The sequence below is a fragment of the Bradyrhizobium sp. ARR65 genome (assembly GCF_000472385.1).
Lineage (GTDB): Bacteria > Pseudomonadota > Alphaproteobacteria > Rhizobiales > Xanthobacteraceae > Bradyrhizobium.
The window spans coordinates 113674-159241 of sequence record NZ_AWZU01000016.1 but is presented as its reverse complement, the minus strand read 5'-3'; the positions used below and the strand labels follow the sequence as shown (position 1 = coordinate 159241).

Below are 45568 nucleotides of genomic sequence, written 5' to 3'. Positions count from 1 at the left end.
CGAAGCCCTGACCGCGGCGCAGAACGTCTCGGCCGGCAGCCAGGAGCTCTCGGCCAGCGCCGAGCAGCTCTCGCAGGGCGCGACCGAGCAGGCCTCCTCGGCGGAAGAGGCCTCCTCCTCGATGGAGGAGATGGCCGCCAACGTGAAGCAGAANGCCGAGAACGCCAGCCAGACCGANAAGATCGCCGCGCANTCNGCCAAGGATGCCGAGGCGAGCGGCGCCGCNGTGGGCCGCGCGGTGCAGGCGATGCAGACGATCGCGGAGAAGATCACCATCGTGCAGGAGATCGCCCGCCAGACCGACCTGCTCGCGCTCAATGCCGCGGTCGAGGCCGCGCGCGCCGGCGAGCATGGCAAGGGCTTTGCGGTGGTGGCCTCCGAGGTGCGCAAGCTCGCCGAGCGCAGCCAGGCGGCCGCGGCCGAGATCGGCACGCTCTCGACCGAAACCGTCAAGGTCGCGCAGGAGGCNGGCGCCATGTTGTCGAAGCTGGTGCCCGACATCAAGAAGACGGCNGAGCTGGTCGAAGAGATCACCGCCGCNTGCCGCGAGCAGGATGTCGGCTCGGCGCAGATCAACCAGGCGATCCAGCAGCTCGACAAGGTCGGCCAGCAGAACGCCAGCGCCTCCGAGCAGGTGTCCTCCACCTCCGAAGAGCTCGCCTCGCAAGCCGAGCAATTGCAGGCGACAATCGCTTATTTCCGCATCGATCAGAACGCAGCCAAGACCAAGCTGGATGCGCCTGCGCCGATCGATCGCGCGGTCGGCCAGCTTCGCGCCAAGGCCCAGACCATGGCCGCGGCCGATCGCGGCGCAAGAAAACCTGTCACAGCCAGGCCGGCCCGTGCCGCCAAGGCGGCAAGCGGCGGCGGCTTTGCCTTCGCCATGGATGATGGCGGCGACGATCGCGATGCAGATTTCCAACGCTGATAAACATAACAAGATTGGCGCGGCGTAGTTGGGCCGCGCCAATCAAAACCTCTCAAGGACGGCAACATGGCCGAAACAGCGCAATACCTAACGCTTGGTCTCGCAGGCGAGACGTTCGGCATCGGCATCCGCAATGTCCGCGAGATCCTGGACATGCGGCCGATCTCGAAATTGCCCCACGCTCCGCACTTCCTGCTCGGCATGATCGACGTGCGCGGCAGCGGCTATCCGATCGTCGACTTGCGATTGAAACTGGATCTGCCGAGCGTGCCGGCGACGGATGCCACCCGCATCATCATTCTCGACGTGCCGATCGGTGACCGCGTGGTTGGCGTCGGCTTCGTCGCGGATTGCGTCTACGAAGTCACCGACATCGACGAGAGCTCGATGGAGCCGGTACCGTCGGTCGGCGGGCGCTGGCAGTCCGATTACATCGCAGGCATCGGGCGCAAGGCCGACAAATTCGTCATCATCTTCGATCTCGCGCGCCTGATGGCGCATGAGGGCATGCCGGCAGGGCAGGAGACGCAAGTCGACGCGCCTGTCGCCGCGTGAGCGCCATGGCTTTGGATATGCTGGAAAGTCCGCTGCACCTGTCCGACCGGCATTTCCGCACGATCGCCAAACTGATCGAAGGGCAGGTCGGGATCAAGTTGCCAGCCGGCAAACGCCTGATGCTGGAGGGGCGGCTGCACAAGCGTGTCCGCGCGCTCAACTACGCCGGCCTCAACGAATATGTCGAGACCTTGTTCGAGGCCGGTCAGCTCGACGGGGAGCTCACGCATCTGATCGATGTCGTGACCACCAACAAGACCGACTTCTTTCGTGAGCCGTCGCACTTCACCTTCATGAGGGAGGTCGCCGTTCCCGAGCTCCTGAAGCCGCGGGGTCGCGGTGACCTGAAGATCTGGAGCGCGGCCTGCTCGACCGGAATGGAAGCCTACAGCACCGCCATGGTTCTCGACGACATGACGAGGACCGGCTCGCGATTCCAGTTTCGGATCCTCGGCACGGATATCTCCACGGCCGTGCTGCGCCTGGCCAAGACCGCGATTTACACGCGCGATACGCTGGAGCCGGTGCCTCCTGCCTTCACCAAGCGCTATTTTCTGTCGGCGAAGGATCGCGCGAGCGATGAGGTGCGTATCGTCCCGGAACTCCGCCGGCGCACGAATTTCATGCGCATGAATCTGATGGATTCCAAATATCCGGTCGATCGCGATGTCGACATCATCTTCTGTCGCAATGTATTGATCTATTTTGAACGGGAGACCCAGCGCAAAGTCGTCGAGCAGCTATGCGCGCATTTGAGGCCCGGAGGCTACCTGATGGTCGGGCACTCGGAATCGATGGTTCACAGCGTCGTGCCGGGGCTGAAACAGGTTCAGCCGACGATCTTTCGGGTCTAGAACGGAGCGCAGCCATGCTCGAAAAGAAAGTGCGTGTGCTGATCGTGGATGATTCGGCGTCGGTGCGCCAAATCCTGACGACGATCCTTTCGGAAGATCCCGATATCGAGGTCATGGGGACCGCATCCGATCCCTATGCGGCGGCCCGCCGGCTGCAGAACGAATTGCCTGATGTCATCCTTCTCGATATCGAAATGCCGCGTATGGACGGCATCACCTTTCTCCGCAAGATCATGGCGCAGCATCCGATCCCGGTGATCATCTGCTCCTCGCTGACGGAAGAGGGCTCGGACCTGATGTTCCAGGCGTTCGAGGCCGGTGCGGTGGATATCGTTCCCAAGCCGCGCATTGATACCCGCCAGGCGCTGCTTGAATCCTCGGGGCGGTTGCGCGACGCCGTCAAATCGGCGGCGCGCGCCCGGGTGCGGCCGCGTCTTGCGAGGCGCGCGCCTGTGGAGAAGAAACTCACCGCCGATGCCATCATACCGCCGCCTGTGCAGGGGCGGTCCCGGCCCGTGACCGAGCGCATCGTCTGCATCGGCGTGTCGACCGGCGGGACCGAGGCCTTGAACGACGTGCTCGAGGTGTTGCCGTCCCATTGTCCTGGCATACTGATCGTGCAGCACATGCCGCAGGGCTTTACCGCCGCCTTTGCGCGGCGGCTCAACGGCGTCTGCGAGATCAGCGTGAAGGAGGCGGAAGACGGCGAGCCGGTGCAGCCGGGCCACGCCTATATCGCGCCCGGGGCACGGCACATGCTGCTGCAACGGACCGGCTTGCGCTATCACATCGCGATCAAGGACGGACCGCCGGTATCGCGGCATCGGCCCTCGGCCGACGTGCTGTTCCGCTCGGCCGCGCAATATGCCGGCTGCAACGCGCTCGGCATTATCATGACCGGCATGGGGGACGACGGCGCGCGCGGGCTGCTCGAGATGCGCAAGCTCGGCGCCGCGACGCGCGCGCAGGATGAAGAGAGCTGCGTCGTGTTCGGTATGCCGAAAGAGGCGATCGCGTTGGGCGCGGCGGAAAAGGTCGTTTCGCTCAGCCAGATCCCGCGCGAGATCATGCTTTGGTACCAAGCGGGGCAGCCCGCCTTGATGGCTTGAGCCGAAGGATGTTGGCCCCCGTCCAGCCAGACGCGATCAGCGTCGCGATCCGATCGATCGAGGACGTCTCCTCGCGCATCGAGGAGACTTTTGCCGAGGCGGGTGATCAGCTAGGTCGCGGGCACGCGATCTTTCAGAACTTGAATCAGGCCTTGAGCGCGCTGTCCGAAGAACTCTCCAGCGCGCAGATCGAGGGCGCCTCGGAAGCTCTTCACGAGGTTGCAAAGCGGCTGAACGGACTGGCGGAGGCGCTGCCGGCGGAAAGTGCTCTGTTGGGTCGTCTCGGCAAGGCCGCCAACGAGGCTTCCGAGCTGCTCAAGCCGCTGTTCAAGGACGTGCAGATGATCTCGATCATTGCCCGCAGCGCCAAGATCGAAGCAGCCTCCCTGGCGCGGGATCGGGAGGGCTTTCTCGCCTTCACACAGGAAGCCCACGAACTCGCCAGGGCGGTGCAGCAGTCGCTGGAAACATGCGCGCGCGATCAGGATCTGTTGTCCAAGGCGGTCGTCACCGCGCTTAACCGGCAAAAGGATTTTGAACAGCGTTATAAGGCGCAACTGCTTTCGGCGGGCGGCGATCTGATCTCCGCCTATTCAGGCATGCGGGAGCAGCGCAACAAGAGCGTAAATCTGGCCGAGCTCGCAGGCGCAAGCACCAGGAAGATCGCCGAGGCGGTCGGGCGATCGATCATCTCGCTTCAGGCCGGCGACAGCGCGCGCCAGCGCCTGGAACATATCTGCCACGGGCTTGGCGTTGCCGGCGATACGGCGCCGGGCCTGATGCCGCCAGCTGCCACCGAGGCGTCAAATGCAGGCCTCCTCTGCCGGCTCCAGGCCATGCAGCTCAAGGACGCTCAGCGCGAATTGGACCACGATATCGGCGAGATCGTGCGCGCTTTGTCGGCCATCCTCGGCGATGCGGTCGCCGTCGTCGGCCAGGGACGCTCGCTCTATGGCGGTGAGAGCAGCGACTCCTCGTCGTTCCTGGCCCGCATCAAGGAGATCCTGGCACAAGCCTCGACGCTGATCGCGACCTGTGAGAGCGCGGGCAAGTCCGTCGACGATGCCTTGACGGTGGTGGAGGATACGCTCGGCAAGTTTCGCAACGCGATCGCCGGGCTGTCCGAAGCCGTCGTCGACATCACGCTGATCGGCATGAATGCCTCGCTTAGGGCCAGCCATCTCGGCAGCAAAGGCAACGCCTTTGTCGTGATTGCCAATGAACTCAAGGCGACTGCCGATCACGTCTCCATCGGAGCCGCGCGCCTCAAGCCCGCGCTGGACGGGATCGAGACATCGGCGAACGAGCTCAGGGGGCTTCGCGTCCACGGCGATCCCGCGCAACTGGCCAACCTCGAACCGTCGATCCTGCATGCCTTGCGCGAAGTCGAAGCGGGCAACGCGCGGCTCGGCGGCCTGATCAGCCGGCTGGCCGAGGAGGGGGCCGAATTTGAAGGCCTGATGACCTCCGCCTCGAATCTAATGACCGAGCTCGGCAAGGGCGCCGCGTCCTTGCCGGCCGTGGCGACCCGGCTGGAAGCTGCCGCCATCACGGCACACAAGGCGGCGCTCTCGGCAGGCGATGAAGCCGTTCTTGGCGATCTCTTCGCCCGCTACACCATGGAGCGCGAGCGCGACGTACATCGCGAATTCTTGAAGGGTTTTGGCCTCACGCCCAAGGCGCCGGCGCAGACTGTTAGTAGCAGCGAAGCCGACGACGGCGTGCTGTTGTTCTGATAGCCTGGGCTGCATGAACGAGCAGCTCACGATCGATGTCGGCAAGTCGGCCTCCGTTTCCGCGCTTCTCACGCGCCCGGCGGAGCCGCACACCTGCTTCGTGTTCGCCCATGGCGCTGGCGCCGGCATGACGCACCCCTTTATGGAAGCCGTCGCCGCAGGACTTGCCGCCCGTGACATCGCGACGTTGCGCTACCAATTCCCCTATATGGAAAGGGCCAGCAAGCGGCCCGATCCGCCTGCGCTTGCGCAGACGAGCGTGCGCGCTGCGGTCGAAACGGCGGCGCGCGCCTGTCCGGGGCTGCCGCTGATCGCGGGCGGCAAATCCTTCGGCGGGCGCATGACCTCGCAGGCGCAGGCAAAGAGCGCGCTTGCCGGCGTGGCCGGCCTGGCCTTCTTCGGCTTTCCGCTGCATCCGGCCGGCAAGCCGTCCGACGAGCGGGCGGCGCACCTTGCGGATGTTCACATCCCCCTGCTGTTTCTGCAGGGCACACGCGACAAGCTCGCGGAGCTCGACCTGCTCAGAGGCGTTGTCCAAGGCCTCGGCGCGCGCGCCTCGCTCCATCTCGTCGAAGGTGCCGACCATTCCTTTCACGTGCCGGCACGTTCGGGGCGTAATGATGCCGAAGTGATGGATGAGGTGCTGGATGCGTTTGCCGGATGGAGCGGGAAAACAGCGCTGAAGCGCGATTGATCCGGCGAGGAGACGAGCGACGACATCGGGGCGATTACTCAGACGCCGTACAGCCCCTTGTCCCGCGCCTTCTGGATTGCAAGCGCCGCCAGCAGGTCGAACGAGGGCGTGGATAGCCCCGCCGCTCTCGCAAAGGCGGCGGGCGCGCGCACCAGCGCATCGATTTCCATCGGACGGCCGAGCTCGTAATCCTGCAAGATGGATGGCTTGTGATTAGGCGCGGGTCCGCTTCGCGTCACGCGCTTGACATTGGGGACGTAGTTTTGCGCGATCTGGTTCGCTTCCTCGAGCAGGCGCGGGATCACGTCCTGCATCGCCGGATCATCGCGCACCGCGCGTGCGGTCTGCCCGGTCAGGAGGCACAGCACCGATAGCGACATGTTGGTGAGAAGCTTCGACCAGATTGCCTCCCTGATCTCTCTCACAGGCGGCGATTCGATTGCCGCGGCCTCAAACGTCGAGCGCAGCTCAGTGATGCGGGCGCTGGCACGATCGTCGCATTCGCCGACCAACAGGCGGTTGCGGTCGGGTGAGAGATTTTCGACCACGCCGGGCGCGATCACCTCGTTCGAGGAAAAGATCACGCCGCCAATGATCCGCTGTTTCGGGATCGCGGCCCGCAGCCGTCCGCCTGGGTCGAGGAAGGAAAGGTCGGGCGGCGGCGGATGATCCGGGGGCAGGCCGAGATCGTACCACCAGGGAATGCCGTTCTGCGCAAGCACGACCGCCGTGTCATCGCCGAGCAAGGGGCGCAGTCCCTCGGCGAGGCTGCCGACGGCGGTTGCTTTCAGCGTGCTGATCACGAGATCCTGAGGCCCGAGTGCCGCCGGATCGTCGGAGGCGGTCACGTTTGCGCGAAGCTCGGCCTCGCCAACGCGCAGCGCAAGGCCGTTCGTCCCCACTGCCTTTAGGTGCGGCCCGCGCATGACGCAGGCGACGTCGTGGCCCGCCAGCGCGAGCCGCACCGCAAAATGACTGCCGACGGCGCCCGCGCCGAAAATGCATAGCCGCATCGGGATCGAGTCCACGCTTCATAATGGCGAGCCCAGTTTCCACAAAGCCAATCCGCGGCGCAATGGGTCGCAGGGCCGTGTGCCGACCGGACGGCTTGCCGCCCCAGTCGAAATGCCACATGCTGCTCATGACGCTTTTCGGCGGAGTAATGGCGGCCGTTTCGACGTGAAAGGATCATGAATGTCTGACAGCCCGGTCTTGTGGAGCCTTGATGAGCGCGGGGTCGCAACCGTCACGTTGAACCGCCCCGAGGTGAATAATGCCTATGACGCCGGCCTCATTCAGGGTCTGCTCAAGGCGATGGATGAGCTCGGTAGGCAGCCGCAGCTTCGGGTGGTGGTTCTGAAAGGCCATGGCAAGCATTTTCAGGCCGGCGCCGACCTGAAATGGATCAACAGCGTGAGAATGCAATCGCCCGCCGCCAACGAGGCGGCCTCGCAAGCGACGTTCGAAGCCGTGCAGCGGTTGAACAGGCTGCCGATCCCGACGGTGGCGCTGGTGCAAGGCGGATGTTTCGGTGGCGGCACCGGCGTGGTTGCCGCCTGCGACGTCGTCATCGCGGCTGACAACGCCGTGTTCTCGATCACGGAGGTCCGCTGGGGACTGACCGCTGCGATCATCATCCCGCAACTATGTGACGCCGTCGGCGTCCGCCAGGTCCGCCGTTATGCGCTGACCGGCGAACGGTTCAGCGCGCAAGATGCCCGTCGCATCGGTCTGGTGCACGAGGTGGTGCCGCTGAATGAGCTGGAGGCCGCCGGCGCCAAGGTCGTGGAGCAATTGCTCGCCAACGCCCCCGAAGCCCTGGCGGAAACCAAGGCGCAGGCGATGGAAAGCTCGTTCGGCGGTATGGATGTCGACGACGCGGCCTATGCGCGTCTGGTGCGAATGCATGCGGCCAAGCGCCAGTCGGCGGAGGCAAAGGAGGGCCTTGCCTCCTTCGCCGAGAAACGCGCCGCCGATTGGCGGCATGGCCGCTGACATCCGGGACCCGTGGGCCCGGTATCTGATCGGGCGCTTATCGATGGATGCAACCTGAACGGAGCGATCTTAAGACCTTAACCATAAATCTTTGCTAGGCCTGCGCCAAAGCCAACGCAGCGGTGGGTCATGCGCAGACAGATACGAGGATTTTGGATAGTTGGGTCAATGGTTGCAGCGTCGGCGCTGCTATCGCTTCAGCCGGTGGTCGCTTCACCCCGGATGGTGTCGCTGGCCTTCAATTCACACCTGCAGAATCCGCAGCAGGTCGGCTCTGACACCTTGCGTCAAAAGCTGCAAGCGCTCGCCGGCAAGCGCATCATCCTCGATGAGCGCGTGGGCGGCGCACTCGGCAGCGAGAATGCCATTCTTGCCGCGACCCGCTCGGGCGCTGTCGATGTCGCGGTCCTCTCCGGCGGCGTGGTCAGCGGGGCTATTCCCGAGATGGGCGTGTTCGACATTCCCTTCCTGTTTCGCGACGTCGCTCACGCCAAGGCGGTTATGCAAGGCCCGGTTGGCGCGGCGATCGCCGCCAAATTCGCCGATAAAGGCTTGGTGCTGCTGGCGCTTGGCAAGCAAGGTTTTCGCGACATCACCAACTCCAAGCGACCAATTCGCTCGCCCGATGACCTGAAGGGGCTCAAATTCCGTGTGATCCCGAACCCGATCTATCAGATGACCTTCAAGGCGCTGGGCGCGGAAGTGGTACCGATGGAATTTCCGCTGGTCTATGCGGCGCTGAAGGACGGACGCCTTGACGGCCAGGAAAATCCGCCGTCGACCATGGCCGCCAGCCGGTTCAACGAAGTCCAGAAATACCTGACCCTCAGCGACCATTTCTTTGCGCCCATCGCCTTTGTCGCAAACCGTGCAATGTTCGAACAGCTCGATCCGAGCGATCAGGAGGCGCTGATCGCCGCCGCAAAGGCGGGAGCCGAGGCAACCTGGCAGTCGCAGCTTGACGCGGAAAAGCTCGAACAACTGCGCCGCGCCGGCATGGATGTCATCGACAAGGTCGATCGCCAGCCTTTCATCGATGCGCTCAAGCCGCTCGAGCCGGAGTTCGAGAAGCGCTTCGGCAAGGATCTGCTCGCCGCCATTCGGTCCACTCGTTAAGAAATTTCGGAAATCCAATGAAACTGTCTTCCATGCTGTCCTGGATCGGCATCCGCCCGCGAGTTTTTGGCGGGTTCGCGCTGGTCCTGAGCTTCCTCGTTCTTCTCGCCGGCTTCGCCATGGTTCAGGTTGAAGGGATCGGCGGGACGGTCAACGAGCTCATCACAAGCGCCGCCGGCGACGCCGGCATGTCGCAGGTGCGCGCCGCGCTGCTCAGCGCCAACGGCGCCGTGGAGAAATTCATTCGAACCGGCAATGTCGGCGACAAGGACGCCGCCACCAAGGCGATCGAAGGCGTCGGGCAACTGGCCGATCAGGTCGACCGGCAGTTCGGCAAGTTGCAGGCAATCGCCGATGGCGCGGGTCCAGTCCGGAGCGCGCTGGAAACCTATCGATCATCCTTTGCCGCTGCAGCCGGCGCCGTCGACCGGCTGCGCGCCGCCATGACCAAGACCGACGCGCATGGCGCCGCCGCTGGGCTTGACGCCGGCGGCATCCAGCTCGCCCTCGTCAACCGGTCCGATCCGGAACGGCTGTTCCACCCCATGCGGCTGGCCGGAGCCGTGGACGCGGTGCGGATTTCCCTGATGCGCTATGGTGCGACGCTGTCGGAGTCGGAGGCCGACGATGCCAAGATGACATTGCAATACGCGCAGGCCGCGATCGCCGACAGCGAATCCGAAATTGCCGGTATAGGAGAGGCCAAGCTGAAGTCGCTGGTCACTGCGCTCAAAGCCGAGATCACAGCCGATACGGCTGCGTTGGATGAAGTGATCAAGGCTGCCGGCGATTTGCGCGCGAAGCAGGCCGACTTGGCAAAGGCCAGCGCGGCGATCGACGAGCAGGTCAACAAGATCAATCAGAAGCTCGGCGCGGTGCGCGCGGAACAAGGACAAAAGACCGCCGCGGCGGTCGAAGAGACGCGGCATACGGTGATCGTCAGCGCGGGCGGCGCGCTGGTTCTGGGCGCCCTGCTGGCATGGCTGATCGGAGCCAGCGTGTCCGGTCCGATCCGCCGCATGACCGACCGGATGCAATCGCTGGCTGCGGGAGAACTCGACGAGGCCATTCCCGGCGGCGAGTCGCGTGACGAGATCGGCCGCATGGCACGTGCCGTCGAAGTTTTCCGCGAGAATGCTCTGGCCGTTCGCCGCATGGAGCAGGAAGCCGCAAGGCAGCGCGAGGCCGCCGAGGCGGATCGCGTACGCATGATGGCCGAGCTGGCCGGTCGTTTCGAGCAAGGCATGCAAGGTGTCATCGCCGGCGTCGGCGGCCGCGCCCAGGACATGGGGAAAAGCGCGGAGGAGCTGGCACGGGTGGCCGAACGCGGTCGTGGGCTCGCCGAAGCGGTTGCGGGGCGCGCCGAGCAGGCATCTGTGAACGTTCAGACCGTTGCTTCCGCGACCCAGGAACTCGCCGCCTCGATCCGCGAGATATCGAGCCAGGTGCAGCGCTCGGTCGCGGTCTCGAACCGGGCAACGCACGAGACGCAGCGGACCTCCGAATTGATCCACGGCCTGTCCAGCGCCGCGGAGAAGATCGGCACCATCGTTCAGCTCATCCAGGCGATTGCGAGTCAGACTAACCTGCTCGCGCTGAACGCAACCATCGAAGCGGCGCGGGCCGGTGAGGCCGGGAAAGGCTTTGCGATCGTCGCGAGCGAGGTGAAGAATCTCGCCTCCCAGACCGCGCAGGCGACGGAGCAGATTGCCAGCCAGATTGCGACAATTCAGAGTGCCACGGGCGAAACCGTGGCGGCCATCACGCAATTCGGCGCGACGGTCCGCGAGATATCGGAAATCTCCACAGCGATTGCCTCGGCCGTTGAGGAGCAAGGCGCAGCGACCAGCGAAATCGCGCGCAATGTCGAGGAAGCGGCAAATGGAACGGCGGCCGTGACCCAGGAGATCGGTGACGTGCGCGCAGTGGCGGGCGAGACCGACGCCGGCGCCGAAGCCGCCCTTGCCGCAGCCGCGGCGCTGCAGCAACAGGCGGTTTCGCTAAAGAGCAACGTCGACGATTTCCTGCACACTATCCGCGCGGCGTAGAGAGACCGGCGTTCCTCGCCACTGATGCGGCGCCCCGCGTGCGTTTTGCGCGCGGGGTCGCCTGCTCGAACAGCCGGGCCCGGACATGATGCGCCCTGGCATCCGGGAACCCGGACCGGTCTCGCAGGCCATGCAAGAGCCGGCGCGTCAGGTGCCGGTCGCCAGTGTCTGCGCGGCCGCGCCGCGAGACGCATCTGTCATGCGGGGCGTCGCCTCTGAACTGCTCCCGGCGATGTGATTTTCAAATTTCCGCCACTTCTCAAGGCTGGGGCTCGCGCCAAGTCTATTCCTTTCGGGCCATACGCTTCCGCGCGAGATTGCGCTAGAGAAGCTGCAGCAGGCGTTGGCGAGGGAAGGCGCGTTCATCGGGCGTGGCCAGGCGGCGCCCGCAGAATATTGAGAGTATCCGACGGAGGAACCGGGATGAGGGGATTTGCGCGGGCTATGCTCGCTTTGTCTTTGGTGCTGGCAAGCACTGGCCTCGCAAGGGCCGAGGACGCGCTCAAGGCCACGATCGGCGTATTACGGCTGTCATCATCCGCGCCCGTCTTCATCGCGCAGGACAAGGGCTATTTCCGCGATGCCGGCTTGAACGTCGAATTGAAATTCTTCGATGCGGCGCAGCCGATCGCCGTGGCCACCACGTCCGGCGATGTCGATTTCGGCATCACGGCCTTCACCGCCGGGCTCTACAATCTGGCCGGCAAGGGCACGCTCAAGGTGATCGGCGGCATGAGCCGCGAGAGGAAAGGCTATCCCCTGATCGGCTATTTCGCCAGCAACAAGGCCTATGCCGCCGGCTTGAGGTCCCCGAAGGATCTCGCGGGCAAGCGCATTGCCGTCACTCAGGTCGGCTCCAGCTTCCACTATTCGCTGGGGCTGCTCGCCGACAAATATGGCTTCAAGCTCTCCGAGGTGAAAATCGTGCCGCTGCAATCGCTGTCGAACGCCGCGGCCGCGCTGAAGGGCGAGACCGTCGATGCGGCACTGTTGCCGGCCTCGACAGCGCGCAAGCTGATGGATGAAGGCGGCGCCAAGCTCCTGGGCTGGGTCGGCGACGAGACGCCGTGGCAGCTAGGTGCCATATTCGCCTCGCCCAAGACACTGAGCAACAAGGCGCTGGTGGCCAAATTGCTCGCGGCGCTGGAGCGCGCCGACCGCGAATATCACGACGTGATCCTGACCTCCGTGAAGGACGGCGCCGCTCCGATCAACGAGCAGACCAAACCGCTGCTCGAGATCATCGCCAAATACACCAACCTGCCGCTCGATCAGGTGGTCGGCAATTGCGCCTATATCGATCCGGACGGCAAGCTCGACGTCAGGAACGTCGACAACCAGATCAAATGGCTGCAGGGGCAGGGGTTTGTCGATAAGGGATTCGATGCCGAGGCGATCATCGCGAAAGATTTTGTGAAGCCGGATTAAAGGCGTGTTCGTGGAAGCTCCGTCATCCTGAGGCGCTCGCGGAGCGAGCCTCGAAGGATGCGCGGCCCCGCTGCGGCAGCCGGGCCGTCGCCCTTCGAGACGGCCGCTTTGAGGCCTCCTCAGGGTGACGGTACAGAAAGAGTGCATCTAGATGGATCTGATCGCCGACCATGTCTCCCACCGCTTCGGCACGCTCGCCGTGCTCGACGACGTCTCGTTCATTGTCGGCGCAGGCGAGGTGGTGGCGATAGTCGGGCCGTCCGGGTGCGGCAAGAGCACGCTGCTCTCGATCCTCGGCGGCTTGCTGCGGCCGGCGGCCGGCGCCGCCGAACTGCGCGGCGCGCCGCCTGCGGACAGCTTCAATCCGCTGACCTTCGTGTTTCAGGATTTTGCGCTGCTGCCATGGGGTACGGTGGAGGCCAACGTCGAGTTTCCGCTGCTGCATACGGCGCTTTCCGCTGACGAGCGCCGCGCGCTCGTCGATGATGCGTTGCGTCGCACCGGCTTGTCCGATTTCCGCGCGACCTATCCAAAACAATTGTCAGGCGGCATGCGCCAGCGCGTCGGCATTGCACGTGCGCTGGCGGTGCGGCCGGCGATCCTGTTGATGGACGAGCCGCTGTCGGCGCTTGACTCGCAGACGCGCGAATTGCTGATGGAGGACTTCATCCGTCTGCTCGCCGACGGCACCATGGGCGCGATCTACGTCACGCACAATCTGGAGGAAGCCGTACGGCTTGCCGATCGCATCGTGGTGCTGTCGCGCCGCCCGGGCCGGATTCGCGAGGTCGTCAATATTCCGATGACACGCAGCGAGCGCGGCGGCATTGAGGCGCGCGGCAAGCTGGTTGCGCTGCAGACGGAGTTGTGGGCGCTGATCCGCAACGAAGCGATCGATGCCGAGCGCGAGGTGCAGGATGCTTGAACGGGCCACACCACGGGTTTCGCAAGACGACGGCAAGACCGGGACCCGACCGGTGGAATTTCGCGGCGCCGGATTCGTGCCGGGGACGAGCCGGTACAGCGGCTGGATCGCGCTGCTGATGGTGATCGGGATCTGGCAGCTCGCGGGCTCCGCAGGTCTCGTTAATCCGCTGTTCCTGCCGACCCCATCCGCCATCGGTCGCGCGCTCTCGCAGCTCGCGCTCTCCGGCGCGCTCTGGCATCATTTAGGCTATTCGGTGATGCGGATCGGGACGGGTTGGCTGCTCGGCACTGCCGCGGGCGTCGCCGTCGGATTTGCGATCGGGCTGTCGACGCTCGCGCGCGGTCTCGGCATCACCTTCATCTCCGCGCTGTTTCCAATCCCGAAGATCGCGCTGTTGCCGCTCCTGATCCTGTGGCTCGGGATCGGCGAGGAGCCCAAGATCGCAACCATTGCGTTAGGCGTGTTCTTCTCCACCGCGATATCGGTCTATAGCGGCGTCGATGCCGTGCCGCGCAACCTGATCAGTATGGCCCAGAGCTTCAATGTGCCGTTTGCGACCATTGTGCGCCGGGTAATCTGGCCGGGCGCGCTGCCCTCCATTCTCGCGGGCTTCCGCATCACCGCCTCCATCGCACTGCTGCTCGTCGTGAGCGCGGAGATGATCGGCGCCGATTATGGCATTGGCGCCTTCGTGCTGCAGGCCGGCAATCTGATGCAGACGGATCAGCTGCTGGCCGGTGTGCTGATTTTGTCGGTGTTCGGGCTGGCGGTGGGTAAGCTGATCGGCCTGTTGGAGGCGCGGCTGCTGCATTGGCGTTAAGCCGCAACGTCGTTCCAGGGCGCCTCGCAGAGGCGAACCCCGAACCTGGAGATTTCCGGGTTCGGTGCTTCGCACCGCCCCGGAATGACGGTCAACGTCACGCATTCCCGCGATCTTCCCGGAACAGATCCAGCTTCTGCTGCACCGGACGGTCGGAGAAGGAGAACAGCACCGCGTCCTCATCGGCTTCATGTGTCACCCAGTGCCAGCTAGGCACCACGAAGAGGTCGCGCGGGCCCCACTCGAACGTCTGTTCGCCGATCCGCGTGCGTCCCTTGCCTTCGATCGCGGTGAACACAGTGGCATCGGTCGAGCGATAGCGGGCGGTCTTGAAACTCTTCGGCAGGAGCTGGATGAAGGTGCCGATGGTCGGCATCGCGAAATCACCCGTCTCGGGATTGGAAAATTTCAGCTTCAGCCCGTGGCAAGCGTCCCATTCGCCGCGCTTCTTCGCCTGCTCCAGCGCTTCGCGGGTATAGCTGTAGGGATAATTGAAGATCGGGGACGTCTTTGAGCTCCGCTTCTCGTCGACCGGCAACAGGTTACGGCCATAGCGCGCAAAACTATCGCCGGCCGGTTTTGTGATCTGCTGCCGGTCCTCGCTCGCGCCTTCCGCGAATGAGGCGTCAAAGAACTGCACCATGGGAATGTCGAGCCCGTCGAGCCAGAACATCGGCTCGCTGGTGTCGTTGCCGTGGTCGTGCCAGGTCATCGAGGGCGTGATGACGAAGTCGCCAGGCTCCATCAGCGTTTTTTCGCCATCGACCGCGGTGAATGCGCCCTTGCCCTCCAGGATGAAGCGCAACGCCGACTGGCTGTGCCTGTGCGCGGGCGCGACATCGCCGGGGATTACCATCTGGATGCCGGCAAACAAGGAAGTGGTGACCCTGGACTGCCCGCGTAGGCCCGGATTTTCCAGGATCAGCACGCGCCGCTCCGCCTCTTTCGCGGTGATCAGCTTGCCCGCCTCCATCATGTAGCTGCGGATGGCGTCGAATTTCCACAAATGCGGGCGGCAGGCGCTCTTCGGCTCGGGCGTGATCAGATCTCCCATCACGTTCCAGAGCGCGGAAAGATTCTCGCCGTCGATCTTCTTGTAGAACGCCTCGCGTTCCGGCGTCTTCGCCACGGCTTCCATTGGCGGCCTCCCGATCTTGTTTGCTTCACTTGATTGACAGCATACTGACAATGTAGGTTGCGTCAATTGCAACCATAATTCGTCAGGGAGGTTCCGATGAGGCTGCATGGCTATTTCCGCAGCAGCGCGGCCTACCGGGTCAGGATAGCCCTGAACCTGAAGAGCTTGAACGCGGAGCACTTGCCCCATCATTTGCGCAAGGGCGAGCAACGGGCGCCCGCTTATCTCGCGCTCAATCCGCAAGGCCTCGTGCCCACGCTGGAGGGTGACGCGGGCGAAATCCTCACGCAGTCGCTCGCCATCGTCGAATGGCTGGAGGAGACCCATCCGCAGCCGCCGCTCCTGCCCAAGGATCCGCTGCGCCGTGCAAAGATCCGCGCGTTCTCGCAGGCCATAGCCTGCGATATCCATCCGGTGCAGAACCTGAAGGTGCTGGCGCGGTTGCGGCAGCTTGGGCTTGCCGAAGAGAAGGCTACGGAATGGGCGGCCTGGGCCAACCGTGAGGGCCTCGCCGCGTGCGAAAAGCTGATCGCCGCCGAGCCAGGTCCGTTCTGCTTCGGCGCCTCGCCCACAATGGCCGATCTCTGCCTGGTGCCGCAGCTTGCCAATGCACGGCGGTTCGGCGTGGATGTCTCCGCCTTTCCGCGCCTGCTCCAGGCCGAGGCCGCGGCAAAGGCGCTGTCAGCCTTCGTCGATGCCGCACCGGAGCGTCAGAGCGATGCCGAGTAAGCCGACACCGCTCACCATGGACGCGGTCTACGCCAAGCCGGGCTACCTGTTCCGGCGGATGCAGCAGATCGCGGTCGCCATCTTCGTCGAGGAATGCAGAACGTTCGACACCACGCCCGTGCAATATGCCGCACTGGTCGCGATCCAGACCCATCCCGGCATCGATGCCACCAGGCTCTCCGCGGTGATCGCCTTCGATCGCTCCACCCTCGGCAGTGTTATCGAGCGTCTGGAGGCGAAAGGCCTGATCGAGCGCAAGCCGGCCAGCCACGACAAACGCGTCAAGCTGCTTTACCTGACGCGCGCGGGCGCAAAGCTGCTCCGCGACATCATGCCTTCGGTCGACCGCGCGCAGGCGCGGATGCTGCAGCCGCTCAAGCCCGCCGACCGCAAGGTGCTCATGGGGCTGCTGGCGCAGCTCGTCGACCTCAACAACGAAGTGTCGCGGGTGCCCTTGCGCGCTGAAGACGCGCTGGAGCATTTGGGACGGGCGGAGTGATGGAAGCGCGAAATCGCCAGGCTGTTCTGACGGCGGGCAGGCCAGTACCAGAACTCGAAGGCAAAGCTGGCGCCGCCAACTCCGCTCGTCATACCCCGCGCGGGCGGGGGATCCAGTAACCACCGGCGCCTGTACCTTTTGACGCCTGTGGTTCCTGGATCGTCCACCTTCGCGGACGATGACGACGTTTGTTGCTACATCCGCATCACCGCCTGGCGGTCGATCTTCCCTGTTCCGGTCTTCGGCAGTTCGTCCAGAAATTTAATCTCGCGCGGATATTTGTAGGGCAGCAGCTTTGCCTTCACGTAATCCTGCAGCCGCTTGGTCGTCTCCGCTTCGTCGTAGCCGCGGACGTTCATCACCACCGCCGCCTTCAAGGTCATGCGACGGTCCGGCAGTTCAGCGGCGAACACGGCGCATTCGCGCACATCGGGATGTTCGGCGAGACACAGTTCGACCTCGAGTGGATAGACCCATTGCCCGGAAATCTTGATCAGGTCATCGGCGCGGCCGCGGAAGAAGTGGAAGCCTTCGTTGTCGCGGACGAAACGGTCGCCGGTGTAGATCCAACCCCCTTCGCGAACGGTCTCCGCGGTCTTGTCCGGCCTGTTCCAGTACAGCGGCGTGTTGGAGTCGCCGCGCACCCATAAAATTCCTTCCTCATTGTCGCCGACCTCGCGGCCATCCTTGTCCCTCAGCGCGATCTCATAACCGGGCACGCGCAGGCCCGCCGCGCCGGGCTTCTTCCGGTCTGCCCGGTTGCAGAGATAGATGTGCAGCACCTCGGTCGACCCCAGCCCTTCGATGATCTCGAGCCCGGTCAGCGCCTTCCAGCCGTTGAAGACCTCGCTCGACAACACCTCGGCGGCGGAGACCGCCATGCGTAGCGAGGAGAAGTCGGCCTTGGCGGCGCCGTCCGCCTTGGTCAGCGAGGTGTACAGCGTCGGCAGTCCGAAGAACACGGTGGGGCGAAAACGCCCGATTGCCTCGAAGATCGCGGCGGGCTTGGGCTGCCCGGGCAGCAGCAGCGTTGCCGCGCCTGCGGAGAACGGAAAGGTGATGGCGTTGCCGAAGCCGTAGGCGAAGAAGATCTTTGGCACGGAAATGCAGATATCGTTCGGCTTGAGCCGCAGCACGTTGCGGGCAAAGGCAGCGTCGCTGTAGGCCATATCGTGCTGCAGGTGCACGATGCCCTTGGGCCTGCCGGTCGAGCCGGAGGAGTACATCCAGAACGCCATCTCGTTGCGATGAGTATCGGCTTCCGCAAGCTCGCTGGGAAACCGCTTCAGCCATGGCTCGGCGGCGATCCCATTCGGCTCCGCATGCTCGCCGATGGCGCCGTTGACTACGATCAGCGTGCGCAAGCCCGTGTCCCGGCAGGCCTCACCATTGAAGCGCGACGCAAAATCCGCGTCCGCCACGGCGACGGCCGCACCGGAATCGGCGAGGTAGAACTGCAGGAGATCCGGTGGCGTCAGCGTGTTGATCAGGAGCGGAACGAAGCCCGCGCGCACGGCGCCGAAAAAGGCTGCAGGATAGGCGGGGGTATCGTCGAGGAACAGCAAGACGCGGTCACCGCGCTTCAGTCCCAGTGAGAGAAAACCATGTCCCCACCGTGCGGCATCCGCGCAGAGTTCGGCATAGGTTCGTTTGCCCGCCGGACCGGTCAGCGCGAGGTCGTCGCCCCGGCCTTTGCCCAGGTTGTCAAAGAGAATGCGGCTCGCATTGTAGCGGGCGGGAATCGCAAATCCGATCTCGCGCGCGCCAGGGGCGTCGCACGGCACCTGATCCTTGATCTCAAGCGTCATGGCGCACTTCCGTTCGCTTCTCCGCCTCGTAAGCCGCCAAGAAGCGTGGTGCCATTGCGCGCAGGCGCGCCTCGTCGATCCGGCCCGAACGGGTGATGTAACTATAGGCAAAGTCCATCGGATCGAGCTTCATGTGCTCGCGGAATTGCTCATACCAATCCGCGCTGGTACGTGCTGCCGTGACGAGCTTTTTCACGATCGGCTTGCGCTCGGCCTGGTAGCGCGCGAGTGCGGTCGAGACGTGCGCTTCCGCGTCGAGCGCCTTCGCGAGCGCGATGGCATCCTCGATCGCCAGACGCGTCCCCGAGCCAATGGAAAAATGCGCCGTGTGCAGGGCATCACCAATCAGCACCACGTTCTTGTAGAACCAGCGCTCGTTCCAGACCCACGGAAAGTTGCGCCACATCGACTTGTTCGAGAGTAAGAGCCCGCCCCCGAGCGTTTCGGCAAATATCTCCTCGCAGATGGCTTTGGACTGCTCCGTATCCTTGTAGGCGAAGCCGTAGGCCTGCCAGGTCCCATGATCGCACTCGACCAGGAACGTGCTCATGTCGGGCGCGTAGCGATAGTGATGGGCATTAAAGGCGCCGCGCTCGGTCTGCACGAACGTCTGCGAGAGCGTCTCGAATCTTTTTGTGGTGCCGTACCAGGCGAATTTGTTGGTCGAGTAGGAAATGGAGAAGCCGAAGTCGCCTTCGAAGGCCCGGCGTACCAGCGAGTTCAGCCCATCTGCGGCGACGATCAGCTCATAGCCTTGAAGGCGGTCGAGGGATTGGATCTGCGTCTCGAAATGCATCGTAACGCCGACGGCGCGGGCGCGCGCCTGCAGGATGGTCAGGAGCTTCAATCGCCCGATCGAGGAGAAGCCGACGCCGTCGATCTCCACGCTCTGCCCATGGAGATTGAGCGTGATGTTGTTCCAGCTCTCCATCTCCGGCGCGATCGCGTCCACGGTGTCGGGATCGTCGGCACGCAAGAAGTCCAGCGCCTGCTCGGAGAACACGACGCCAAAGCCCCAGGTGGCATTGGCCGCGTTCTGCTCGAACAGATCGACCAGCGCCTCGGGATGACGCTTCTTCCAGAGATAGGCGAAATACAGCCCGCCCGGGCCGCCGCCGATCACGGCAATGCGCACGCGCTTCCTCCAATTGACAGTATACTTACAATTTGCCGTAGAATAATCGCGACGCGCCGAACGCGCCAGCGAAATTATTCGTCGGATATCGCCGAGAGAACGAGCGGTGTTCCTGCCCGATCCCGATACCCGCGCTACTGCGCGGCAAATCGCGCGAGAACGCCCTTGCAGGCCGGCGACAGCGACGATGCGTTTGCCGTCAGGCACTGCAGGATGCGGCCGCCGCCGGGGTCGACGCCGGCGCAGAGCGTGCGGACATCCGCGCCGCAGGCCGAGCGCATCACAAACAGCACCTCGCGCGGCCGCATCGGCCTCAGCACCATCCCGCTCGGGGCAGCCGGTCCCCCGACAGGGGCTGCTGCTGGAGCAGGGCCCCCATTGGCTGCTGCAGCGGGCGCGCCGTTGCTCGGCCCAATGAGAGCCTGCCGGCAGGCGGGTGAGACCGCGGCTTTGTTCTTTTCGAGGCATTGCAGGGCGGCCGCGCCGCCGGTCGGCACGCCCGCGCATACATTCGGATAATCCGCGCGGCAGGCGCTGCGGACGGCGGCAATTTGCGCGCTCGACGGCTTCTTCGCCGTCGTCTTCGCGGCAGGCTGGGCTGCCGGTTGTGCGGTGGTCGCAGGGGCCGGCTCGGCCTTCGTCTCCGCGGGGGGCGGTGCTGCTGTGTCCGGCTTGGCCTCGGCACTTGGCTCGGGCTTGGCTTCAGACTTTGCGTCCGATCTTGCTTCGGACTTGACCTCAGACTTGGCCTCAGACGGCGCCGCGACCGCGCGCAGGGCTGACTGGCAGCCGGGCGCAAGACTTGCGATGTTCTTCCGCAGGCATTGCAGCGATGCCGCGCCGCCCGGCGGAACGCTCGCGCAATGCGCGATGTAATCGGATCGGCACTGGGTCTTGATCGCGCTGCGCTGCGCCGCGGTCGGCGTCTGCGCCAATGCCCCCGATGCGAGAATGGAAAATGCCGCTGACAGCAACGCGCCAAGCGCTGCCGCACTGTCGGACCTCTTGGTCATGCAATCGATCCTTCTCGATATCGCTTTTTCGTATCGCTATGCGCGCTCGCAATGCGTCGTGCCGCCGCTGCAGGCGAAAAAGATCGAATGACTTTGCTCTTCAAAATCTGGATTGCGGCATGATCCGCCGCTTTCCCTTGCGCTTCAAGCGGAATGTGCGGACGATGCGATGCAAAATTTGCGTCGGAGCTTCATCGCGCGCGTCCCACAGTTCTCGCCGGCGCGAGCGCAGCGTGATCATTATTGGTGCAGCCATGGCGCAGGAAACGTGCAGGCGGGCGATTTGTGCGTTGCGCACAGGCTAGATTGCGCGTCGGTTTCTCAACCGGCAGATCGTGGCATGCGCGTTGCTCGTCGAACCGTGTTGCGCGAGTTTCAAAATCTGCCAAACTGGACACGCCGGAGTTGAACGGGGGGTCAAGAATGTCCAACAGGTTCACCCAATATATCATCGGCGCGATGGTGCTTGGCATCATCACGGGCACGCTGATCTTCAACTTCCTGCCCGATCAGCGCGCTGAGCTTGCCGCTTCGATCAACCTGATCGCGATGTTGTTTCTGCGCCTGATCAAGATGATCATAGCGCCCTTGGTGTTCGCAACGCTGGTCGGCGGCATCGCTCACATGGGCAGCGGCGCCAAGCTCGGCCGCATCTTCGCCAAGACCATGGGCTGGTTCGTCAGCGCCTCCTTCGTCTCTCTGCTGCTTGGCCTCGTCATGGTCAATCTGCTGCAGCCCGGGGCGAATTTCCCCGGCACGCTGCCGGACAGGACGCAGTCGACGGGACTGCCGGTGTCGGCCTTCTCGGTCGAAAAATTCCTGACCCATTTGATCCCGACCTCGATCGCGGACGCGATGGCACAGAACGAGATCCTGCAGATCGTGATCTTTGCGGTGTTCTTCTCGGTCGCGATGGGCGCACTGCCGGAACGCTCCAAGCCGCTGCTCGCCCTGATCGATGACGTCGGCCACATCATGCTGAAGGTGACGAGCTATGTGATGATGTTTGCCCCGCTCGCGGTGTGGGCGGCGATCGCAGCGACCGTCGCCAAGAACGGTCTTGGCGTGCTGTGGAAGCTCGTGGTGTTCATGGGCGGCTTCTATCTGTCGCTCCTGATCCTCTGGGGCATCCTGGTGATCATCGGCTTCATCGTGATCGGACCACGCTACGCCCATCTGCTGCGGCTGATCCGCGAGCCCTTGATGATCGCGTTCTCCACGGCAAGCTCGGAAGCCGCGTATCCGAAGACGCTGGAGGGCCTGAACCGCTTCGGTGCATCGTCCCGCATCTCGAGTTTCGTGCTGCCGCTTGGCTATTCCTTCAACCTCGACGGCACGATGATGTACTGCACCTTCGCTTCCATCTTCATCGCGCAGACCTACAAGATCGACATGTCGCTGGCGACCCAACTCGCGATGCTGGCGACCTTGATGATCACGTCGAAAGGCGTCGCCGGCGTGCCGCGCGCTTCGCTGGTGGTGATCGCCTCGACGCTGTCTCAGTTCGGCATTCCCGAGGCGGGCCTGTTGATGATCATGGGTATCGACACTTTCCTCGACATGGGCCGCAGCGCCACCAATGTGATCGGCAACACGCTTGCGACCTCGGTGGTGGCGAAGTGGGAAGGCGAGCTCGCGCCCGTCCACGCGCTCGGTCCCGACGATGTCGTGCCGCCGGACATGATCCCCGGCGAAGTGCCTGTTATGGCGGGCCACTGATGGGAGCGGGTGATGCGGCGAAATGTAAGCCGGTGGACGGCGCTGATCGGCCTTTTGCTGGCGGCTTGCCTGCCGGCAGCGGCCGCGTTCGCCCAAGGCGGCGATCAAGCCGGCGAGGGTGGGCTTAGCCCGACGCTGACCCGGATCAAGAACGCCCACCTCGTGCATGTCGGCTATCGCGAGAGCTCGCCGCCATTCTCGTTCCTGGACGAGGCCAGCCGTCCGATCGGCTACAGCCTCGAACTCTGCGAGGCGATCGTCGAGGAGATCGCCGCCGAGGTTGACGATCCCGACCTGAAGATCGCGTACGTCAAGGTTACCTCGGACGACCGCATCGCGGCCGTGCTGCAAAACAGAATCGATCTGGAATGCGGCTCGACCACCGCGAATGCCGAGCGTTCCAGGCTGGTAGCCTTCTCGCCCTTGATCTTCGTGGCCGGCACCAAGCTGATGGTGCCGAAGGCGTCGCCCGTTTCAGCGGCGACCGACCTCAAGGGCAAGACCGTGGTGGTCACCAAAGGCACCACCAACGAGCAGGCGATGCACAATGTCGACAAGAAATTCGCACTTGGCCTGAACATCGTCACGGCGGCCGACCACGAGCAGTCCTACCAGATGCTGGTGGACGGCAAGGTCGATGCGTTCGCGACCGATGACATCCTGCTCTACGGTCTGATCGCGCGGCACAAGTCGCAAGATCGGTTTCGCGTCACCGGCGATTATCTGTCCTACGAGCCCTACGGCATCATGTTCCGTAAGGGCGAGCCGGAATTATCGGCCGTGGTCGAGCGCGCCTTCCGCAAGCTCGGCTCCAACCATGATTTGATGCCGCTTTACGAAAAGTGGTTCGTGCGGCGGCTGCCCACCGGCGAGCGGCTCAACGTTCCGATCTCACCGCAGCTTGAGGAAGCTTTTCGCGCGATGGATGATTCTCCGGGCGCTAATGATTGACGGGCATTTGCGCCTGTCATTCCGGGGCGCCTCAAAGAGGCGAACCCGGAATCTCGAGGTTCCGGGTTCGGTCCTGCGGACAGCCCCGGAATGACGGCGCCATCTCACGCAAACACCTTATCCAGCGCCGCGCGATAGGCCGCATGGACCAGCTCCGGATGCAGCTTGCTCAGCGCCTCCGTCATCACCCCGGAATTAATCTCCAGCACCTGCCAGCCGCCCTCGACCCGCACGATGTCGATCGACGCAAAGCGGATGCCGATGGCCTGCGCCGCGCGCACCGCAAGCGCCACGCACGCATCCCGCGCCTCGCCATGCTCAAGCAGAAGCGGCCGTGCACCTGATTCCAGATTGTGGCGCCAGTTGAGGACCCGCCGTGCTCCCTCCGGCACGACCGCATCGAGCGCGTTCCTGTCGAGTTCGGCGAACATCTCCGGCAAGACAGCCGATCGTTGATCGGCCGGTAATGTCGCCAGCGCGAGTTCGAGCAGCGAGCGTTTGCCATCGCCGATCACCGACGGTCGTTTCTTGCTGTAGACGAGGAGCGGTATGTCATCGAGCAGCACCACGCGGACCTCCTCCTCGATCTCGAGATAGGGCGAGATCGCAAGGCTTGCATGTGAGGCGAAGATTCGATTCACCGCCAGTTCGAGTCCGGGCGCGCTCGACACAAGGAAGACAGACTTTCCCGACGTGCCTTCGTTGGGTTTGACCGCGATGCCCGCGGGATTTTGCGACAGCAGCGTAAGCATCGCCTGCCATGACCCCTGCGTCGGGACATAGGCATTCAGCTCCGGGTCGAGAAACAGCGCATGCGGCACGCAGGGCACGCCGGACATCGTCAGTACGTCCGCCGTCGCCGACTTGTCATTTGCAATTCGGTGAGCGACCGCGCTGTTCAGCCCGAGATCGTAGCCGAAGGCGAGATGCCGCGTGCCGCCGCGTTGCATGACGATCAGCCAGCCGGCGGCGCGGATCTCGACCGCGATGCCATGCTCGGCGCCGTATTTGCTGATCGCCTCGACGAAAATGCGCTGGCTGTTGAGCATCGTTGCTTCGTTTTCCGCCCCCTTAACCCTAACGCGTCGGCAATTAAGTGCCGCACTGGCCGCAGATCCGGCAAGTTAATTACCAGCGGCAGCGCCAAGGATTGAGCCAGGAATTAGAATGGCTCGAACCCGCTTCAAAAATGACGCGACATGCATTTGAGCCATTTCAACTACGCGTCAATACGGGTTGATTATCTCGTTCAATCCAGTAGATGAAGCCCGGAAATCTCCCGCAAATTCAGGGGTTTTTGCCCCCTCCGGGGCCACGCAAGTCGTTTGTTCTAATCAAGAGACGCTGGGAAGAATCTCAAACCATGAGCGCGTTCTATCGAGAGAAAGTTCTTTCCGTCCGGCATTGGACCGATACCCTTTTCAGCTTCAAGGCCACCCGCGACAGCGGCTTTCGCTTCCTGAACGGCCAGTTTGCGATGATCGGGCTGGAGGTCGATGGCCGTCCCCTGCTGCGCGCCTACAGCATGGCGAGCGCCAATCACGAGGAAGAACTGGAGTTCTTCTCGATCAAGGTTTCCGACGGTCCCCTGACCTCGCGGCTGCAGAAGATCAGGGAAGGCGACACCATCCTGGTCGGTCGCAAGGCCACGGGTACGCTGATCACCGATAATCTCATTCCCGGCAAGCGGCTGCTGTTGTTGTCGACCGGAACGGGGCTTGCGCCGTTCGCGAGCCTGATCAAGGACCCCGACGTCTATGAGCGCTTCGAGCAGATCGTGCTCGTGCACGGCTGCCGGCAGGTCAACGAGCTCGCCTTCGGCGAGCAGCTCGTGCAGAAGCTGCGCGACGACGAATTGTTCGGGCCGCTGTTGTCCGAGAAGCTCTCTTACTATCCGACGGTTACCCGCGAGCCGTTCCGCAACCGCGGCCGCATCACCGACCTGATCGCCTCGGAACAGCTCTTCAACGACCTCGGCCAGACGCCGCTCGATAAGGCGACCGACCGCATCATGATGTGCGGTAGTCCCGCGATGCTCGAAGAACTCAGGCAGATGTTCGAGCAGCGCGGTTTCCTCGAAGGCAACCACACCGAGCCCGGCCATTTCGTGATCGAGAAGGCTTTCGTCGAGCGCTGAGCAGGCTCCGACATCGTCCCGGCCCGAGGAACTTGTGCGTCGGTGGTGGTGCGTACTATTGCCGCTTGCTACGCCGCCATGGCCGGGCTTGTCCCGGCCATCCACGTCTTTAACTCGCAATCGAGCCGTACAGATCGTTCCATTTCCGGATTGGCAGCCAAGATCGGTCTAACCCTCGCGCGCGGCCGCCGAACAAGTCGAAAGGCTTTGCCTATTCCGGACAGGTCCTCACCCCACTCACATTGCACCGCAAAATTGCGTCAGCGGGGCTGCATTGATTCGCGCCTGCCGTAACGGCTAGCTTCTTCAAAGCGAAGCATTGTCATATGCTTGAGCGGCAACGCGGGATAGGCTGCGTGTTGCCGCGCGTGCGCATAATAACAGGCACAATCGCCCAAGGGGTATCCCATGGAAACCTTGCTGCTTCCGTTCTCGCCACGCTTCATCGTGCTGACGATTTGCGCCGTGGTGACGGCCTTGCTGCTCGGCATCGGGATGTTCGATCACAATCCCAAAGCGTTCGACGTCGTGCTGGTACCGATGCTGATCTTCGGCGGGCTCACACTGCTCGGCGTCCGCGATCTCATGCAGAAGAACCACGCGGTTTTGCGCAACTACCCCATCTCGGCGCATATGCGCTTCCTGCTCGAAGAGATCCGCCCCGAGATGCGGCAGTATTTCTTCGAGAGCGAAAAGGACGGCATGCCGTTTTCCCGCGACATCCGCGCGGTGGTGTATCAGCGCGCCAAGATGCAGCTCGACAAGCGGCCGTTCGGGACGCAGGAAGACGTCTATCGCGAAGGTTACGAGTGGATGCACCACTCGGTCGCGCCGAAGCCTCATTCCAGGGAGGAATTCCGCATCACCATCGGCGGGCCGGACTGCACCAAGCCGTACTCGGCGTCGGTGTTCAACATCTCGGCGATGAGCTTTGGTGCGCTCAGTCCGAACGCCGTGCGTGCGCTCAATGCCGGCGCCAGGAAGGGCGATTTTGCGCATGACACCGGCGAGGGCGGGGTCAGTCCATATCACCGCGAGATGGGCGGCGATCTGATCTGGGAGATCGGTTCCGGCTATTTTGGATGCCGTCATCGCGACGGCACCTTTGATCCGGATGAGTTCGCTCGCGTAGCCACCGAGGACCAGATCAAGATGGTCGAACTCAAGATGAGTCAGGGCGCCAAGCCTGGCCATGGTGGCGTCCTGCCGGCGGCCAAGGTCTCGCAAGAGATATCCAAGATCCGTGGCGTCGCCATGGGCGAGGACTGCATCTCGCCGGCGACACACAAGGCGTTTTCGACACCGACCGAAATGATGGAGTTCGTTGCCAAAATGCGGAAGCTCTCGGGCGGCAAGCCCGCCGGCTTCAAGATGTGCATCGGTCACCCATGGGAGTTTCTGGCGATCTGCAAGGCGATGCGGCAAACCGGCATCTATCCCGATTTCATCGTCATCGACGGCAATGAAGGCGGCACCGGAGCTGCGCCGTTGGAGTTCATGGATCATCTGGGCATGCCGATGCGCGAGGGCGTCAATTTCGTCCACAACGCACTGGTCGGCATCAACGCGCGCGACCGCATCAAGTTAGGGGCCTCCGGCAAGATCGCGACCGCCTTCGACATGGCCCGCGCCATGGCGATCGGTGCCGACTGGTGCAATTCGGCACGCGGCTTCATGTTTGCGCTGGGCTGTATCCAGTCGTTAAGCTGCCACACCGACCGTTGTCCGACCGGCGTAACCACGCAGGACCCGACCCGTGCCCGTGCGCTGCACGTGCCGCTCAAGATTGACCGGGTCTATAACTATCACCGCGCGACCCTGATCGCGCTGGCCGAACTGCTGGCCGCCGCTGGGTTGGAGCATCCCCAGGAATTGCGACCGATCCACTTCTCGAAGCGGACCTCGAGCACGGAGGTGTGCTCATTCGCAAAACTCTATCCGACGCTGCTCCCGGGCGAGCTGCTCGACGGCACTGACGATCCCCGCTACCGTGACGCCTGGGCGATGGCGCGCGCGGAGTCGTTTGTGCCCGCCATCTGAGAGGTCAGCCGCCATTCCGGGACGGCGCGCCAGCCGCACCCGGAATTCCGGAGATTTGCAGCTTCTCCACGTCGGACAAGAGTCCGACGCGGTTGCTTCGTGGCCTGATCAAATGGAATTGAGCAGGCCTCGCGAGTCGCTGTTCCATCCCTCGCGGAACCCGCTTTCCCGATTGACAGGCCAAATCTCTTTGGCAGTATTCGCGGCCTGGGGACCTGCGATCTCCCCATGAGGCGACATGCCCAAGCATCGCGTCCGGTTTCGACAAGGACGCCGCATGTCTGCTTCTCAGCGCCTAGCTTCCATTACATTTGCCGAACTGATCACCGCGCCTGACGCGACGCGCGCCTGCGCGCCACAGAGTTTCTTTGCGGCCGCCGTCTATCGCAGCGCTATCGCTCGCCGTTCTATCGATCCAAGCCTCACGCTTCGCTCGCTCGTGGCTCAGCCCGAGGCGGGCCACAAGCGATCCATCCATCGAGGGCGGGGAAATCACAGGAGAGCATATCCATGCACGTCAAACTCGCGCTTATCGCCACCGCTGTCGCGTTATCGGCTGCAACCGCGGCCATAGCGGGTTCGCCCGAATGGAGCATTTTCGCAGAGCCCTTCATCACCAACGCGCATGCGCAGGCGATCGATTGGCAGAAGGTCGATGACACGCTCGGGCGCAAGCCGGCGGTGTCGGGCGACGTCCGCCGCTACGGCTTTCCGCGCAGCGATCTCAACGTGACGCTGGACGGCGTCACCATCAAGCCGAGCCTGGCGCTCGGCGGGTGGGTCGCGTTCAAGCCGGCCCATGGCGGTGCCATGGTGATGGGCGATCTCGTGCTCCTGGAGACCGAGATCACGCCCGTGATGACGAAGCTGGTCCAGGGCGGTCTTGAGATCACGGCCGTGCATAATCACCTGCTGCGCGCGAATCCAGCCACTTTTTACATGCATGTCGGCGGCCACGGCGATCCCTTGAAGATGGCGACCGCTCTTCATGACGCGCTCGCAGCCAGCAAGACGCCGCTCACCGCAGCTCCCGCCTCGCCGCCGCCAGCGATCGATCTCGATACCGCGCAACTCGATCAGATCATCGGCGTGAAGGGCCAGAACAACGGCGGCGTCTACGCCTTTGCCGTGCCGCGCCGCGACCCCGTTAACGAAGCCGGTATGGAGATCGCGCCGGTCGGTCCGATGGGCGTGGCGCAGGGGATCAACTTCCAGCCGACGGGTAGCGGCAAGGCCGCGATTACAGGCGATTTCGCGCTGACAGGCGATGAGGTCAACCCGGTGATCAAGGCCCTGCTCGCCGGAGGAATCGAGGTGACGGCGGTGCACAGCCACATGCTCGACGAACAGCCGCGGCTGTTCTTCCTGCACTTCTGGGCCAACGACGATGCCGCGAAGCTGGCGAAGGGTATTCGCGGTGCGCTCGACAAGACGGCGAGCGGCAAGAGCTGAGCGCAGGTGATTTTTGTGCAACCGCATTGGCCGTGAGCTCCATTCACCTTCTCGCCTTGTAGGAGAAGGTGACGCCGACTTGGCGGCGCCGGATCAGGGGTCTCTCTCCGCGGGCTGAACTGATCGAGAGAGATGCGCTTGCGGAAGCAAACCCCTCGCCCGCCAGCACCCTCTACCACGAGGGGAGAGGGTAAGCGGGCGCGCCACACGCACGACGAATGGTGTGGGGTGAGCTCGACCTACCGAGTCGCTTTTGTTTAAGGGAGTCTTGACGTGACGACGACCACCGTTCGAGAACGCAGCCGCATGGCAGAGCTGGCGCTTTATTTCCTGCGCCTTGGCTTTCTCGGTTTCGGCGGTCCGGTTGCGCTGGTCGGGCAGATGGAGCGCGAGCTGGTCAATGACAAGAAATGGCTCAGCAGGGAGCAGATGCGCGAATCCATCGCCATCTGCCAGTCGCTGCCCGGACCACTGGCGATCCAGGTCGGCATATATGTCGCCTGGCTGCGTTGTGGCTTTTGGGGCGCGTGGCTCGGCGGCTGGTGCTTCATCCTGCCAAATTTCGTGATCGTCGCCGCGCTCGGCGCGCTTTACGTCTATCTCGGTGATCTGCAGCCGGTTACAGGGATCTTCTATGGCGTCAGCCCGGCCGTGATCGCGCTGATTTTGCATTCCTGCTATCGGCTGGCCAAGCTCGGCATGGAAGACTGGCTGCAATGGACGATCGCGGCCTTGTGCCTTGCGGTTACGGTCATCGTGCAGGCCGAAGTCGCGCTGTTGTTCATCGGCGCCGGCGTCATCGGCATTCTCTATTACGGCAACCCGTTCAGGCGCGCGCCTGCGGCCTTCCCGGTCGTCCTCGTGCCGGTTGCCGCACCGATGGCGCCGGTCGCAACAGGCTCGACGCTCGGCAAACTGTTCCTGTTCTTCCTGAAAGCGGGCGCGCTGACCTTCGGCAGCGGCCTCGTCATCGTGCCCTTCCTCGAGCAGGGACTGGTGCAACAATATGGCTGGCTCGATCAGCGGCAATTCTTGATCGCGGTCGCGATCGGCATGATCAGCCCGGGACCGGTCGTGATCACCGCGACCTTCGTCGGCTATCTGGTCGCGGGCTTCTGGGGCTCGCTGGTTTCCACCATTGGCATCTTCCTGCCGTCGTTCCTGCTGGTGTTGATCGTCGCGCCGCTGCTGGCGCGCCATCGGGGCAACGCGAACGTGCAGGGATTCATCAAGGGCGCTTATGCGGCAGCAATCGGCACCATCCTGGGTGCCTGCATCCTGCTCGGCAAGATCGCGATCGGCGATTGGCTGACGACCGCGATCGGCGTCGCCTCGCTTGCAGTGTTGTTCCGCTGGAAGGTGAGCAATCCGGTTCTGATCGCGGCAACGGCCGTTGTGGGGCTTGTCGCCTACCCCTTGCTGCAGCCGGCATGGGTGATGGTCAGGTAACGTTTCGAGGGCTGGAGACGTCACGCAACTCGCATCCTTGATGGAGGTCCTCATGAGAAGAAAGCTGTCGATCGCAGTGTCCGTGGGCTCTTTTATAGCAGGCTTGGTTGCGCTGACCGGCCTCGCCTTCGCCCAGGATGACGGTGGCCGCGGCGCCCTGGCTATCGTGGTCAGCGGCGCCAAAGTCAGCCTGCAGCAAGCGCTGAGGGTTAGTGAGCCGCAGGGACAGCCGATCTCCGCAAAATTCGAGATCGAGGAGAGCGGGCCGCAGCTTTCCGTCTACACCCGGAAGGAGGGAAAATTCTTCGAGATCATTGTTGATCATATGGCCGGCACGACGGCCAAGGTCGAGCCGATCACGGAAGGCGATGATCTCGCGCAGGCCAAGGAGCAGAGCGCGGCACTCGACAAGGCGAAAATGCCTCTGAGAGAGGCTGTCGATAAAGTCCTGCAGCAGGAGCAGCAGGGTGCACGCGCGGTCAGCGTCACACCGAGCCTGAAGGGCGGCCGGCCGGTAGCTGCGATCGCCATTCTCGTCGATGATCGGCATATCACGCGCACCTCGCAGCCGTTGGACTGACAATGTTCGAGCGGTCAAGCGCCAGCTACAAATTCTGCAAGCAGGCGGACGCACCGGGAGGATCGCTATGGCTGCATCAGCATCACGTTTTGCTGCGGCGGGTCTAGCCGGGGCTTTGGCGATCCCGCTCGCCATCGGCGCGGCGATCAGCGCTGAACCCTTGCTGCAGCTCGAGACCAAGGTCCCGCTTGGCGATGTGCGCGGCCGGATCGATCACATGGCGATCGATCTGGCCCGGCACCGACTGTTCGTAGCCGCACTCGGCAACGACAGTCTTGCTGTGGTCGATCTGCAGGCCCAGCGTCTCGATCGTTTGATCAACAAGCTGCCGGAACCGCAGGGCGTGGGGTACGAGCCGGTCACAGACATGCTGTATGTGGCGAACGCGCGCGACGGTTCGGTGCGGCTTTTCAGAGGCGCCGAACTGTCGTCGAGCGGACGGATCGAGCTCGGCAGCGATGCCGATAACATCCGGGTGGATGCAAGCGCCGGGCGCGTGCTCATCGGCCATGGTGACGGTGCGTTGACCATCCTTGATGCCGCCACACAGAAGAAGCTCGCAAGCGTATCCTTGAAGGCGCATCCCGAAAGTTTTCAACTCGACGCAAGCGCAAACCGCATCTTTGTCAACGTGCCCAACAGCGGCGCGATCGACGTCATCGATGGGGCATCCGCAAAGAAGATTGCGTCCTGGCCGACCGCGGGTCGCCGCGCGAATTTTGCGATGGCGCTGGACGGGGCCCACCAACGCGTCCTGGTGGCGTTCCGCCGGCCGCCCCAGCTCGGCGTGTTCAACGTATCGGATGGTGCGCTGATCACGTCGGTCCCCACTTGCGGCGATGTCGATGATCTCTTCGTGGATGCCAAGCGCGACCGGGTTTACCTCAGTTGCGGCGACGGTTTTATCGACGTGCTGGCCGCGGACGGCACGGCCTACCGGCGAGCCGCCCGCGTGCCAACCGCCGGCGGTGCGCGCACTTCCCTGTTCGTGCCTGAGTTGGATCGCCTTCTGCTTGCAGTGCCGGCACGGGGCGAGACCGCCGCCGGAATCTGGATCTATCGTCCGTCGCCGTGAGGCAGCATACGGAGGAGCAGACATGCTCAGCGATGAGTCTCTTCCGATCCGATGCGCCGCTGCATCATTGATCATCATCACTGCCGCGGGCTTTGCGGCGCCCGCCTTCGCCTATCGCCCATTCGACGGTACCGACGCAGCCGTCGCCGAGCCGGGTGAGCTGGAGGTCGAGTTGCAGCCGGCCGGCGCCCGACGCGAGCAGGGAACGACAACCCTGATCGCGCCACAGACAGTGTTGAATTTCGGATTGAGCGAGGGATGGGAGGCGGTGTTCGAGGGACAAGCTGAAACGCCACTGTCGTTTTCGGGGCCGACAGAGCTGACCGCGGCCGGCGCGTTCCTCAAACATGTCGTGGTGCCCGGCAGCCTCCAGGACAAGAGCGGACCGAGCGTCGCAACCGAATTCGGTGTGCTGCTGCCGGACAGCACGGGCGACAGCGGCGTCGGCGCAAGCTGGGCCAGCATCGTCTCGCAGCGCTGGGATTGGGGAACGGTTCACTTCAACACAGAGGCGGTGCTAACGCGGGATCATCATGCCGATGTCTTCGTCGGCACCATCCTCGAAGGTCCCTCGAAATGGAAAGTGCGGCCGGTCGCGGAAGTCTTCTATGAAAAGGAATTCGGCTTGGAAGAGACGATTTCCGGATTGGTCGGCCTGATCTGGCAGGCCAGCGATAAGCTCGCCTTCGATATCGCCTATCGCTACGCGGTGACCAACGGACACCCGGTCAATGAAATTCGTGCCGGATTGACCTTCGCCGTTCCCCTGCGGTTTTTCGAAAGCAGCCACTCGAGGTAGCTCCGCTGTGGCGAACATTTCGTCGGCTCAAACGGGGCGGATACGACAGGAGGATGATATGAAAACAGCCGTCATCAGCACCGCGTTTAGTTTCGCGATTGCTTCTGTGGCGATTGCGGAGACTGGCGGGTATCCCGCGAGCCCGTCGCACGGCATCACAGGTCAAAACCCTGATGGCACGCCGCGCTATGGCAGCGAACTGGACAAAGGCGCACGCCCACCCGACAATACCGTCGGCGGCAACGGCTCCAACGCGGCCGGTGATCGCAGTTCGCATGGAACGCAGAATGCCGGCAAGGAGCAACGCAAATGAGTTTGGACGTTGCGCAGCGAAAATTCGGATGGGCGCCCCGCTTATCTCGGAACCTTTGACCTGAAATTGCATCCAAGCGTTTGACATCAGAGAAACAGCCATGGCTTCGGCGACGCCGGTCAAGACTTTACCAAATTCGATTAGCGACAGCGATCTGGTCCGTCGCGCGCTGGCCCGCGACGAGGCGGCGGTTCGCGCGATCCTGCAGGCCAACAACCGCCGGCTGTTCCGCATCGCCCGCGGCATCCTGCGCAACGACAGCGAAGCCGAGGATGTGGTGCAGGAAACTTACCTCCGCGCTCTGACGCATCTGGACGGCTTTCGCGGTGACTCCAGTCTCTCGACCTGGCTGACGCGCATCGCCATGAACGAAGCGATGGGCCGGCTGCGCCGCCAGCGTCCCTCGTTCGAATGCACGTTGCCGGAGCATGAGCAGGAGGCCGAGATCATCCAGTTTCCCGTCGCATCCGCATCGAGCGATCCGGAAAAATCCATGGCGCAACGCGAAATACAGCGGTTCGTCGAGCGCGCTATCGACGAATTGCCCGAGCCATTTCGGCTCGTCTTCATCGCACGGGTGATGGAGGAGATGAATGTCGAGGAGACTGCCGAACTGCTCGGGCTCAGGCCCGAAACGGTGAAGACGCGGCTGCATCGCGCGCGCCTCATGTTGCGTGAGGACGTGGAGAAGAAGATCGGACCGGTTATCCTGGAAGCATTCCCATTTGCAGGCCGCCGCTGTGAACGGCTCACGGAAGTGGTACTAAAACGACTTGGCTTATCGACTTAGCTTCTCCGGGAACCTCGGCCGGATTCCACCATCCAACTCCTGTGTAACCGTTCGACGGCCGGCCGGTGCCGGCGCAACAGGAGTGTGAGCCATGTTCGTCCGAATGAGTGCGGCCATCGCCGCCATTTGCTTCTTGAGCGGCGCGGTGCTCGCGCAAGGCGCGAAGCTGACCGATCCGCAAATCGCCCACATCGCCTATACGGCAGGCGAGATCGATATCAAGGCCGCGAAACAGGCCCTGGAGAAGGGCCACAGCAAGGAGGTAAAGCAGTTCGCGCAGGATATGGTGCGCGATCATGAGGCCGTGAACAAGCAGGCGCTCGATCTGGTCAAGAAGCTGAAGGTGACACCGGAAGACAACGACACCAGCCGCTCGCTGTCCAAGCAGGCCAATGAAAAATACGCCGAGCTCGGTAAGCTCAAAGGCGCTGCCTTCGACAAGGCCTATATCGAAAACGAGGTCGCCTACCACAAGACCGTGAGCAATGCGCTGGAAACGCAGCTCATTCCCTCCGCGACCAATCCGGAGCTGAAGAATTTGCTCCAGACCGGCCTGAAGATCTTTCAAGGTCACGAACAGCACGCCGAGCATGTCGAGGCGGACCTGAAGTAGGAGCGCGTGATGCTGTCACGATGCGCCGCCGCCATCCTTGGGGCGTTGTTGTTGGTCCCGGCAGCGTGCGTGCCGGCAGCGGCGGCGACGATTCAAATCACGATGGAGAACCTGGAGATCGAGCCGGCGGTGGCCTCGGCCAAAGTTGGCGACACCATCGAATGGATCAACAAGGACGTCCTCGTCCATACCGCTACCGCACGCAACGGCGACTTTGACGTGACGTTGCCGCCGAAGAAGACGGAGAGTGTTGTCCTGAAGAAAGCGGGGACGGTGGACTACTATTGTCGCTACCATCCCAACATGAAAGCGACTCTCAAAGTCGCGCCCTGATGCGCGCCGCTGGATTCGAGGAGTCTGTCATCGGATCCTTCGAGGCTCGCTCCGCTCGCACCTCAGGATGGCGGATCAGACAAGCGAGGAGATGCCAATCGCAGATAACCTCAACCGCTGCCCTCATCCGAGCCTGGATTCTCCAGGCTGAACGTTTCCGACTGTTCGTCGTAGGCGAACAGCTCGGCGTAGCGGCCCCAGGAAACGATCGTCTTCAAGGTCTCGTCGGCATATTCCTCGGACATATAGTCCTCGAGCTCGTTTCGGAAGCGCGCGGCGGGCGCGGTGTGCGAGGGCCGTTCGTCGAGCACGCGCTTGATCAGGCCCATCACCGGCACGTAGGCAAGCAGATGTTCGGCGAACAGTTTCTTACGCGCGTCGGTTTCGAGATTGGCAAAGCGCTTGCCGGCCTCGGTGAGGACGAGGTCGCCGTCGTGAAACAGGGCGAATCGCAGCAGTTGCAGGGATTCACCAAGATGCAGGATCTCGTCGGCCTCGAGCTGCAACTGGCCGGCCAGCACCGGCAGGTCGGCGCGGCCGTAATATGGTTCGGCGGCCAGCGCTTCGATCAGACCAGACAGCACGTTGGAGGAGACATGGTCGAGCACCATGCCAACGGTCGGGCCGGGGATATTTTCGAATGTCGGCGGCGGGGTGGTGGGGCGCTGGGTCATGCGCGCATAGAGATTGTCGACGAGCTGCCGGAACGCCGGATCGAGCCGGTTGCGCGGATGCGGCAGGTCGACCTTGAACTCGGCCGCCACCCGGCCCGGGTTGGACGAAAACACCAGGATGCGGTCGCACATCAGCACCGCCTCCTCGATGTTGTGCGTCACCATCAATACCGATTTGATCGGCAGCCGGCCCTCGCTCCAGAGATCGACCAGGTCGGTGCGCAGCGTTTCCGCCGTCAGCACGTCGAGCGCCGAAAACGGCTCGTCCATCAACAGCAGGTCGGGATGGACGACCAGCGCCCGGGCAAAGCCGACGCGCTGGCGCATGCCGCCCGACAATTCCTTGGGATAGGCGGATTCAAAGCCGTCGAGGCCGATCAGGTCGATCGCCGCCAGCGCCCGCTTGCGCCGCTCCGCGGCATCGATGCCGAGCGCCTCGAGGCCGAGCTCGACATTCTGCAGCACGGTGAGCCAGGGAAACAGTGCGAATGACTGGAACACCATGGCCACCCCATGCGGTGGACCCACGATGGTCTGGCCACGGCAAGACGCATTGCCCGAGGACGGCGCGATCAGCCCGGCGATGATGCGCAGCAGCGTCGATTTGCCGGAGCCGGAGCGGCCGAGCAGGCCGACGATCTCGCCGGAGCGGATCGTGAGATCGACATTGTCCAGCACACGCAGATCTTCACCGCTGCCTTTCGGAAACACCCGGCTGACGCCGCGGATATCGATCAGGGTGGACTGTTGCTTTGACGTGTCGAGCATGAAGGTCCCTCATGGTCAGCCGAGGCGAAGCCGGCGCTCGCCGAAAGCGTAGAGTGGGCGCCAGACCAGCCGGTTGAACAGCGTCACCAGAACGCACATGATGGTGATGCCGAGCACGACGCGCGGAAAGTCGCCGGCCTCCGTGGCCTTGGCGATATAGGCGCCGAGTCCCTTGGCCGACAGATGGGTGTCGCCCCAGCTCGCGACTTCCGCGACGATGGACGCGTTCCATGAGCCGCCGGAGGCAGTGATGGCGCCGGTGATGTAATAGGGGAAGATGCCGGGCAGGATCGCCTTTGTCCACCAGCGCCAGCCCGTAAGGTGCAGGCTGGAAGCGGCCTCGCGCAAATCGCTGGGGAAGGCGGTGGCCCCCGCGATCACGTTGAACAGGATGTACCACTGCGTGCCCAGGATCATCAGCGGGCTCAGCCAGACATTGGCATTGAGCCGGTAATGCACGATGAGCAGCACGAACACCGGAAAAGCGAGGTTGGCCGGAAAGGCCGCCAGGAATTGCGCCAGCGGCTGCACCTGCTCGGCGAGTTTCGGTCGCAGCCCGATCCAGACCCCGACCGGTACCCAGATCAGCGTGGCCAGCGCGATCAGCACGGTCACGCGCAGAAGGGTGACGAGGCCATCTCCGATGGCGCTATAGACGTCTGACGGCTCCAGGCTGGCCGAGAGATAGGTGTAGGCCCGGTACGCCGCGTAGCCTGTGCCGATCCCGATCAGGAGGAACCAGAGCGCATCGACGAGGCGTGAGGGCGGGCCGCTCTTGACCGGGAAGCGGAAGCTCTTCGGCCACTCGACATCGAGGTTTGAAAACGCGCGGTTCAGCCCGGCAAAGGGAAGGGTCAGAGCGCGCAGCGCGCGGGTGCGGCGAAACAGATCGAGCATCCAGGAGGTCGGTGCATCGCCGGACGCGGTCTGCTCGAAGCGGAATTTATCGGCCCAGGCCACGATCGGGCGGAACAGCAACTGGTCATAGGCGATGATGACGAGCAGCATGGTCAGGATGGCGTAGCCGATCGCGGGCAGGTCGCGCTTCTCGATCGCGAGCGCCACATAGGAGCCGACCCCAGGCAGGGTTACGGTGGTGTTGCCGACTGTGATCGCCTCCGAGGCCACCACGAAGAACCAGCCGCCCGACATCGACATCATCGCGTTCCAGATCAGGCCCGGCATGGCAAAGGGCACGTCCAGCCGCCAGAAGCGCTGCCAGCCGCTCAAGTGAAAGCTTTGCGTGGCCTCGTCCAGGTCCTTCGGCACATTGCGCATCGACTGGTACATGCTGAAGGTCATGTTCCAGGCTTGACTGGTGAAGATCGCGAACACGCAGGCGAGCTCGGCGCCCAGCACTTTTCCCGGGAACAGATTGAGGAAGAACACGACCGTGAACGTGAGAAAGCCGAGAATCGGCACCGATTGCAGGATGTCCAGAAGCGGGATCAGCACCATCTCGGCGCGCCGGCTCTTGGCGGCGATCGCCGCATAGACGAACGTGAACACGATCGAGCAGGCCATCGCCAGCAGCATGCGCATGGTGGTGCGCAGTGCATAGAACGGCAGATGTACCGGATCGAGTGTGACGGGAGCGGTGTCCAGCGCCGACAAGGGCAGCGTGGTCTGCTCGCCGCCATAGACGATCAGCACCATGGCGCCGATCACCAGGATCAGGGCCACGACGTCCCAGATATTGGGCCGTGGCGCCTGTGTCAGCACGGCGATGCGGAGATCCTGCAGCGTCATCGGACGAACCCCCTAGAATTCGCCGTGCAGACGGCAGGAGAAGATCGAAACCGGCCCGCGGTCGGCGTTGTAGGCGGGGTTGGCGATGAACTGGTAGTCGGCGGTCACGGTGAAATTCTTGGTCACCTGATAGGCGTAGTAGGCCTCGAGAATCTGCTCGGGGCTGTAGTTCAGACGGCCGTCTCCGATCAACAGGCCGAGGCCGCCCGCCGCGAGAAAATCGCGATGCGCGGCGGAAAGCCCGTTGATCGCCCCGCCCACACCGACGGTGTCGTTGTCACGCCCCCAATAGCTGCCCTTGATGGAAACGCCGCCGGACAGGCTGCGATCGACATCGGTGAAGGACAGGATTTCGTTCTGGCCGTCGTTCCAGCTCAACCGTGCGAATAGGCCGACGTCCTTCATCACCTGCTGCTCGAGATTGGCATAGAAGCCGTATTTCGGATTGACGTGGCGGATGCTCGCCATCACGTCGTTGATGTTCTGGCTCGGATCCGTGGCCTCGATCGCCAGCGCCTGACGATAATTGCCGGTCACGCCCTGATTGCCGAAGACGCCGACCCGCAGCTTGCCGGGCTGCTCGAAGATGGTGTGGCGCTCTTCGAACTCGACCACCGCGCCGCCGGTCTTGAAGGTCAGGGTGTCGCTGTTCGGCTTCGAGGGTACCTCGACAAAGGCTCCGCGCACGGCCCAGTCCTTGCGGTTGAGCTCGACCATGGCGCCGCGCGTGTAGCCGGGCAGATCGGCGGGGAAATCGTAAGCGGCAGATCCCCACAGTGCCCAGTTCATGAAGTCGGCGCGGGGGTCATGGGCGTAAGCGTTGTTGTCGAAGAAATCGCCGACCGCAAAGCGGCCGACCACGAGCGTGACCCGATCGATGTCGCGCTTGCCGGGAAGCTGGTTGGGGCCGTCGGCGACATCCTCCTGCTCGCCGCCGAGACCGAAGGTCTGCTTGAAATAATAACGCTGCGGCCGGATTTTCGGGAAAGCGACGCCGGCTTTCTGCGCCTCCCCGTTCGGGAAGCCGGCGATGCCGAGCGTGCCGTTCAGGCCAAAACCCTGTGCCAGCTCCGGGTTGAAATAGAACTCGCCGCCCTGCCACAGTCGCACGCCGAGAAAGGCGGTCGTGGTCCAGGTCGCCTGTAATTGGCCGCTGCCGGGAAGGCTGTTCTGTCCCGCATAGGGCGAGCGGAACGACGGATAGCCTTGCGGCAGGAAGGTGGTCTGCGCGTGGACATTCCAATCGTTCGACTCGGGCAAGGCCGGCTTTGCATCCGCCGAGCCGGTCGGGCTGAAGAGCCTGTCGCCGAACTGGTAGTTGAGCCCGATCTTGGCGAGATGGATGCGGGGATCGACCGTGACGCCGGGCAGCGCAAAGCTGCTGAGATCATAGGTCTGGCGCGCCAGCTCGATATAGTCATATTCGAGCTTGGCGGTCCAATTGCCGCTGACGGCGAATTCGAGACCGAGACCCGCGGTCCAGCCGGGCTGATAATGCCCGACGGAAGAGACGATGTTGCTGGTGTTCGCCGGATCCTGATTGATGTTGATGTGGGTGTGCCCCCAGGCAAAGCCGCCGGTGATAAACGGCATCCAGTGTCCGAAGGCATAGCCGATGCGGCCCCGCAGCGTGCCGACATAGTCAAGGGTTGTGTTGAACGGAGCGGGCGTCAATGCCGGCTCATCGAGCGGACTGGTAAAGGAGGCATCCGCCTCGATGCCGAGCACGAGATGGTTGGCGAGCTCGCGGTTGTAGCCCATCTGGTAGCCGCCGATCAGGCCAGTGGTGCTGTGCGGAAGGAAGACGCCTTGCAGCGGCAGCGGATTGGTGCCGGGACCAAGGCTCGCGCCGCCATAGCCGAAATGCCCGCCGACATAAAATCCGGTCCATTCGTACACGGCCTTGAACGCGGGTGCCTTCAGCGGCAAGTCCGCCGCGAGCGCCGGCATGCCGAGCCCGAACAGTCCGAGGGCGATCAACGACGTCGACGACCGCGGGCCGCGTCTCGCGCCGCGCGTCTCGCGTGGCGCGGCTGGTGCGATCGTCGATTGCGTCATAAGCCCCAACATTCAATGCCCGTGATAGCCTAGGAAACCTGAGCCCGCCGACCCATCCGGCATCCATTCAGAACCCGGCATGCGCGATTCATTGTCCGGCCTTATTGCAAATCGTTCGCAACTAGACCTTATTGGAAGCTGCTCTCGATGGGAAGGAGCGCTGTCGGACGTTTCGCTAGATCGCATCGTCTAGTGACGTGCGTGCAACACAACACGATGGTCCGGACGCGCCCTCGACTTGTACGAAGGTTCGCCCGTGTCGAACGCGGTGTCCCGATAGCGCAGGGCCGCTCCGAGAGGCAGTCTCCGATAAGACAGTCGCAAGACAGTTTTGTGAAAGCCTGACTCGCCCCCCGCTGCAAACCGCAACGAAGGGTTGGGCTCGTCGGCGCTTTCCAGCTCCCAGCGACAAGTCGGCCGGTTGGAGCCTTCGCCGAGCGCCCAACGGCAAATCAGGCGCGGGGCGCGGGCCCGGCGCGCCGGGCTTTGACGGGTGGCACGGCGGTTGTCGTTGGCCGGCACGGGCGCCTCCAGGCGCCGGGACGGCAGCATTCGGAATTTGGTGACCTTCTCGAACATCGCTCACCTCCATGACCGCGGCCGGCGCGGCAGGAGAGGGAGCGGCAAGGCGGTCAATTAAAGGCGACCACCACCCCTCGCGCGGCTGCCGCCGTCGCGGTCGATCTCATGTTGTGGCGGCAACGCGGCTGCGATTGAAGCAATCGGGCTGGCGTTACCGAAGCGGGTACTGCCCATGGTCTCTTCATTAGGGTTGAAGCGCGGCAGCGGGCATTCGCTGCGAGCGGCCGCAACCGGCACATAGGCCTGGTCCCAGCGCGAGTCAAGCTTCCACCGCTATCCTACGGGCAGGATCATTGTTATCCTCCGGGGAGGATAGGAGACGCCAATGCCGGACCAGCCGCATGCTGCGATCGCCCGCCGCCTGAGGCGCGCCCATGGTCATCTCGAGAGCATCATCGAGATGATCGAACAGGGGCGACCCTGCGCCCAGATCGCACAGCAGTTGCAGGCCGTCGAAGGCGCGATCGAAAACGCCAAGAAAGCCCTGATCCACGATCACATCAGCCACAGCCTCGAACGGACGTTGAAGGCATCGGGGGCAAAGGGGCAGGCGGCGCTGAAGCAATTCAGGCAGATCGCGAAATATCTGTAGGGTCCCGCGTTATGGCAGATGCGCGAGCCGGGCCTGGAGCGACGGCGTGCCCGTAACCTCCACCTTTGGTCTGATCGTCTTGGTAGGGAACTTACATCTGTAAAGGAGGTTACCATATCGTGAGATTTGTTGGGACTTCGCTCCGACGCGGAGGAAAACCAATGAAGCCGATCAAGGTCGTACCGTCCTCATCCGGCGAGGTGTATCTGGTACTCGCCATCGTGAGCACCGTTTTGATGGGCGAGATGGCTGTCTTCGCGCTGCTGCGCGCAGGCTGAGGTCGGAAGAGGGCCGTTGGGGCACTCTCGCTGTGAGCGAATCGTTCGCTCCAGCGCACGCGGGCGTCATTGCGGAATGATATCCGCTCCGTTCCGTGTGGGAATGAGAGCGGGACAGCGCTACGAGGTAGAGCTGGGCGGGCTCGTCAGCGGCCGCAGCCTCGAACGACGGCGCCAGCACTGGAAATTAATGACGCTGCCGACAATGACCATCGGCGCCACTGCAATAATCGCCATGAGCGGCGACAGCGGCTTCGGCGAAATGAGTTCAAGGACCATCTCGGACACCATCCAAAGCGTCGCGAAGACCACGGCGAAATCGATCCTCGGAACACGAAGCCAATACAGGAGGGCCGAAACGGCGGTGGCCGGCGCAATGGCAGCGCCGATCATGTAAACGTTCAGCTCCGGTGGAGTCGCCGCGTCGATCACCATGGACGCGAGAAGCCAAAGGCTTGCGAACATTGCGATCACGTCGAAACGTTTCACGCGATTCTCCCGTGCGACAATTTGGCACACGAAACACGCCGGCCGTCCCTCTCGTCAAGGGTCAACGCCGCAGTGCAGCGGATTTTCTTCGGTCTTAAGTGGTAGGATGGGAGTGCGCCCGCGCGCGAATATCTCTCCGTCCCGCCTGAGGAGCGTGCGCCGCCGGCCTGTGCTCAGCCCCGCGCGCGTGGCGCGTGCTGGACCTCGACCGTGACGTGCGAGAGGTCGGTAAAGCGCGCCAGGCGCCGGCGATAATGCGCCGCTTCGCGCGACTTGCTGGTCGCCACGCTCACGATGGCGCCGAGATGTCCGGGCCCGAGCCGCCACAGATGCAGGTCGGTAACCTGGTCGCCCTCGCTCTCGACCGCCTGGCGAACCTTCTCGGCGATCCCTGAATCCGGCAAGCGATCAAGCAGAATGCCGCCGGTGTCCCGCAACAGGCCGATTGACCAGTTCGCGATCACCAGCGCACCGATGAGGCCGGCGAGCGGATCCATCCAGGCCCAGCCGAAGCCGCGCCCCAGCAGCAGGCCGGCAATCACCAGCACCGAGACGGCAGCATCGGCCATGACATGGACGATAGCCGCGCGCATGTTGTTGTCGCGCCGATGGGCCGCGTCGTGGTCGTGGCTGTGCTCGTGCTCCTCGAGCCGAAGCTCACGCCGCCATTGCTGGCCTGCCTCCAGCAGCGACACTTGGCAGACAAAGGCATGCGGCTCCGGAACCTCCTCGCGCGATTCCAGATACCCGCCTCGGTCCGCGAAGGCGAAGAGCTGGCGGCTGCCATCGGGACGCACCGTTTCGATGGCGAAATCGGATGCCATCGGCAGCGCGCCGCTTTCCGCGATGATGCGAAAGCGCGGCGGGGTACCGTGCTCAAAGATCTCGATGGCCAGCTCGCGCGTGCCGAACGTCACAAGCTGGGGCGCCTCGCCGTGGTGGTGATCCTGCTCATGATGAGCATGGCCATGATGACCAACATGATGGCCATGGCTGTTCCCGTGATCATGCCCGCCCGACAACAGCCAGGCGCTTGCGACGTTGACGATCAATCCCACCACCGCGATCGGGATCGCTTCGTCGAAGTGGATCTGGACGGGGTTGAGCAGGCGTTCGACAGCCTCGTATCCGATCAGCAGCGCAATCATCGCCAGCACGATCGCGCTGGTATAGCCCGCGAGATCACCGAATTTGCCGGTGCCGAAGGTGAAGCTGCGGTCGTGAGCGTATTTGCGGGCATAGGTGTAGGCCAGCGCAGCGAGCAGCAGTGCGCCGGCATGCGTCGACATATGCAGACCGTCGGCGATCAGCGCCAGCGAGCCGAACAGTGCGCCGCCGACGATTTCCGCGACCATCATCACACCGCACAGAACGATCACCGCCCAGGTGCGGCGCTCGGCCCTGTCATGGTCTCGGCCCAGGAAAACGTGTTCGTGCCGGGCAAGCTGGAACGCGTGGTCGACGTCCGCCATGGTCACTCACCTCAAATAGGTGTGAACGACATCGATGAGTTGCTCGGCCGCATCGGCGTTCAATGCGCCCGGATTCTTTTGCGGATCGACCAGATGGGTGCGCACATGGTCCTCGACCACCTCGGCCATCAGGCCTGCGACGCTGCCGCGGATGCCCGCGATCATGTGCATGATCCGGCCGCACTCCATCTCGTCGTTGAGCGCGCGCTCGAGCGCCTCGACCTGGCCGCGAATCCGGCCCACGCGTGCCAGCAGCTTTTTCTTCTCTTTGATTGTGTGCGTCATGCCGGCCCTCATAGGGTACCCCCCTATGCTATGTCAAGGCGAACAAAAGGGCCGCGCCCCGGGGCGGCCAGGCGGGTCGGGACGTCATAACGTGCGGTCAGATTAAATTAGCCCCGCGGCCCTCAGCGTCTTCACGTCGAATTTATCGACATCCTCGAGCAGTTCGACGAACGCGCGCGCGCCGTGCTCGATCAGGCGCTCACCTTTCTCCGCCGAGCCTTGCGTCGCATCGCCGACCGCGCCGCTTGGATGCAGGTCCTGCGTTTGCCAGGCGAACGGCGCGGGCCGTTGCGTCGAAAGCCAGCGATATCGCTTGTCCATGTCGAGGCCGGCGGAGCGGAAATTGGCGATTTTGTCGATGCGCACATGCTCGGCGAACCGTGCCAGCATGATGGACGTTTCCACCGCGCCGCCGTGAATGCCGTGGCGCAGCTCTTCGTCGGAGAACAGCCCCTGTGGTGCGCCGAAGCGTGACCACGAGGTGGTGACCACCAGCAGGCCAAGCGAGGCGCGCAGCTCCTGCGCGACCAGCATCATGGCCGCGCTATTGCCGCCATGGCTGGTGACGATCACAAGCTTTTTCACGCCCGCCCGCGCGACGCTCTCACCCAGCGCCGTCCACTGCCGCAGCGCGGTTTCCGCCGACAAGGTCAGTGTACCCGGAAAATCGATGTGTTCGGTCGAGATGCCGACAGGCTGCACGGGCAGGAATGTGGCCGGAAGATCGGCCGGCAGCAGCTCGCGCACGCGCGAGAGGTAGACTTGCGCGATCATCACATCCGTGCCGAGCGGCAGATGCGGACCATGCTGCTCGGTCGCGGCGAGCGGCAGCACCGCTATCCAGCGGGCAGGCTCGGCGGCGTCGATCTCGGGCCAGCTTATGTCGGCCCAGTCGCGGGGCGGGGTGGCATTCATCGCGCGAAAGGTTTCATTCGGGACATTTGCAAGCTAGTTTAGCTTCCATTCCGGAATGCTGTAAGCATCCGAAAGACCTCCCAATCATGGGCCAGAATGATCAACGGAGTCCAACCATGAACCCGGCTCTTTTGCGGCGAGCGTTAACCAGCCTTGCCGTGGCCTGGCTGATGACCTCACCCGCATCCGCCCAATCAAAGCCGGACGGCCAACTGGATAAGGTCTCCTTCGGAACCAACTGGGTCGCCGAAGCCGAGCATGGCGGATTCTTCCAGGCGGTTGCCGATGGCACGTATAAGAAATACGGCCTCGATGTCACTATCGTGCCGGGCGGGCCGAACACCAATAACCGCATGCTGGAGATCGCGGGCAAGATCGATTTCTTCATGGCGGCGAACACGCTGATGTCGTTCGATGCGGTCGCCAACAACGTGCCTGTCGTGGCGGTGGCCGCGATGTTCCAGAAGGATCCGCAGGTGCTTCTGACTCATCCCGAGACCAAGGCGACCAAGCTCGAAGATTTGAAGCCGCTGACGCTGTTCGTGTCCAAAGAAGGGATGACAAGCTACTTCCAGTGGCTGAAATCGGAGTATGGTTTTAACGAAAAAAACGTGCGTCCCTATACCTTCAATCCACAGCCCTTCATCGCCTCGGCGCAAAGCGCGATGCAGGGCTATGTCAGCTCCGAGCCGTTCGCGGTCGAGAAGGCCGCCGGCTTCAAACCCACGATCTTCCTGCTCGCCGACTACGGCTTCAACAGCTATTCGACGCTGATCGAGACGCGGCGCGACATGATCGAGACAAAGCCAGACCTGGTGCAGCGCTTCGTCGATGCGTCGATCATCGGGTGGTACAACTATATCTACGGCGATAATTCGGCCGGCAATGCGCTGATCAAGAAACTCAACCCGGAAATGACCGA

43 protein-coding genes (1 of these 43 cut by a window edge) are annotated in these 45568 nt (G+C 63.3%); 29 read left to right on the top strand and 14 right to left on the bottom strand.

The genetic code is table 11. The annotated features are described in order from the left end of the window. The 6 genes from F758_RS0119265 to F758_RS0119240 form a co-directional block, all read left to right on the top strand. Nucleotides 1-928: methyl-accepting chemotaxis protein (locus tag F758_RS0119265; RefSeq protein WP_024509402.1), on the top strand; the 928-nt coding region annotated here is incomplete at its 5' end. A gap of 66 nt (nucleotides 929-994) precedes the next feature. Beyond that, entirely contained in the window at nucleotides 995-1483 is a 489-nt protein-coding gene (locus F758_RS0119260) for a chemotaxis protein CheW (RefSeq protein WP_024509401.1), read from the top strand. A 5-nt stretch (nucleotides 1484-1488) separates the two neighbouring features. Next, on the top strand, nucleotides 1489-2337 hold the full coding sequence (locus tag F758_RS0119255) for a CheR family methyltransferase (protein ID WP_024509400.1): 849 nt from the start codon (nucleotides 1489-1491) through the stop codon (nucleotides 2335-2337). 14 nt (nucleotides 2338-2351) lie between these two features. Then, the gene (locus tag F758_RS0119250) at nucleotides 2352-3446 is read left to right on the top strand and encodes a protein-glutamate methylesterase/protein-glutamine glutaminase (RefSeq protein ID WP_024509399.1); all 1095 of its coding nucleotides are present in this window, start codon (nucleotides 2352-2354) and stop codon (nucleotides 3444-3446) included. 8 nt (nucleotides 3447-3454) lie between these two features. Continuing rightward, a complete protein-coding gene (locus tag F758_RS0119245) occupies nucleotides 3455-5182 on the top strand; it encodes a hypothetical protein (RefSeq protein WP_024509398.1) in 1728 nt (575 codons plus the stop codon). Between the two features lie 13 nt (nucleotides 5183-5195). Continuing rightward, nucleotides 5196-5876 carry an alpha/beta hydrolase family protein gene (locus F758_RS0119240; RefSeq protein ID WP_024509397.1) on the top strand — a complete coding sequence of 227 codons (681 nt, stop codon included), beginning with the start codon at nucleotides 5196-5198 and terminating at the stop codon, nucleotides 5874-5876. Nucleotides 5877-5914: 38 nt separating this feature from the next. On the opposite strand, the gene F758_RS0119235 is transcribed toward F758_RS0119240, so the two are convergent. Then, the gene (locus tag F758_RS0119235; RefSeq protein WP_024509396.1) at nucleotides 5915-6889 is read right to left on the bottom strand and encodes a 2-dehydropantoate 2-reductase; all 975 of its coding nucleotides are present in this window, start codon (nucleotides 6887-6889) and stop codon (nucleotides 5915-5917) included. Nucleotides 6890-7070: 181 nt separating this feature from the next. Between F758_RS0119235 and F758_RS0119230 the strand changes: the two genes are divergently transcribed. The 6 genes from F758_RS0119230 (at nucleotide 7071) to F758_RS0119205 (ending at nucleotide 14211) form a co-directional block, all read left to right on the top strand. Beyond that, nucleotides 7071-7871 (top strand): enoyl-CoA hydratase-related protein, encoded by an 801-nt coding sequence (locus tag F758_RS0119230; protein WP_024509395.1) that lies wholly within the window; start codon nucleotides 7071-7073, stop codon nucleotides 7869-7871. 129 nt (nucleotides 7872-8000) lie between these two features. Further along, a complete protein-coding gene (locus F758_RS0119225; RefSeq protein WP_024509394.1) occupies nucleotides 8001-8987 on the top strand; it encodes a TRAP transporter substrate-binding protein in 987 nt (328 codons plus the stop codon). 17 nt (nucleotides 8988-9004) lie between these two features. Continuing rightward, entirely contained in the window at nucleotides 9005-11035 is a 2031-nt protein-coding gene (locus F758_RS0119220) for a methyl-accepting chemotaxis protein (RefSeq protein WP_035722430.1), read from the top strand. Between the two features lie 423 nt (nucleotides 11036-11458). Beyond that, nucleotides 11459-12463 (top strand): ABC transporter substrate-binding protein, encoded by a 1005-nt coding sequence (locus tag F758_RS0119215; RefSeq protein ID WP_024509392.1) that lies wholly within the window; start codon nucleotides 11459-11461, stop codon nucleotides 12461-12463. 151 nt (nucleotides 12464-12614) lie between these two features. Then, nucleotides 12615-13388, top strand: a complete 774-nt coding sequence (locus F758_RS0119210) for an ABC transporter ATP-binding protein (protein WP_024509391.1) — start codon at nucleotides 12615-12617, stop codon at nucleotides 13386-13388. Continuing rightward, nucleotides 13381-14211, top strand: a complete 831-nt coding sequence (locus F758_RS0119205) for an ABC transporter permease (protein WP_024509390.1) — start codon at nucleotides 13381-13383, stop codon at nucleotides 14209-14211. The genes F758_RS0119210 and F758_RS0119205 overlap by 8 nt, the downstream gene beginning before the upstream one ends. Nucleotides 14212-14308: 97 nt before the next feature. Here F758_RS0119205 and gtdA read toward each other — a convergent pair whose 3' ends face one another. Continuing rightward, nucleotides 14309-15349: a gentisate 1,2-dioxygenase gene (gene gtdA / locus F758_RS0119200; protein ID WP_024509389.1), complete on the bottom strand. Its 1041-nt coding sequence runs from the start codon at nucleotides 15347-15349 to the stop codon at nucleotides 14309-14311. Between the two features lie 96 nt (nucleotides 15350-15445). Between gtdA and maiA the strand changes: the two genes are divergently transcribed. Both maiA and F758_RS0119190 read left to right on the top strand, forming a co-directional pair. Further along, on the top strand, nucleotides 15446-16078 hold the full coding sequence (gene maiA, locus F758_RS0119195; RefSeq protein WP_024509388.1) for a maleylacetoacetate isomerase: 633 nt from the start codon (nucleotides 15446-15448) through the stop codon (nucleotides 16076-16078). Then, nucleotides 16068-16577, top strand: coding sequence for a MarR family winged helix-turn-helix transcriptional regulator (locus F758_RS0119190; RefSeq protein WP_024509387.1), 510 nt, complete (start codon nucleotides 16068-16070; stop codon nucleotides 16575-16577). The genes maiA and F758_RS0119190 overlap by 11 nt, the downstream gene beginning before the upstream one ends. Nucleotides 16578-16771: 194 nt before the next feature. Here the strand turns inward: F758_RS0119190 and F758_RS0119185 are convergent, their stop codons facing one another. The 4 genes from F758_RS0119185 to F758_RS49660 all read right to left on the bottom strand — a co-directional run bounded on the left by F758_RS0119185 (nucleotide 16772) and on the right by F758_RS49660 (nucleotide 20774). After that, on the bottom strand, nucleotides 16772-18385 hold the full coding sequence (locus F758_RS0119185) for a benzoate-CoA ligase family protein (protein ID WP_024509386.1): 1614 nt from the start codon (nucleotides 18383-18385) through the stop codon (nucleotides 16772-16774). Further along, entirely contained in the window at nucleotides 18375-19520 is a 1146-nt protein-coding gene (locus tag F758_RS0119180; RefSeq protein ID WP_024509385.1) for an FAD-dependent monooxygenase, read from the bottom strand. Before F758_RS0119180 ends, F758_RS0119185 begins: the two co-directional genes overlap by 11 nt. Before the next feature lie 134 nt (nucleotides 19521-19654). Then, a complete protein-coding gene (locus F758_RS0119175) occupies nucleotides 19655-20533 on the bottom strand; it encodes a hypothetical protein (RefSeq protein ID WP_024509384.1) in 879 nt (292 codons plus the stop codon). A gap of 100 nt (nucleotides 20534-20633) precedes the next feature. Beyond that, complete coding sequence (locus tag F758_RS49660; protein ID WP_157450073.1) at nucleotides 20634-20774, bottom strand: hypothetical protein; 141 nt, start codon at nucleotides 20772-20774, stop codon at nucleotides 20634-20636. Between the two features lie 182 nt (nucleotides 20775-20956). Here F758_RS49660 and F758_RS0119160 point away from each other — a divergent pair, with 182 nt between their 5' ends. Together F758_RS0119160 and F758_RS0119155 are read left to right on the top strand one after the other, a co-directional pair. Continuing rightward, nucleotides 20957-22252 carry a dicarboxylate/amino acid:cation symporter gene (locus tag F758_RS0119160; protein WP_024509383.1) on the top strand — a complete coding sequence of 432 codons (1296 nt, stop codon included), beginning with the start codon at nucleotides 20957-20959 and terminating at the stop codon, nucleotides 22250-22252. A 12-nt stretch (nucleotides 22253-22264) separates the two neighbouring features. After that, complete coding sequence (locus F758_RS0119155; RefSeq protein ID WP_024509382.1) at nucleotides 22265-23203, top strand: amino acid ABC transporter substrate-binding protein; 939 nt, start codon at nucleotides 22265-22267, stop codon at nucleotides 23201-23203. Between the two features lie 104 nt (nucleotides 23204-23307). Here F758_RS0119155 and F758_RS0119150 read toward each other — a convergent pair whose 3' ends face one another. After that, on the bottom strand, nucleotides 23308-24252 hold the full coding sequence (locus F758_RS0119150; RefSeq protein WP_024509381.1) for an ATP-grasp domain-containing protein: 945 nt from the start codon (nucleotides 24250-24252) through the stop codon (nucleotides 23308-23310). A gap of 314 nt (nucleotides 24253-24566) precedes the next feature. Between F758_RS0119150 and F758_RS0119145 the strand changes: the two genes are divergently transcribed. The 11 genes from F758_RS0119145 to F758_RS0119095 all read left to right on the top strand — a co-directional run bounded on the left by F758_RS0119145 (nucleotide 24567) and on the right by F758_RS0119095 (nucleotide 34784). Next, nucleotides 24567-25340: a ferredoxin--NADP reductase gene (locus F758_RS0119145; protein WP_024509380.1), complete on the top strand. Its 774-nt coding sequence runs from the start codon at nucleotides 24567-24569 to the stop codon at nucleotides 25338-25340. 408 nt (nucleotides 25341-25748) lie between these two features. After that, nucleotides 25749-27380 (top strand): FMN-binding glutamate synthase family protein, encoded by a 1632-nt coding sequence (locus F758_RS0119140; protein ID WP_024509379.1) that lies wholly within the window; start codon nucleotides 25749-25751, stop codon nucleotides 27378-27380. Between the two features lie 510 nt (nucleotides 27381-27890). Then, a complete protein-coding gene (locus tag F758_RS0119135; RefSeq protein WP_024509378.1) occupies nucleotides 27891-28832 on the top strand; it encodes a DUF1259 domain-containing protein in 942 nt (313 codons plus the stop codon). A gap of 273 nt (nucleotides 28833-29105) precedes the next feature. Then, nucleotides 29106-30281 (top strand): chromate efflux transporter, encoded by a 1176-nt coding sequence (chrA, locus tag F758_RS0119130; RefSeq protein WP_157450072.1) that lies wholly within the window; start codon nucleotides 29106-29108, stop codon nucleotides 30279-30281. A 52-nt stretch (nucleotides 30282-30333) separates the two neighbouring features. Further along, nucleotides 30334-30861, top strand: a complete 528-nt coding sequence (locus tag F758_RS0119125; RefSeq protein ID WP_157450071.1) for a hypothetical protein — start codon at nucleotides 30334-30336, stop codon at nucleotides 30859-30861. Nucleotides 30862-30928: 67 nt separating this feature from the next. Then, the gene (locus F758_RS0119120) at nucleotides 30929-31936 is read left to right on the top strand and encodes a YncE family protein (protein ID WP_035722427.1); all 1008 of its coding nucleotides are present in this window, start codon (nucleotides 30929-30931) and stop codon (nucleotides 31934-31936) included. 22 nt (nucleotides 31937-31958) lie between these two features. Continuing rightward, nucleotides 31959-32735 carry a hypothetical protein gene (locus F758_RS0119115; RefSeq protein ID WP_024509374.1) on the top strand — a complete coding sequence of 259 codons (777 nt, stop codon included), beginning with the start codon at nucleotides 31959-31961 and terminating at the stop codon, nucleotides 32733-32735. A 58-nt stretch (nucleotides 32736-32793) separates the two neighbouring features. Beyond that, nucleotides 32794-33048 carry a hypothetical protein gene (locus F758_RS0119110; protein WP_024509373.1) on the top strand — a complete coding sequence of 85 codons (255 nt, stop codon included), beginning with the start codon at nucleotides 32794-32796 and terminating at the stop codon, nucleotides 33046-33048. 100 nt (nucleotides 33049-33148) lie between these two features. Beyond that, nucleotides 33149-33838, top strand: coding sequence for an RNA polymerase sigma factor (locus F758_RS0119105; protein WP_024509372.1), 690 nt, complete (start codon nucleotides 33149-33151; stop codon nucleotides 33836-33838). 91 nt (nucleotides 33839-33929) lie between these two features. Continuing rightward, nucleotides 33930-34451 carry a DUF4142 domain-containing protein gene (locus tag F758_RS0119100; protein ID WP_024509371.1) on the top strand — a complete coding sequence of 174 codons (522 nt, stop codon included), beginning with the start codon at nucleotides 33930-33932 and terminating at the stop codon, nucleotides 34449-34451. A 9-nt stretch (nucleotides 34452-34460) separates the two neighbouring features. Continuing rightward, the gene (locus tag F758_RS0119095) at nucleotides 34461-34784 is read left to right on the top strand and encodes a cupredoxin domain-containing protein (RefSeq protein WP_024509370.1); all 324 of its coding nucleotides are present in this window, start codon (nucleotides 34461-34463) and stop codon (nucleotides 34782-34784) included. Nucleotides 34785-34894: 110 nt separating this feature from the next. Here F758_RS0119095 and F758_RS0119090 read toward each other — a convergent pair whose 3' ends face one another. From F758_RS0119090 to F758_RS0119080, 3 genes are read right to left on the bottom strand one after another with little or no spacing between them, the layout of a single operon-like run. Further along, nucleotides 34895-36226, bottom strand: coding sequence for an ABC transporter ATP-binding protein (locus F758_RS0119090; RefSeq protein WP_024509369.1), 1332 nt, complete (start codon nucleotides 36224-36226; stop codon nucleotides 34895-34897). A gap of 15 nt (nucleotides 36227-36241) precedes the next feature. Beyond that, nucleotides 36242-37975 (bottom strand): ABC transporter permease, encoded by a 1734-nt coding sequence (locus F758_RS0119085; RefSeq protein WP_024509368.1) that lies wholly within the window; start codon nucleotides 37973-37975, stop codon nucleotides 36242-36244. Nucleotides 37976-37987: 12 nt separating this feature from the next. Next, on the bottom strand, nucleotides 37988-39925 hold the full coding sequence (locus tag F758_RS0119080) for a carbohydrate porin (protein ID WP_051386966.1): 1938 nt from the start codon (nucleotides 39923-39925) through the stop codon (nucleotides 37988-37990). 1015 nt (nucleotides 39926-40940) lie between these two features. Here F758_RS0119080 and F758_RS0119070 point away from each other — a divergent pair. After that, complete coding sequence (locus F758_RS0119070; RefSeq protein WP_024509365.1) at nucleotides 40941-41207, top strand: metal-sensing transcriptional repressor; 267 nt, start codon at nucleotides 40941-40943, stop codon at nucleotides 41205-41207. Nucleotides 41208-41605: 398 nt separating this feature from the next. Here the strand turns inward: F758_RS0119070 and F758_RS44210 are convergent, their stop codons facing one another. From F758_RS44210 to F758_RS0119045, 4 genes are all read right to left on the bottom strand, one after another. After that, entirely contained in the window at nucleotides 41606-41920 is a 315-nt protein-coding gene (locus F758_RS44210) for a hypothetical protein (protein WP_349542970.1), read from the bottom strand. 227 nt (nucleotides 41921-42147) lie between these two features. Then, nucleotides 42148-43446, bottom strand: coding sequence for a CDF family Co(II)/Ni(II) efflux transporter DmeF (gene dmeF / locus F758_RS0119055; RefSeq protein WP_024509363.1), 1299 nt, complete (start codon nucleotides 43444-43446; stop codon nucleotides 42148-42150). A 6-nt stretch (nucleotides 43447-43452) separates the two neighbouring features. Continuing rightward, nucleotides 43453-43731 carry a metal/formaldehyde-sensitive transcriptional repressor gene (locus F758_RS0119050; protein ID WP_024509362.1) on the bottom strand — a complete coding sequence of 93 codons (279 nt, stop codon included), beginning with the start codon at nucleotides 43729-43731 and terminating at the stop codon, nucleotides 43453-43455. A 102-nt stretch (nucleotides 43732-43833) separates the two neighbouring features. Continuing rightward, complete coding sequence (locus tag F758_RS0119045; protein ID WP_024509361.1) at nucleotides 43834-44646, bottom strand: creatininase family protein; 813 nt, start codon at nucleotides 44644-44646, stop codon at nucleotides 43834-43836. Nucleotides 44647-44762: 116 nt separating this feature from the next. Here F758_RS0119045 and F758_RS0119040 point away from each other — a divergent pair, with 116 nt between their 5' ends. After that, a protein-coding gene (locus tag F758_RS0119040; RefSeq protein ID WP_024509360.1) for an ABC transporter substrate-binding protein crosses the window boundary here: on the top strand, nucleotides 44763-45568 show its 5' portion. The gene runs 226 nt beyond the window's last position; only the first 806 of its 1032 coding nucleotides appear in the window; it begins with the start codon at nucleotides 44763-44765; its stop codon lies beyond the right edge, outside the window.

Bases quoted from the DNA above. Each gene is read 5' to 3' on its own strand.
- F758_RS0119260 (WP_024509401.1), top strand. From the start codon at position 995: ATGGCCGAAACAGCGCAATACCTAACGCTTGGTCTCGCAGGCGAGACG.
- F758_RS0119255 (WP_024509400.1), top strand. From the start codon at position 1,489: ATGGCTTTGGATATGCTGGAAAGTCCGCTGCACCTGTCCGACCGGCAT.
- F758_RS0119250 (WP_024509399.1), top strand. From the start codon at position 2,352: ATGCTCGAAAAGAAAGTGCGTGTGCTGATCGTGGATGATTCGGCGTCG.
- F758_RS0119245 (WP_024509398.1), top strand. From the start codon at position 3,455: ATGTTGGCCCCCGTCCAGCCAGACGCGATCAGCGTCGCGATCCGATCG.
- F758_RS0119240 (WP_024509397.1), top strand. From the start codon at position 5,196: ATGAACGAGCAGCTCACGATCGATGTCGGCAAGTCGGCCTCCGTTTCC.
- F758_RS0119235 (WP_024509396.1), bottom strand. From the start codon at position 6,889: ATGCGGCTATGCATTTTCGGCGCGGGCGCCGTCGGCAGTCATTTTGCG.
- F758_RS0119230 (WP_024509395.1), top strand. From the start codon at position 7,071: ATGTCTGACAGCCCGGTCTTGTGGAGCCTTGATGAGCGCGGGGTCGCA.
- F758_RS0119225 (WP_024509394.1), top strand. From the start codon at position 8,001: ATGCGCAGACAGATACGAGGATTTTGGATAGTTGGGTCAATGGTTGCA.
- F758_RS0119220 (WP_035722430.1), top strand. From the start codon at position 9,005: ATGAAACTGTCTTCCATGCTGTCCTGGATCGGCATCCGCCCGCGAGTT.
- F758_RS0119215 (WP_024509392.1), top strand. From the start codon at position 11,459: ATGAGGGGATTTGCGCGGGCTATGCTCGCTTTGTCTTTGGTGCTGGCA.
- F758_RS0119210 (WP_024509391.1), top strand. From the start codon at position 12,615: ATGGATCTGATCGCCGACCATGTCTCCCACCGCTTCGGCACGCTCGCC.
- F758_RS0119205 (WP_024509390.1), top strand. From the start codon at position 13,381: ATGCTTGAACGGGCCACACCACGGGTTTCGCAAGACGACGGCAAGACC.
- gtdA (WP_024509389.1), bottom strand. From the start codon at position 15,349: ATGGAAGCCGTGGCGAAGACGCCGGAACGCGAGGCGTTCTACAAGAAG.
- maiA (WP_024509388.1), top strand. From the start codon at position 15,446: ATGAGGCTGCATGGCTATTTCCGCAGCAGCGCGGCCTACCGGGTCAGG.
- F758_RS0119190 (WP_024509387.1), top strand. From the start codon at position 16,068: ATGCCGAGTAAGCCGACACCGCTCACCATGGACGCGGTCTACGCCAAG.
- F758_RS0119185 (WP_024509386.1), bottom strand. From the start codon at position 18,385: ATGACGCTTGAGATCAAGGATCAGGTGCCGTGCGACGCCCCTGGCGCG.
- F758_RS0119175 (WP_024509384.1), bottom strand. From the start codon at position 20,533: ATGACCAAGAGGTCCGACAGTGCGGCAGCGCTTGGCGCGTTGCTGTCA.
- F758_RS49660 (WP_157450073.1), bottom strand. From the start codon at position 20,774: ATGATCACGCTGCGCTCGCGCCGGCGAGAACTGTGGGACGCGCGCGAT.
- F758_RS0119160 (WP_024509383.1), top strand. From the start codon at position 20,957: ATGTCCAACAGGTTCACCCAATATATCATCGGCGCGATGGTGCTTGGC.
- F758_RS0119155 (WP_024509382.1), top strand. From the start codon at position 22,265: ATGCGGCGAAATGTAAGCCGGTGGACGGCGCTGATCGGCCTTTTGCTG.
- F758_RS0119150 (WP_024509381.1), bottom strand. From the start codon at position 24,252: ATGCTCAACAGCCAGCGCATTTTCGTCGAGGCGATCAGCAAATACGGC.
- F758_RS0119145 (WP_024509380.1), top strand. From the start codon at position 24,567: ATGAGCGCGTTCTATCGAGAGAAAGTTCTTTCCGTCCGGCATTGGACC.
- F758_RS0119140 (WP_024509379.1), top strand. From the start codon at position 25,749: ATGGAAACCTTGCTGCTTCCGTTCTCGCCACGCTTCATCGTGCTGACG.
- F758_RS0119135 (WP_024509378.1), top strand. From the start codon at position 27,891: ATGCACGTCAAACTCGCGCTTATCGCCACCGCTGTCGCGTTATCGGCT.
- F758_RS0119125 (WP_157450071.1), top strand. From the start codon at position 30,334: ATGAGAAGAAAGCTGTCGATCGCAGTGTCCGTGGGCTCTTTTATAGCA.
- F758_RS0119120 (WP_035722427.1), top strand. From the start codon at position 30,929: ATGGCTGCATCAGCATCACGTTTTGCTGCGGCGGGTCTAGCCGGGGCT.
- F758_RS0119115 (WP_024509374.1), top strand. From the start codon at position 31,959: ATGCTCAGCGATGAGTCTCTTCCGATCCGATGCGCCGCTGCATCATTG.
- F758_RS0119110 (WP_024509373.1), top strand. From the start codon at position 32,794: ATGAAAACAGCCGTCATCAGCACCGCGTTTAGTTTCGCGATTGCTTCT.
- F758_RS0119105 (WP_024509372.1), top strand. From the start codon at position 33,149: ATGGCTTCGGCGACGCCGGTCAAGACTTTACCAAATTCGATTAGCGAC.
- F758_RS0119100 (WP_024509371.1), top strand. From the start codon at position 33,930: ATGTTCGTCCGAATGAGTGCGGCCATCGCCGCCATTTGCTTCTTGAGC.
- F758_RS0119095 (WP_024509370.1), top strand. From the start codon at position 34,461: ATGCTGTCACGATGCGCCGCCGCCATCCTTGGGGCGTTGTTGTTGGTC.
- F758_RS0119090 (WP_024509369.1), bottom strand. From the start codon at position 36,226: ATGCTCGACACGTCAAAGCAACAGTCCACCCTGATCGATATCCGCGGC.
- F758_RS0119085 (WP_024509368.1), bottom strand. From the start codon at position 37,975: ATGACGCTGCAGGATCTCCGCATCGCCGTGCTGACACAGGCGCCACGG.
- F758_RS0119080 (WP_051386966.1), bottom strand. From the start codon at position 39,925: ATGCCGGCGCTCGCGGCGGACTTGCCGCTGAAGGCACCCGCGTTCAAG.
- F758_RS0119070 (WP_024509365.1), top strand. From the start codon at position 40,941: ATGCCGGACCAGCCGCATGCTGCGATCGCCCGCCGCCTGAGGCGCGCC.
- F758_RS44210 (WP_349542970.1), bottom strand. From the start codon at position 41,920: ATGGTGATCGACGCGGCGACTCCACCGGAGCTGAACGTTTACATGATC.
- dmeF (WP_024509363.1), bottom strand. From the start codon at position 43,446: ATGGCGGACGTCGACCACGCGTTCCAGCTTGCCCGGCACGAACACGTT.
- F758_RS0119050 (WP_024509362.1), bottom strand. From the start codon at position 43,731: ATGACGCACACAATCAAAGAGAAGAAAAAGCTGCTGGCACGCGTGGGC.
- F758_RS0119045 (WP_024509361.1), bottom strand. From the start codon at position 44,646: ATGAATGCCACCCCGCCCCGCGACTGGGCCGACATAAGCTGGCCCGAG.